58 protein-coding genes and 1 riboswitch (2 of these 59 running past the window's edge) are annotated in these 56,006 nt (G+C 60.6%); of the genes, 27 read left to right on the forward strand and 31 right to left on the reverse strand.

The annotated features are described in order from the left end of the window. The 8 genes from metE to AC1DX3_RS03580 all read right to left on the reverse strand — a co-directional run. Positions 1–221: the start of a 5-methyltetrahydropteroyltriglutamate--homocysteine S-methyltransferase gene (gene metE / locus AC1DX3_RS03545; RefSeq protein WP_476988028.1), read on the reverse strand. Its footprint begins 2,122 nt before the window's first position; 221 of the gene's 2,343 nt are visible here — the first part of the coding sequence; its start codon is at positions 219–221; the stop codon falls past the left edge of the window. Positions 222–330: 109 nt separating this feature from the next. Continuing rightward, positions 331–527, reverse strand: a riboswitch (cobalamin riboswitch). A gap of 56 nt (positions 528–583) precedes the next feature. Further along, positions 584–1,141, reverse strand: coding sequence for a YceI family protein (locus AC1DX3_RS03550; RefSeq protein WP_476987850.1), 558 nt, complete (start codon positions 1,139–1,141; stop codon positions 584–586). A 51-nt stretch (positions 1,142–1,192) separates the two neighbouring features. Further along, on the reverse strand, positions 1,193–1,885 hold the full coding sequence (locus AC1DX3_RS03555; protein WP_476987851.1) for a TorF family putative porin: 693 nt from the start codon (positions 1,883–1,885) through the stop codon (positions 1,193–1,195). After that, positions 1,886–3,175: a S8 family peptidase gene (locus AC1DX3_RS03560; protein WP_476987852.1), complete on the reverse strand. Its 1,290-nt coding sequence runs from the start codon at positions 3,173–3,175 to the stop codon at positions 1,886–1,888. It lies immediately after the preceding gene. Then, positions 3,172–3,834, reverse strand: coding sequence for a zf-HC2 domain-containing protein (locus AC1DX3_RS03565; RefSeq protein ID WP_476987853.1), 663 nt, complete (start codon positions 3,832–3,834; stop codon positions 3,172–3,174). The genes AC1DX3_RS03560 and AC1DX3_RS03565 overlap by 4 nt, the downstream gene beginning before the upstream one ends. Before the next feature lie 7 nt (positions 3,835–3,841). Then, a complete protein-coding gene (locus AC1DX3_RS03570) occupies positions 3,842–4,432 on the reverse strand; it encodes an RNA polymerase sigma factor (protein WP_476987854.1) in 591 nt (196 codons plus the stop codon). Positions 4,433–4,620: 188 nt separating this feature from the next. Next, positions 4,621–5,814, reverse strand: a complete 1,194-nt coding sequence (locus tag AC1DX3_RS03575; protein ID WP_476987855.1) for a TIGR03118 family protein — start codon at positions 5,812–5,814, stop codon at positions 4,621–4,623. 99 nt (positions 5,815–5,913) lie between these two features. After that, positions 5,914–7,725 carry a monovalent cation:proton antiporter-2 (CPA2) family protein gene (locus AC1DX3_RS03580; RefSeq protein WP_476987856.1) on the reverse strand — a complete coding sequence of 604 codons (1,812 nt, stop codon included), beginning with the start codon at positions 7,723–7,725 and terminating at the stop codon, positions 5,914–5,916. A 107-nt stretch (positions 7,726–7,832) separates the two neighbouring features. On the opposite strand from AC1DX3_RS03580, the gene AC1DX3_RS03585 reads away from it, so the two are divergent. Both AC1DX3_RS03585 and AC1DX3_RS03590 read left to right on the forward strand, forming a co-directional pair. Further along, complete coding sequence (locus AC1DX3_RS03585) at positions 7,833–8,765, forward strand: glycoside hydrolase family 16 protein (protein ID WP_476987857.1); 933 nt, start codon at positions 7,833–7,835, stop codon at positions 8,763–8,765. Positions 8,766–8,833: 68 nt separating this feature from the next. Then, positions 8,834–9,640 (forward strand): glycoside hydrolase family 16 protein, encoded by an 807-nt coding sequence (locus AC1DX3_RS03590; RefSeq protein WP_476987858.1) that lies wholly within the window; start codon positions 8,834–8,836, stop codon positions 9,638–9,640. On the opposite strand, the gene AC1DX3_RS03595 is transcribed toward AC1DX3_RS03590, so the two are convergent. After that, positions 9,637–10,218, reverse strand: a complete 582-nt coding sequence (locus tag AC1DX3_RS03595) for a hypothetical protein (protein WP_476987859.1) — start codon at positions 10,216–10,218, stop codon at positions 9,637–9,639. The two genes, AC1DX3_RS03590 and AC1DX3_RS03595, sit on opposite strands and share 4 nt — an antisense overlap. A 91-nt stretch (positions 10,219–10,309) precedes the next feature. Here AC1DX3_RS03595 and AC1DX3_RS03600 point away from each other — a divergent pair, with 91 nt between their 5' ends. The 6 genes from AC1DX3_RS03600 (at position 10,310) to AC1DX3_RS03625 (ending at position 15,495) form a co-directional block, all read left to right on the forward strand. Next, on the forward strand, positions 10,310–11,044 hold the full coding sequence (locus AC1DX3_RS03600; RefSeq protein ID WP_476987860.1) for a class I SAM-dependent methyltransferase: 735 nt from the start codon (positions 10,310–10,312) through the stop codon (positions 11,042–11,044). Beyond that, the gene (gene hutG, locus AC1DX3_RS03605; protein WP_476987861.1) at positions 11,044–11,898 is read left to right on the forward strand and encodes an N-formylglutamate deformylase; all 855 of its coding nucleotides are present in this window, start codon (positions 11,044–11,046) and stop codon (positions 11,896–11,898) included. The genes AC1DX3_RS03600 and hutG overlap by 1 nt, the downstream gene beginning before the upstream one ends. Before the next feature lie 12 nt (positions 11,899–11,910). Continuing rightward, the gene (locus AC1DX3_RS03610; protein ID WP_476987862.1) at positions 11,911–12,819 is read left to right on the forward strand and encodes a bifunctional 5,10-methylenetetrahydrofolate dehydrogenase/5,10-methenyltetrahydrofolate cyclohydrolase; all 909 of its coding nucleotides are present in this window, start codon (positions 11,911–11,913) and stop codon (positions 12,817–12,819) included. Then, positions 12,820–14,061, forward strand: a complete 1,242-nt coding sequence (locus AC1DX3_RS03615; RefSeq protein WP_476987863.1) for an NAD(P)/FAD-dependent oxidoreductase — start codon at positions 12,820–12,822, stop codon at positions 14,059–14,061. It begins immediately after the preceding gene. 79 nt (positions 14,062–14,140) lie between these two features. After that, positions 14,141–14,854: a CoA transferase subunit A gene (locus tag AC1DX3_RS03620; RefSeq protein WP_476987864.1), complete on the forward strand. Its 714-nt coding sequence runs from the start codon at positions 14,141–14,143 to the stop codon at positions 14,852–14,854. Then, positions 14,854–15,495, forward strand: a complete 642-nt coding sequence (locus tag AC1DX3_RS03625) for a 3-oxoacid CoA-transferase subunit B (RefSeq protein WP_476987865.1) — start codon at positions 14,854–14,856, stop codon at positions 15,493–15,495. The genes AC1DX3_RS03620 and AC1DX3_RS03625 overlap by 1 nt, the downstream gene beginning before the upstream one ends. 56 nt (positions 15,496–15,551) lie before the next feature. Here the strand turns inward: AC1DX3_RS03625 and AC1DX3_RS03630 are convergent, their stop codons facing one another. The 7 genes from AC1DX3_RS03630 to AC1DX3_RS03660 all read right to left on the reverse strand — a co-directional run bounded on the left by AC1DX3_RS03630 (position 15,552) and on the right by AC1DX3_RS03660 (position 22,167). Continuing rightward, the gene (locus AC1DX3_RS03630; RefSeq protein ID WP_476987866.1) at positions 15,552–16,232 is read right to left on the reverse strand and encodes an ABC-type transport auxiliary lipoprotein family protein; all 681 of its coding nucleotides are present in this window, start codon (positions 16,230–16,232) and stop codon (positions 15,552–15,554) included. Then, positions 16,229–17,164 carry an MlaD family protein gene (locus AC1DX3_RS03635; RefSeq protein WP_476987867.1) on the reverse strand — a complete coding sequence of 312 codons (936 nt, stop codon included), beginning with the start codon at positions 17,162–17,164 and terminating at the stop codon, positions 16,229–16,231. Before AC1DX3_RS03635 ends, AC1DX3_RS03630 begins: the two co-directional genes overlap by 4 nt. A gap of 4 nt (positions 17,165–17,168) precedes the next feature. Further along, positions 17,169–17,957 (reverse strand): ABC transporter ATP-binding protein, encoded by a 789-nt coding sequence (locus AC1DX3_RS03640; protein ID WP_476987868.1) that lies wholly within the window; start codon positions 17,955–17,957, stop codon positions 17,169–17,171. Further along, entirely contained in the window at positions 17,957–19,162 is a 1,206-nt protein-coding gene (locus AC1DX3_RS03645) for an MlaE family ABC transporter permease (protein ID WP_476987869.1), read from the reverse strand. The genes AC1DX3_RS03640 and AC1DX3_RS03645 overlap by 1 nt, the downstream gene beginning before the upstream one ends. A 153-nt stretch (positions 19,163–19,315) precedes the next feature. Beyond that, positions 19,316–21,466: an amidohydrolase family protein gene (locus tag AC1DX3_RS03650; protein ID WP_476987870.1), complete on the reverse strand. Its 2,151-nt coding sequence runs from the start codon at positions 21,464–21,466 to the stop codon at positions 19,316–19,318. A 61-nt stretch (positions 21,467–21,527) separates the two neighbouring features. Beyond that, the gene (locus AC1DX3_RS03655) at positions 21,528–21,710 is read right to left on the reverse strand and encodes a hypothetical protein (protein WP_476987871.1); all 183 of its coding nucleotides are present in this window, start codon (positions 21,708–21,710) and stop codon (positions 21,528–21,530) included. Positions 21,711–21,894: 184 nt separating this feature from the next. Beyond that, complete coding sequence (locus AC1DX3_RS03660; RefSeq protein ID WP_476987872.1) at positions 21,895–22,167, reverse strand: DUF3253 domain-containing protein; 273 nt, start codon at positions 22,165–22,167, stop codon at positions 21,895–21,897. A 20-nt stretch (positions 22,168–22,187) separates the two neighbouring features. On the opposite strand from AC1DX3_RS03660, the gene AC1DX3_RS03665 reads away from it, so the two are divergent. After that, on the forward strand, positions 22,188–22,616 hold the full coding sequence (locus AC1DX3_RS03665) for a PaaI family thioesterase (protein WP_476987873.1): 429 nt from the start codon (positions 22,188–22,190) through the stop codon (positions 22,614–22,616). Here the strand turns inward: AC1DX3_RS03665 and AC1DX3_RS03670 are convergent. Both AC1DX3_RS03670 and AC1DX3_RS03675 read right to left on the reverse strand, forming a co-directional pair. Beyond that, the gene (locus AC1DX3_RS03670) at positions 22,613–23,227 is read right to left on the reverse strand and encodes a glutathione S-transferase family protein (protein ID WP_476987874.1); all 615 of its coding nucleotides are present in this window, start codon (positions 23,225–23,227) and stop codon (positions 22,613–22,615) included. The two genes, AC1DX3_RS03665 and AC1DX3_RS03670, sit on opposite strands and share 4 nt — an antisense overlap. Before the next feature lie 7 nt (positions 23,228–23,234). Beyond that, on the reverse strand, positions 23,235–24,521 hold the full coding sequence (locus AC1DX3_RS03675; RefSeq protein WP_476987875.1) for a NupC/NupG family nucleoside CNT transporter: 1,287 nt from the start codon (positions 24,519–24,521) through the stop codon (positions 23,235–23,237). Positions 24,522–24,887: 366 nt separating this feature from the next. On the opposite strand from AC1DX3_RS03675, the gene AC1DX3_RS03680 reads away from it, so the two are divergent. The 5 genes from AC1DX3_RS03680 to AC1DX3_RS03700 all read left to right on the forward strand — a co-directional run bounded on the left by AC1DX3_RS03680 (position 24,888) and on the right by AC1DX3_RS03700 (position 32,067). Further along, positions 24,888–25,946, forward strand: coding sequence for a polysaccharide pyruvyl transferase family protein (locus AC1DX3_RS03680; protein ID WP_476987876.1), 1,059 nt, complete (start codon positions 24,888–24,890; stop codon positions 25,944–25,946). A gap of 45 nt (positions 25,947–25,991) precedes the next feature. Next, complete coding sequence (locus AC1DX3_RS03685; RefSeq protein WP_476987877.1) at positions 25,992–28,820, forward strand: glycosyltransferase; 2,829 nt, start codon at positions 25,992–25,994, stop codon at positions 28,818–28,820. A gap of 48 nt (positions 28,821–28,868) precedes the next feature. Next, entirely contained in the window at positions 28,869–29,861 is a 993-nt protein-coding gene (galE, locus tag AC1DX3_RS03690; protein ID WP_476987878.1) for a UDP-glucose 4-epimerase GalE, read from the forward strand. 126 nt (positions 29,862–29,987) lie between these two features. Further along, the gene (locus AC1DX3_RS03695) at positions 29,988–30,689 is read left to right on the forward strand and encodes a response regulator (protein WP_476987879.1); all 702 of its coding nucleotides are present in this window, start codon (positions 29,988–29,990) and stop codon (positions 30,687–30,689) included. Positions 30,690–30,771: 82 nt separating this feature from the next. After that, on the forward strand, positions 30,772–32,067 hold the full coding sequence (locus AC1DX3_RS03700; RefSeq protein ID WP_476988029.1) for an ATP-binding protein: 1,296 nt from the start codon (positions 30,772–30,774) through the stop codon (positions 32,065–32,067). Here the strand turns inward: AC1DX3_RS03700 and AC1DX3_RS03705 are convergent, their stop codons facing one another. The 4 genes from AC1DX3_RS03705 to AC1DX3_RS03720 are packed head-to-tail and all read right to left on the reverse strand — an operon-like array spanning position 32,068 to position 34,395. Beyond that, entirely contained in the window at positions 32,068–32,763 is a 696-nt protein-coding gene (locus tag AC1DX3_RS03705; protein ID WP_476987880.1) for an LbetaH domain-containing protein, read from the reverse strand. A 3-nt stretch (positions 32,764–32,766) separates the two neighbouring features. Then, entirely contained in the window at positions 32,767–33,570 is an 804-nt protein-coding gene (gene proC / locus AC1DX3_RS03710) for a pyrroline-5-carboxylate reductase (RefSeq protein ID WP_476987881.1), read from the reverse strand. Beyond that, the gene (locus AC1DX3_RS03715; protein ID WP_476987882.1) at positions 33,567–34,115 is read right to left on the reverse strand and encodes a type III secretion system chaperone family protein; all 549 of its coding nucleotides are present in this window, start codon (positions 34,113–34,115) and stop codon (positions 33,567–33,569) included. The genes proC and AC1DX3_RS03715 overlap by 4 nt, the downstream gene beginning before the upstream one ends. 22 nt (positions 34,116–34,137) lie before the next feature. Beyond that, positions 34,138–34,395 carry an accessory factor UbiK family protein gene (locus AC1DX3_RS03720; protein WP_476987883.1) on the reverse strand — a complete coding sequence of 86 codons (258 nt, stop codon included), beginning with the start codon at positions 34,393–34,395 and terminating at the stop codon, positions 34,138–34,140. A 177-nt stretch (positions 34,396–34,572) separates the two neighbouring features. Between AC1DX3_RS03720 and lgt the strand changes: the two genes are divergently transcribed. The 8 genes from lgt to AC1DX3_RS03760 all read left to right on the forward strand — a co-directional run bounded on the left by lgt (position 34,573) and on the right by AC1DX3_RS03760 (position 43,134). Continuing rightward, positions 34,573–35,448: a prolipoprotein diacylglyceryl transferase gene (gene lgt / locus AC1DX3_RS03725; protein WP_476988030.1), complete on the forward strand. Its 876-nt coding sequence runs from the start codon at positions 34,573–34,575 to the stop codon at positions 35,446–35,448. Then, positions 35,438–36,526 carry a class I SAM-dependent methyltransferase gene (locus AC1DX3_RS03730; RefSeq protein WP_476987884.1) on the forward strand — a complete coding sequence of 363 codons (1,089 nt, stop codon included), beginning with the start codon at positions 35,438–35,440 and terminating at the stop codon, positions 36,524–36,526. Before lgt ends, AC1DX3_RS03730 begins: the two co-directional genes overlap by 11 nt. Positions 36,527–36,541: 15 nt before the next feature. Then, on the forward strand, positions 36,542–37,321 hold the full coding sequence (pgeF, locus tag AC1DX3_RS03735) for a peptidoglycan editing factor PgeF (RefSeq protein ID WP_476987885.1): 780 nt from the start codon (positions 36,542–36,544) through the stop codon (positions 37,319–37,321). A gap of 128 nt (positions 37,322–37,449) precedes the next feature. Beyond that, a complete protein-coding gene (locus AC1DX3_RS03740; RefSeq protein ID WP_476988031.1) occupies positions 37,450–38,385 on the forward strand; it encodes a ribose-phosphate pyrophosphokinase in 936 nt (311 codons plus the stop codon). A gap of 258 nt (positions 38,386–38,643) precedes the next feature. Continuing rightward, positions 38,644–39,951: a hypothetical protein gene (locus AC1DX3_RS03745; protein WP_476987886.1), complete on the forward strand. Its 1,308-nt coding sequence runs from the start codon at positions 38,644–38,646 to the stop codon at positions 39,949–39,951. A 216-nt stretch (positions 39,952–40,167) separates the two neighbouring features. Then, a complete protein-coding gene (locus AC1DX3_RS03750; protein WP_476987887.1) occupies positions 40,168–40,758 on the forward strand; it encodes a 50S ribosomal protein L25/general stress protein Ctc in 591 nt (196 codons plus the stop codon). A 202-nt stretch (positions 40,759–40,960) separates the two neighbouring features. Then, the gene (pth, locus tag AC1DX3_RS03755) at positions 40,961–41,590 is read left to right on the forward strand and encodes an aminoacyl-tRNA hydrolase (RefSeq protein WP_476987888.1); all 630 of its coding nucleotides are present in this window, start codon (positions 40,961–40,963) and stop codon (positions 41,588–41,590) included. A gap of 233 nt (positions 41,591–41,823) precedes the next feature. Beyond that, positions 41,824–43,134, forward strand: coding sequence for a glycosyltransferase (locus AC1DX3_RS03760; protein ID WP_476987889.1), 1,311 nt, complete (start codon positions 41,824–41,826; stop codon positions 43,132–43,134). An 81-nt stretch (positions 43,135–43,215) separates the two neighbouring features. On the opposite strand, the gene AC1DX3_RS03765 is transcribed toward AC1DX3_RS03760, so the two are convergent. After that, positions 43,216–43,446, reverse strand: coding sequence for a hypothetical protein (locus AC1DX3_RS03765; RefSeq protein WP_476987890.1), 231 nt, complete (start codon positions 43,444–43,446; stop codon positions 43,216–43,218). A 226-nt stretch (positions 43,447–43,672) separates the two neighbouring features. On the opposite strand from AC1DX3_RS03765, the gene ychF reads away from it, so the two are divergent. Then, complete coding sequence (gene ychF, locus AC1DX3_RS03770; RefSeq protein WP_476987891.1) at positions 43,673–44,785, forward strand: redox-regulated ATPase YchF; 1,113 nt, start codon at positions 43,673–43,675, stop codon at positions 44,783–44,785. Between the two features lie 18 nt (positions 44,786–44,803). On the opposite strand, the gene AC1DX3_RS03775 is transcribed toward ychF, so the two are convergent. The 4 genes from AC1DX3_RS03775 to petA all read right to left on the reverse strand — a co-directional run bounded on the left by AC1DX3_RS03775 (position 44,804) and on the right by petA (position 48,388). Continuing rightward, the gene (locus AC1DX3_RS03775; RefSeq protein ID WP_476987892.1) at positions 44,804–45,313 is read right to left on the reverse strand and encodes a hypothetical protein; all 510 of its coding nucleotides are present in this window, start codon (positions 45,311–45,313) and stop codon (positions 44,804–44,806) included. A 359-nt stretch (positions 45,314–45,672) separates the two neighbouring features. After that, positions 45,673–46,536, reverse strand: a complete 864-nt coding sequence (locus AC1DX3_RS03780) for a cytochrome c1 (RefSeq protein ID WP_476987893.1) — start codon at positions 46,534–46,536, stop codon at positions 45,673–45,675. A 5-nt stretch (positions 46,537–46,541) separates the two neighbouring features. Further along, positions 46,542–47,849 (reverse strand): cytochrome b, encoded by a 1,308-nt coding sequence (locus AC1DX3_RS03785; protein ID WP_476987894.1) that lies wholly within the window; start codon positions 47,847–47,849, stop codon positions 46,542–46,544. A 5-nt stretch (positions 47,850–47,854) separates the two neighbouring features. Next, positions 47,855–48,388, reverse strand: coding sequence for a ubiquinol-cytochrome c reductase iron-sulfur subunit (petA, locus tag AC1DX3_RS03790; RefSeq protein ID WP_476987895.1), 534 nt, complete (start codon positions 48,386–48,388; stop codon positions 47,855–47,857). A gap of 310 nt (positions 48,389–48,698) precedes the next feature. On the opposite strand from petA, the gene AC1DX3_RS03795 reads away from it, so the two are divergent. Both AC1DX3_RS03795 and hemF read left to right on the forward strand, forming a co-directional pair. After that, a complete protein-coding gene (locus tag AC1DX3_RS03795; RefSeq protein WP_476987896.1) occupies positions 48,699–49,178 on the forward strand; it encodes a tRNA (cytidine(34)-2'-O)-methyltransferase in 480 nt (159 codons plus the stop codon). A 12-nt stretch (positions 49,179–49,190) separates the two neighbouring features. Continuing rightward, positions 49,191–50,060 carry an oxygen-dependent coproporphyrinogen oxidase gene (hemF, locus tag AC1DX3_RS03800; protein ID WP_476987897.1) on the forward strand — a complete coding sequence of 290 codons (870 nt, stop codon included), beginning with the start codon at positions 49,191–49,193 and terminating at the stop codon, positions 50,058–50,060. A gap of 1 nt (position 50,061) precedes the next feature. Here hemF and AC1DX3_RS03805 read toward each other — a convergent pair whose 3' ends face one another. The 4 genes from AC1DX3_RS03805 to AC1DX3_RS03820 all read right to left on the reverse strand — a co-directional run bounded on the left by AC1DX3_RS03805 (position 50,062) and on the right by AC1DX3_RS03820 (position 53,590). Further along, on the reverse strand, positions 50,062–50,778 hold the full coding sequence (locus AC1DX3_RS03805) for a type 1 glutamine amidotransferase (RefSeq protein WP_476987898.1): 717 nt from the start codon (positions 50,776–50,778) through the stop codon (positions 50,062–50,064). Positions 50,779–50,856: 78 nt separating this feature from the next. Continuing rightward, positions 50,857–52,074, reverse strand: a complete 1,218-nt coding sequence (locus tag AC1DX3_RS03810; RefSeq protein WP_476987899.1) for a CCA tRNA nucleotidyltransferase — start codon at positions 52,072–52,074, stop codon at positions 50,857–50,859. 61 nt (positions 52,075–52,135) lie between these two features. Further along, positions 52,136–52,669, reverse strand: a complete 534-nt coding sequence (locus tag AC1DX3_RS03815; protein ID WP_476987900.1) for a GNAT family N-acetyltransferase — start codon at positions 52,667–52,669, stop codon at positions 52,136–52,138. Between the two features lie 165 nt (positions 52,670–52,834). Then, the gene (locus AC1DX3_RS03820; protein ID WP_476987901.1) at positions 52,835–53,590 is read right to left on the reverse strand and encodes an enoyl-CoA hydratase-related protein; all 756 of its coding nucleotides are present in this window, start codon (positions 53,588–53,590) and stop codon (positions 52,835–52,837) included. 281 nt (positions 53,591–53,871) lie between these two features. Between AC1DX3_RS03820 and AC1DX3_RS03825 the strand changes: the two genes are divergently transcribed. After that, positions 53,872–55,293 carry a hypothetical protein gene (locus AC1DX3_RS03825; RefSeq protein ID WP_476987902.1) on the forward strand — a complete coding sequence of 474 codons (1,422 nt, stop codon included), beginning with the start codon at positions 53,872–53,874 and terminating at the stop codon, positions 55,291–55,293. 92 nt (positions 55,294–55,385) lie between these two features. After that, positions 55,386–56,006 carry the 5' portion of a hypothetical protein gene (locus AC1DX3_RS03830; RefSeq protein WP_476987903.1) on the forward strand. It continues 228 nt past the right edge of the window, so 621 of the gene's 849 nt are visible here — the first part of the coding sequence; it begins with the start codon at positions 55,386–55,388; the stop codon falls past the right edge of the window.

Below are 56,006 nucleotides of genomic sequence, written 5' to 3' on the forward strand. Positions count from 1 at the left end.
CTGGTATCCAAAACCTGATCATACAGCGAAAAGTCGTTGGACGGGATGATGGTAACATCGTGCGCCTCTTGCCGCGCCCAGTTGCGGGCGCGCAGGTCGCGGGCCGTCTGACGCAGCATCGCTTCGTCGGACTTGCCCGACCAATAGCTTTCGAGGGCGAATTTCAGTTCACGCTTGAGGCCGATACGCGGCGTTCCCAAGGTGGCAACAGGCAGAGACAAATTTGACAAGGCTAGCCCCGAAAAAGAAGGCGGGGTTCAGAGACACGCGGCCGCTATCCGGCAGAAGGCGGCCGGAAGGCTTACGCATGGCCGCGGCGCCCCGCCCGGCATGGATATGAGGTCGATGGCAGGTCTCCTGGCTCACGGGTCAAAGCCTCCGTCCGCCTTCTCGGAGTCGCCTCCAATGGCACGCTTGAACGAAGGCTTACCGTCTACAGTTGCGGGGGCAGCGCCGGCGTCACACCGGCTTCCCTCTTAGCCGCCCACCAAAACCCGGTGCGCGGAACCACGACCATCGCTTTATAGGCGCGGCATTTTTGAGAGTCAATAAAGATATAAAGATATCTTTATATGATTATATGCTATGGATGCACCTCGGCGCGGATATGCAGGTCGATATCGTCGCTGATGAAAAGCTGGAACTTGTCGATGCCGAAATCACGGCGGTGGATGCGCGCCGTGGCGGTAAATTCCATACCCGTGCCGCCCTCTTGGTCAAAGACGACCGTCAGGATGACTGTGCGTGTGACGCCGTGCAAAGTCATGTCGCCCGTGACATTGGCTATCTTCTCGCCGGTCATCTCGATGCGTGTGCTGCGAAACGAGGCGCTGGGGTAATGCGCGGTGTCGAAATAATCTTCGCCCTGCAATTGCTCGTCGAACATGCCGACCCCGGTGCTGAGGGTCGTCATGTCGAGCGTAACATCCACGGCGCTGTCGTCGGGATGGCCAGGATCGAAGGTCAGGGTGCCGTCGACACCGGCGACGCGGCCGGTTGTATGGGCGACCCCGAACGCGCCGGTCGTGAAGGTCACAGACGTGGCCGCTTCGGCCAAGCGGTAGACGCCCGCTGCGTCCTGGGCACAGGCTGCCCCCGCCCAGACCATCATCATCGCTATCAAGATCGCCAGTCGCTTCATCTCAGCCTCCGGCGGATAAATACCGCCGCCCAGGGATCGGGTTCACATACCTCAAAAAAACGCCGTCGCCGTTACCAGCAGGCCGTCACCGTTGTCGATCGGCCGGTCCGGATAATCCGGCACCGGATTGGTCCGCGTCAACGCCATCTCGATCTCGTAGGTGCGCACGCTGACCGCGACACCCGCGCTGAAGTCATATCGCTCTTCGCGAAAGGGACCATTGAGCGGCGTCGCCACCCCGGCATGGGCGAAGGCGCGCCAATGGGTCGACAGTCTGCGCCCGCCGCTGAGATCGACATAGAGGTTATCCCAATTCCGGCCGAAATAATGCGGCGCATAGGACAGCCTGAGACTGATATGTTCGCCCACGACGCCCGCATAGACCTCAGTGAAATCGTAACTATAGCGGCCGTGGACATGCATATTGGTAGCGCCCACCTCCCAGGCCGGTCCCTTTTCCGGCCGCACGACATAGCCGGCATAATCGACATAGCCCAGAAGCCTGAGCCCGCGATTGTCGTCATCGGCGCCGATAAGCGACAGACCGGCATAGGCGCCGCTTCTATGGTCGTAAGACAGATTCAGGCGCACGTCCGGCTGACCGTGGCTGAGCGACAGGCCGCGAAAGCGATAATCGGACTCGGCGCTGGCGCTGAACGCCAGCTGGGCATGAACGGGCGCCGCCCCTGCGACCAGGAGCGCGGGGAAGAGAACCAAGCCGATATGCGACCGCCGAAGACGCATCTAAGGGCGCGCCCGGGAGGCCGAATTTGACGTCGAGGTCTGAGCTAGGCTGTGCGATGCGCCACAGGTGTCGGATTTGGTCGTGGATTCAGCTACCCGCAAAAGCGACGCGCAGGGGTCGATCGCATCGCTCCCCTGCACGGTGATTAAGGATGACGCCGTTTGCGCCCCTGAACTTCGTTCCCGCAGAAGTGCGAAAAGCCCACTGACATGGGCCGCGGCATAGGAACTACCATTGACGAAGAACCAGTTGCCGCCGGGCTGGGTGGTCGGAATATCGTGGCCCGGAGCCCCGAAGACGTGGCGGCCGGGTGGCCCGCCCTCGTCCACTACCGCGATCACGCCGGTGTGCGAGGCCGGAAAGCCTCCGTCGGCCTGGCCGGGGTCGACCGCACCAACGACGGTGATGCCGCGCGACTGCGCCAGGTCGATCAGCCGCGCCAATAGCGGAGCCGACGGTCCGCTCAGACTCATATTGATAACGTCCGCGTTATGATCGACGGCGAAATAGAGCGCCTTGGCCAGGCTGAGCGTGTCGCAGACCGTTGAACTCGCGCTCTCCTGCCAGCACGCCCGCAGGCCCATCAGCCTGGCGCGCGGCGCCACGCCGACAATACCCTGCCCGTTACCGCCGAGGGCAGCGATAATGCCGGCGACACCTGTCCCATGTATTTCCGCCTGGGCCGGCCGGCCGATGACAAAATCCTCGCTCAGCATGACCTGACCGGCCAGATCCGGGTGCTGGCGCTCGATGGCGCTGTCGATGACGGCAATGCGGATATTGCGGCCGGTCGCCATGCGATGCAGGGCGTCGAGTCGCCATTCCTTGGCATCCGGCTGAACAGGGTACAGAGGATCCGCACCGGTCGGGTTCGGGGCTGTGGCCCCTTGCGTGCGATAGGTGCGCATCGGCTCGGCCCAGGCAATCGCCGGATCGCGTGACAAGACGGCGGCGGCGTCCTCGACCGTCCGTTCCGGGGGCACTTCCATAATGTAGCAATCCAGCCCGATCATCGGCATGGGCCAGTCGTCGACCAGCCGCAATCCATTGGCCTTGGCCAACTTCTGCGCAACACGATGGCGTGCCCCACGGCCGTCCCCGCCGCCATAGCTGCCGCCATAGCCGGCGCCAGGACTGTAATGCTCCGCCGGCAGGCGCAGCATGACCAGTATCTGATGACTGGGATCAGAAACGGGCGCGGCTTCCGCCGGCACAGCCAGCATGGGCGCCGCCAACATCATCAGCAGAACCATTACATAACGCAACAAACGGGAACAACCTTGGCTCACGGAGCGTCTCCGGCATCGACCGGTTCGGCAAGGACGATTGCGCGATCACCGCGCAATCGGGTCACGGCTGCATCGCGATCGCCGGCGGGCACACTCAAAAGGTAGGCGTCGGCCGCCGTCGGTCCATCGACCATGCGGGCATGGTTGTCGCGCAGGGCCTGGCGCAGATCGCGTTCGCTGACCTCGGGCCGGAAGACGACGACGATATTGCCGGCGACCGCAACCGGCTTGGCGCCCAATGCATGATATTGGGGTTGCGGTTGCGCCGGGCGCGTCGCCTGCCAGCCGAAGACACCGACGCCGATGAACAGCAGGCTAAATTGTGCTGCCACCGCCCAACGCAGCCATGGCGCACTGGCCCGCCATTGCTGGTCGATGCGGCTCAGTTGACCTGGGCGTTGCGGCGCCGATGCCATCTGTTCACGCAAGGCTGCCCAACCGCTGTCGATGTGCCCGGCCTTGTCCTCGGGGAGGTCCGCGACCTCGGCTTGTAAATGGCGCTCGGCGGCAAGGTCGGCCTGGCATTGTACACAGGTCTTGAGATGGAGATCGACACGCGCCTTTTCCTCGTCGTCAAGACGGCCGGTCACGTACCACGGCAAAAGCATGCTGACCTCGTCGTGGAGGTCGCCGTGCAGGGGGATGATGCGTCCTGTCATGTCCGCCTCACAACCAGTCGACCAGCTGACCTGCCAGCCGGGACCTCAGGTTCCGGCGGGCATGGTACATCCGGGTCTTTATGGTGTCCACCGGACAGTCCATGATCTCCGCGATCTCGCGATAGCCCATCTCGTGAAAATAGGCGAGATCGACCACGGTTCTGTGATCGCGGGTCAGGTCATCGAGCGCCTCGGCCAGGGCCGCCCGCGTCTGGCTTTGCCCCAGCAACTGTTCGGGGCCTGCCTCGCCACTGGGACGCTTTTCGGCGAATGTGTCTTCCATGGGTTCATCCAATTTGCGCAGCGCCTTGAGCGCCTTGCGATAAGCGATGGCAAATATCCAGGTCGAAACCTTGCTGCCGCCGTTGAAGCTGTCGGCGCGGTTCCACACCACCATCAAGGTGTCATTGAGCACTTCTTCGACCATCACCGGGCGCCGCAGCATGCGCATCAGGAAGTGCGATAAACGCGAATGATAGGTGCGGTACAAAGTCTCGAAAGCACGCAGGTCGCCCAGGCGAACAGCTTCGATCAGCCGGACATCGTCCTGCGCCATCGTGGTCCCTCGCTTGCCGCCCGTTTCCTGCCTCGTCAGCATGCCGCCTCCTTTAAGAGGAGTATATGCCCGGAGGTGGCGAAAAGGTTCATCGCGATTCCAATTTTTTGAAAAAAACTCACCCTTCCCGGGGCTGCTCGGGAAGGGTGAGGACGCGTGAAGACGGCGTTCGTCCGGGGGGCTTGACGCCGCTTCACAAGTACAGGCGATTTATTGCCACGACACCTCGGTTACTGGGCGACAATGCTACCGAAGGCGCCGTGGGTCTCATCGCCTGGACCGGCAGCGTAGTAGAGGGTATTGGCCGACAAATTGTGCTGGCCGTTGCCGAAAGCTATGCCCCACAGGCCGGGGACAACGATGGCGGTGCCGGCCGCATCCTTGACCGTGCCGACCATGGTTCCGGTCGCCGGGTCGTAGACATTGATGGTACCGTCGCCGAAATTGCCCACCAGTAAGTCATTGGCGAACATGCCGAAACCGGCCGGCGCCATGGCCATGCCCCACGGCGCGTTGAGCGAACCACCGCTGATCAGGCGTTTCACCAGGGTGCCGTCGGCGTCGAAAATATCGACATAGCCGAGGCCGGCGCCCGCCATTTCTTCACCGGTCGCCGGGTCAACCTTGGCATAGGCGACATAGACCTGGCCGCCCATGGCCTGGACGTTGAACGGCGCATAACCTGCCGGCAAGGTGGGGTCTGTAAAGCCGCCGGCGACGGCGATCTTGTCGAAAGTGCCGTTGAAGACATCGATGCGCGCATTATGGAAATCGGCGGCATAGAGGCGGTTGACCGTGCCGTTCAAGATGGCAAGACCGGTATAGACCGCGCCACCGGCGCTGCCGTCATAGACCGTGAAGGCATTATTGGCGTCGACGTCGGGCGACCAGGCGGCGATGGTGCCGCCGATGGTGTCGAAGATAAACAGGCTGACACCGCTGAGCGGTCCACCATAGACGCCGCCGCCTCCGCCGCCACCATTATCGAGTACGAAGCTGGCGCCGGCATTGTAGACCACCCCGGTCGGCAGGGCCAAACCACCCGCCCCGGCGGGAATACTCACCACCGGTGCCTGCAACACGCCGGCGCCATCATAGAGCGTCGATTTCGAAGTGCCGTTGTCGGCCACCCAGGCGTAGCCCGCGGGATTGAAGGCCAGCCCCCAGCCATTGACCAGATTGGCGTCGGTGTGAGCGCCGGCGCCGGCCTGGTCGGAGGTCAGGATGCTGGCCGAAAAGGCGCTGGCTGCGCTGCTGGAGCTTGAACTACTGGAGCTGGATGACGAGCCGCCACCTCCGCCATAGCCACCACCACCACTGCCGCCGCCATAACCGCCACCACAGGCCGCCAGGGCCACCAGGCCGACAGCCATGGTCGCGCCGGCGATCGCCTTGTTCCTCGTCATGCCACGCCACGTTTTCATGAACATTCTCCACCATCAGACCGGCGTATCGCCGTCGCTGAATGAATGCCCGCGGACGGGAGAAGCGTTCATGGCCGAAGAAAAAAAGCTTCGAAAAAATTAGCCGTCCTGCTTATCTTCGCGCAGGATGCCTTCCAGCTCCTCGCGGCTCAGCTTGGCGAAACTGATCATGTCCGGTTCGCTTTCGAAGAATTCGAAGGACTTTTTCAGGGTGGCGATGTCATGGGCGCGGAATTTCTTGGCCTTTCGGTCCATGTCGGCCTTGCTGTGGCCCATGGCGATCATGGCGTCGTGGGCCAGGGTCAGTGACGAGTCGAGTGTTTCGCGGTGGTAATAATCGACGCCGGCGCGATGCAGTTCGTAGGCATGGCGCCGGTTGCGCGCCCGGGCAAAGACCTTGAGCTTAGGGAAGTTGGCCTTGGCCTGTTTGACGATGTCGACCGCGGCGTCGGCGTCGTCTATGGCGACGATCAGCATGCTGGCTTCGTGGATGCCGGCACTGCGCAGCAGATCCATGCGCGTCGCATCACCGAAATAGGCCTTGAAACCGAAACGGCCGACGGCTTCGACCTGATCGGGGCTTTTCTCCAGCACGGTGACTTTCACACCCTGGGACAGCATGAAACGGCCGACGATCTGACCGAAACGGCCGAAGCCGGCGATAATGACCGGGTTGTGCTCGCTGATCGTATCGTAGTCGCGTTCCGGCAGCCGGCTCATAAATTGCGGCAGGATGAATTTGCCATAGAGCGCGATCAGGATCGGTGTGAAGGCGATCGACAGGGCGACCAGCAGGATGAGGAACTTCTGCGTCTCCGGATCGATGATCTTAAGCCCGCCGATCAGTTGCAGCAGGACGAAGGCGAACTCACCACCCTGACTTAGCCCGAAGGCGAGCCCTAAGCCCGGCGCGTTATCGAGACCGAACCATCGCCCAAGTCCCCACAGGATAACGGCCTTGACCGCCATGACGGCCAAAACCGCGCCGATCAGCCCAAACGGGTTTTGCCACAGGACGGTAAAGTCCATGCCCATGCCGACCGAGATAAAGAACAAGCCGAGCAGCAGGCCCTTGAACGGCTCGATATCGGTTTCGATCGTGCGCCGGTATTCCGAGTTGGCCAAAACCACGCCGGCAATAAAGGCGCCCAAGGCGGGGGATACGCCCACCAGTTCCATCAGCACGGTGACGCCGATAACCAGGGCCAACGAGGTTGCGGTGAAGATTTCGCGCAGATTCGCCTTGGCGATTATTTGGAAGACATAGCGCGACAAATAACGGCCGGACAGAATCACCAGGGCGATAACCGCCACAATCGCGACCGGTTGCAGCCACATTGGCCAATTGGCGATCATGCTGGTTGTCTCGCCCACCGGAGCAGCGGCGGATCCCAGCATGCCGGCCAGCAGCGGGATGATAATCAAGACCGGAATGACCGCCATGTCCTGGAACAGGAGGACCGCGAACGAGGTCTCACCAACCACGGAATGGGTGAGGTTCTTCTCACGCAGCATCTGGAGGACCAGGGCCGTCGACGACATGGCCAGGGCCATGCCGACGGCCAGGGACGCCTGCCAGCTATGGCCCAGAACGACACCCAGAACCATGAGCGCCGCGGAGGTCACGGTCACCTGCAGCCCGCCCAGGCCGACGATCAGACGCCGCAGCCGCCATAGAATCGCCGGCTCCAGTTCCATGCCGATCAGGAACATCATCATAATGACGCCGAATTCGGCAAAATGCATGATCTTGTCGGCTTGCCCGATCAAGGCCAGGCCGAACGGGCCAATGATGATACCGGCAATAAGATACCCCAGGACCGAGCCCAGTTTGAAGCGCTGGGCCAGCGGCACGACGAAGCAGCCTGCCACCAAAAAGACAAACACATTGAGAAGAAATTTGATGTCCATGACACTATTCCGCCGGGGCCGGCTGCTAAGGTTGGCCGCTAAGTTGGAGAAGGCATTACACTATGACAAGAGACGATTGCAGATTTTCGGGGCCAATATTGCGCGCCATGGGCGTTTTCGCGGTATGCCTCCTTGCAACCGCCTGCTCAAAATCGGAATCGACCTCAGACACCATCAAACACGACGCCGCGTCCCTTGTCGCGCCTGCCGGCCAGATGTCATCCGCCGCGGTATCGGCGGCGGTTTCGGTCCTGGCGTCACCGGCCGCTGCGGCGGACGCCGAATCCGGCTATGGCGCCCCGGGACCAGCCGGCTACCGCCTGGTGTGGTCGGATGAATTCAACGGAGACGGGCTGCCGTCGCCGGCCAAATGGGACTACGACACCAGCCGCAATGGCTCGGGCTGGGGAAGCGGTCAATTGCAATATTACAGCCGTGACCGGCCGCAAAATGCCCGGGTCGAAGACGGAAATCTCATCATCCTGGCGCGCAAGGAAAACACGGCGTCCCTGCCGAATTCCAACGGCCAATTATATAGTTCGGCACGACTGGTCACGCGTGGCCGGGCAGAATGGACCTACGGCTTCTTCGATATCCGCGCCAAGATACCGTGCGGCGAAGGTATCTGGCCTGCCATCTGGATGCTGCCGGCGGGATCGCATCGGACGGCGGAGATCGACATCATGCAGTCCGACGGCTTTACCAATGCCCGCATCAACGGCGCCCTGCACTCCCCCCACACCCAGCGCGACCGTATCCATCAAGGCGGCGATATCACCGTCGGTGGGTTGTGCAACAGTTTCCACAATTACCAGGCCGAATGGACGCCCGACAGGATCACCCTGATGGTCGACGGCGATCCCTATTACCACCTCAGTCGTCCCGGCCGCGACGACCGCGCCTACTGGCCGTTTACGGGAGCGGAATATCTGATCCTCAACATCTCGGTCGGTGGTCAGGGGACTTCGGCCCGCGATGTCGATCCGGACGACATGCCCGCCCAAATGCTGGTCGATTACGTTCGCGTGTACCAGAAATAGTCAGCCTTGCCGCCTACCGGCAAACCTGCCAAACTCGTTAAACATTACGAGAAAACAGGAAGCATGTCATGAGGTTCGCCCTTTTACTGACCGCCGGTTTGCTGCTGGCTCCCGCCGTCAATGCCCAGGACGTGCCTGCCGGCTATCACTTGGTGTGGGCCGATGAATTTGACAAGGGCGGCGCACCGGACCCGGCGAAATGGAGTTACGACACCGACCGCAACAAGGAAGGTTGGTGGAACAACGAAGCGCAATATTACGCCGCCAACCGTCCGGAAAATGTCCGGATCGAAGACGGTAAGCTCATCATCGAGGCGCGCAAGGAAGACCTCAAGGCGATGGACGATTGGGGTGGCCAGCACTACAGCTCCGGCAAGCTGGTTACCGGCGACAAGGCCGAATGGACCTATGGCTTCTTCGATGTGCGCGCGAAGTTGCCGTGCGGCGTCGGTCAATGGCCGGCTATCTGGCTGCTGGGCAAGGGCGAATGGCCCAATACCGGCGAGATCGACATCATGGAGGAGGTTGGCTTCGAGCGGACGACCATCTATGGGACGCTTCATTCCGTCGCAAGCGAGACCGATCATGTGCACCAGGGCGGCAAGATCGAAGTTCCCGACCTGTGCACGGCCTTCCATAACTACCAGGCCGAATGGACGGCAACCGGCATCACCTTCCTGGTCGATGACAAGGCCTATTACCACCTCGACAAAGCGGCAGGCGATACCGAGAGGCAATATCCCTTCACGACACCGGAATATATGATCCTGAATGTCGCCATCGGCGGCGCCTGGGGCGGCCAGCACGGCATCGATGACAATGCGCTGCCGGCCCAGATGCAGGTCGACTATGTCCGGGTCTATCAGAAGCCTTAAGGCGTAACCGTACCCAGTTCCAGCTTGTTGAATTCGACCTCGCCAGTCGACACCGAAACACTGATGCCGGTTATCGCCTGACCGACATCGGCTTTATGATGCTCGAAACCCTGGCCGCCCATGCTCGCGACGGCCTTATCGTAGGTGTCGACGCTGATTTTGCCATCGGCCGTCCAGGCAATTTTCAAATCGAAGGGTTCGGCAAACTCTGGGCCCATAATTATGAGCTCACGCCCGGTCTCATCACGGCCCTTATAGGTCGTCACAAAACCGATCAGGGGACCGCTCTTGGGTAAGGCTGAGAAGTCAACCCTGGCGCTCACGTCACCAGCCGTTTCCAGGGTTATACGAAAAGACGGCGCATAGTCCTTGCTCTTGCCCTTGCGCGCGAAGGTGATGTACGCTTGCAGGGCGTTGATGTCGGCTACATCCTTGGTTTCCCACAGCGAGAAATTGCCGTCGCCGGTATCCATGTCCAGCAAGTAGCTGCCGTGTGGCGCAGCCTGGAATGTCCCGGCGTGTGCTCCACTCGCGGCCAAGGCAAAAGCTGCAACCATGGCCAAAATTTTGAATTTCATCATGTCCCCCCTGAATGTTGTTTGAACGCTAGGGCTGGGTCTCGTGCCTGTCAACTCTTTCGCAGCGCTCCCGATCGCGTTATTGTCAACCATGTCCGACTATTTCTCCGCCATCGCCGCAGATTACGCCAAGTCCCGCCCGACCTATCCGCCCGCGCTGTTTGCATGGCTGGGCAATCAAGTGCCGCACCGCGATCTCGCTTGGGATGCCGGGGCAGGCAACGGCCAGGCGTCGTTGGCCCTGGCCGAGCATTTCAGGCAAGTCATTGCTACCGATATCAGCGCTGAGCAACTCCAGGCGGCACCGGCCTGTGACAACATCAGCTACGGCGTCGGCGAATTAAGCGGCCTGGCGAATGTCTCCGCTGATCTGGTTACGGTTGCGCAGGCCCTGCACTGGTTCGACCTTGACGCCTTCTACGCCGAAGTGCGCCGGGTCCTGAAGCCCGGCGGGGTGTTGGCTGTTTGGACCTATAATATCCTGACCGTCGCCGATCAGCCGGCCATCAATATCGAGCTCAACCATTTCTACGACGACATTGTCGGCCCATATTGGCCACCCGACCGCCGACACGTCGAAAACGGCTATGCCGAACTGGCCTTTCCTTTCGCCCAGATCGTGACGCCACGTTTCGCCATGCAGGCCGAGTGGTCGCTCGATCAATTGCTGGGCTATCTGAAAAGCTGGTCGGCAACCGCCCGCATGCACAAGGCGACGGGCGTCAACCCGGTCGACGACTTGACCGGCTCGATACGGCAAGCGTGGGGTGATCCGGCGATTGTGCGCACGATTCTGTGGCCGTTGACGGTGAAGGCCGGGCGCTGATGCCTCTTGACACCGCGCCTGTCCGCCGGTCATCTGGTTTCATGGTCAACCATCCCGACACGGACGAAGTCCCCCTGTTCGATTACCACAACGGCGACAGCCCGCTAGTGATCGCCGCGCCCCATGTCGGCACCCATATCCCAGCCGATATCGCGGCGAAAATGAATGCCGCCGGCCTGGCCGTACGTGAGACCGACTTCCACGTCCACCGCCTCTTCGACTTTGCCCGCGATTTGAACGCCACCACCCTTTTCGCCACCCATTCGCGCTACGTTATCGACCTCAACCGCGATCCCGAAGGCCAAAATCTTTACCCCGGCAAGTTCGAAACCGGACTGTGCCCGATCAGCGATTTCGACCAAAATCCGATCTATCCAGAGGGCCACAATCCGTGCGCCGCCGAGATCGATTTTCGCCGCGACAGCTATTGGCACCCCTATCACAGGCAGTTGCGTCAAGCGCTCGACGCCGCCCTGGCGCGCCACGGCAAGGCCTTGTTGATCGACGCCCATTCCATCCGTGGCGTCATCCCCAGCCTGTTTGACGGCCGCCTGCCCGACCTCAATTTCGGCACCAATAGTGGGCAAACGATGACGCCAGCGCTGCTCGACGTCCTCGACGCCGAGCGCAGCAAGATCGACGCCTATAGCCATGTCCGCGACGGGCGCTTCAAGGGCGGCTACACAACGCGCCATTACGGCCGGCCGGAAAACGGCATCCAGACCCTGCAAATCGAAATTGTCCAGGACTGCTACCTAGACACTGCCAGCCCGCATCTGTATGACGCAGGCATCGCAGCTCCCTTGAGTTCTACGCTCCGCCCGCTGGTCGAGGCCCTGCTCAAGGCTCTCTGAACCAGGACAGCTATGACCAATTCACATCGCGGCAATATCATCGATGGCGCCGGCTACGCAGCCGCCTTGCGCGAACGCCTGGCCGGCCATGTCGCGGCGCTGAAAGCAGCCCACGGCAAGACGCCCTGCCTGGTCGTGGTCATCGTCGGCGAGGATCCTGCCAGCCAGGTCTATGTTCGCAGTAAGGGCGAGCAGACTCAAGCCGTTGGCATGGAATCACGGACGATCCGCCTGCCCGACACCACCGCAGAGTCGGAGCTTCTGGCCATTATCGACGAATTGAACCGCGATCCGGTCGTCAACGGCATTCTGGTGCAATTGCCTCTACCCAAGCGGATGTCGTCCTTGAAGGTTATCGACGCCATCCATCCCGACAAGGATGTCGATGGCTTCCACGTCATTAATGCCGGCAAGCTGGCGGTCGGCCTCGACGGCATCGTACCGTGCACGCCATTGGGCTCGCTGATGCTCCTCAAGGACGCCATGGCAACCTATAGCGATGCCTTCGCAGGCAAGAATGCGGTCATCGTCGGGCGCTCCAACATCGTTGGTAAACCGATGGCGCAACTGCTGCTGGCCCAGGACTGCACGGTGACGATCGCGCACTCCAAGACCAAGAATCTCAAGGACCTGTGCCTGACCGCCGATATCCTGGTCGCCGCGGTCGGTCGTGCGAAATTCATTCCCGGCGACTGGGTCAAGGACGGCGCCTATGTTATCGATGTCGGTATCAATCGCATCGAGGTCGATGGCAAAAACAAGCTGTGCGGCGACGTCGATTTCGATGGCGCCAAAGAGCGTGCCCTGGCCATCACGCCGGTGCCGAAAGGCGTCGGACCGATGACCATTGCCTGTCTGCTCAACAATACGATCAAGGCCTTCTGCCTGCAAAACCACTTCGCTGTTCCGGAAGGCGTCTAAATGACGGATCGTGGCAGCCAAGGTGTCGTTATCATCGGCGGCGGTCATGCCGGCGGCGCGGTCGCTGGCTTTTTGCGGCAGTATGGTTATGCGGACTCCATCACCCTGATCGGCGCCGAGCCCTACCTGCCCTATCAAAGACCACCTCTGTCCAAGGCCTGGTTGAAGGGCGAAGCAGCGTTGGACGATCTGTATCTACGCGGCGATACCTTCTATACGGATCAAGGCATTGACGCACGTACCAACACCTGTTGTGACGCCATTTTGCCCGATCAAAAAACAGTCGTCCTAACGTCCTGCGATCATGTCTATTACGATCATTTGATCCTGGCCACCGGCTCAAAAGCGCGGCCGTTCGACATCCCGGGTAGCGACCGCGTCCCGCACCATCTGCTCCGGACGCTGGACGATGCCGAGGCCCTGAAGAACGCCCTGCAGCCGAGTCGCCATATCGGCTTGATCGGCGCCGGCTATATCGGCCTTGAAGTCGCAGCCTCCGCCCGCCATCTCGGTTGCGAAGTCACGGTTTTCGAGCGCGAAAGCCGGATCTTGGCCCGTGTCGCGTCCGAGCCCCTGTCGCGATTTTACAGCGACACGCATAGCGCACGCGGCGTCAAATTCGTCACAGAGGCTTTTCTCAGCCATCTGTCCCTTGGCGATGGCGACAAGAAGGTCGTCCACCTCAATGACGGCACCGCGCATGATTTCGACCTCATATTGGTCGGTATCGGCGCCCTGCCCTGCGACGACCTTGCCCGCATGGCCGGCCTCGACTGCGGTAATGGCATTGTGGTCGACGAACAAGCGCGCACCAGTGATCCCGCCATCTTCGCCATCGGCGACGTAACCTCCCGCACCCTGCCCTTTTATGACGGCCGCTTMCGCTTGGAGAGCGTGCCCAACGCCCTGGAACAGGCCAAGCAGGCGGCTGCCGCCATTACCGGGCATAAGCCCCCGGTGGTCGAGACTCCATGGTTCTGGTCCGATCAATACGAGTTCAAGCTGCAGATCGCCGGTCTGTTGCGCCCCGGGACTCATGCCGTCCTGCGCGGCCATCCGGAAAGCGGCGCCTTCAGCGTGTTCCATCTTGACGACGACGGTCATCTGAAAACCGCTGAATGCGTCAGCCGTCCCGCCGACTTCATGGCCGCCAAACTGTTGATCGCCAAGGGCGTCGCGCTGGACGAAACCGTCGTTGCCGACCCTAGCGCTTCGCTCAAACCTTACTTCCAGGCGACATAAATTCAACACCTGTTCAAAATCATTCGTGACTTCGCTCYGCAAACCGACTATGACGCCTCAAAACCCATAAGAGGACCCCATGCCGACCTCACCCAAAGTCTATCCTGACGCCGTTTCGGCGATGAAAGGCCTCACCTTTGACGGCATGACCGTCATGTCCGGCGGCTTCGGCCTGTGCGGCATTCCAGAAAACCTTATCGCCGCCCTGCGCGATTCTGGCGCTACCGGTTTGACGGTTATTTCCAACAATGCCGGAGTCGATGGCTTCGGCTTGGGTCAGCTTTTGACCACCCGCCAGATTCGCAAGATGATCAGCTCCTATGTCGGTGAAAACAAGGAATTCGAGCGCCAATATCTCGCCGGCGAACTCGAACTGGAGTTCAATCCGCAAGGCACCCTCGCCGAACGCATCCGCGCCGGCGGCGCGGGTATCCCTGGCTTCTATACCGCCACCGGCGTCGGCACGGTCGTCGCCGACGGTAAGGACATCAAGAACTTCAATGGCCGCGACTATGTACTGGAAACCGGCCTTGTCGCCGACCTGTCGATCGTCAAGGCGTGGAAAGGCGACGCCCGCGGCAATCTCATCTTCCGCAAGACGGCGCGTAACTTCAACCCGATGATGGCCACAGCCGGCAAGGTCTGCATCGCCGAGGTCGAGGAAATCGTCCCTGTCGGCTCGCTCGATCCCGACAATATTCACACGCCCGGCATCTATGTCGACCGCATCGTGCAGGCGACTTTTGAAAAGCGCATCGAACAACGCACCGTGCGAGCGAGGGAGACCGTCTAATGCCTTGGACACGTGAACAGTTAGCGGAACGCGCTTCAAAGGAATTGAAGGACGGTTTCTACGTCAATCTCGGCATCGGCATCCCGACCCTGGTCGCCAACTATATTCCCGAAGGCATGACGGTCACCTTCCAATCGGAAAACGGCATGCTGGGCATGGGCCCGTTCCCGTATGATGACGAGGTCGATCCCGACCTGATCAATGCCGGCAAGCAGACGGTCACCGAGCTGCCGGAAACCTCCTTCTTCTCGTCGTCCGACAGTTTCGCCATGATCCGCGGCGGCCATATCGACCTGACGATCCTGGGCGCCATGGAAGTGGCCGAAAACGGCGATATCGCCAACTGGATGATCCCGGGCAAGCTGGTCAAGGGGATGGGCGGCGCCATGGATCTGGTCGCCGGCGTCCGCCGCGTCGTCGTGGTCATGGAACACGCCAACAAGCATGGCGAATCGAAGGTGCTAAAGGCGTGTACCTTGCCGTTGACCGGCACCAAGGTCGTCGACGTCATCATCTCGACCTTGGGTGTTTTCGACGTCAAGCCGGACGGTTCGGGCCTGGTTCTCAAGGAACTGGCGCCGGGCGTCACGCTTGAGGACGTCGCGGCGCAAACCGAGGCCGCCTACGAGATCGCATTGTAAGCTGCCTCACAAAGATACGAAAATGGCGGCTCCGCAAGAGCCGCCATTTTTTGTTCCTACAGGCCCTCGGCCTTTTGCTTGCCGTTGTCCGGTATCTGGGTCATCGGCGTCGCCGGTTCAGCCAAAGGGGCCAGGGTGGCCTGACTGAAGGCGATCAAGTCGCTGACTGCCGCCGTCGTCGCCGAATTATAAGCATCGACCATGACTTCCATATTGTTGCGCTTGGTGGCGATCTCTTCGGTGATGAACTTCTGGCCCACCACCGCCTTATCGCTCATGCGGATGATGCGGGCGTCGAGCGCCACCGACACGGTCGGTTTGTTGCGCGTGTAGACGGTTTCGAACTTGCGCACGGCGACATCCAGGCGATACGGCGCCAGGGTCACGCCTTTCGTATCCAGCCGCACCTGCCCGCCCGAGCGCGCGAAACCTTCGCTGACCGCATCGTTGAACAAGGCCTGAGCGGGCGCCGTCCAGCGTGCCTGGGCGACATAGGATATTTCATTGTCCTCGACCGTGGTAACGCGGTCGCCGCCACTATCGGCCGGAAATTGGATCGAACCGAGCGACAAGGCCACCGGGATCGCCGCCGTCGGTGGCACAGCCTGGCCTTCCGGCGGCGCATAACCAAAGCGATAAAGGGTCACCGGCTTGGTCTTGGGCAGGACATTGATACAGCCGCTCAAGCCAAGGCTCAGCACAGCCGATATCGTAACGAGTTTCAGTATCCGGCTCATTGCGAAACCTTTCTTTCCTTGGCGACGGGCTTGTTGATCAGCTCTTGCGGGCTGGCATTGACCGAATCGACCAGTGTTTTCAGCGAGGCTGAGGCATCGTTGAGATTGTGCAGCGACTCCTGCAATTCCGGCAGGGTCGTTTGATTGACCTGGTCGACCGGCCCCTTGATCGAGTCGGCAAGGGCTGACACGTGATCGGCTGCAGTTGCCAGTTTTTGCGTGGCGGCGTTGATCTGATCCATGGTCTCGGGCAGCTTGTCGCTGGCCACACCGTTCACCGAATGGGCCAATTGCGTCACGGCATCGGCCGCTTGACCGGCGCTGATCACGGCCTCATGGGTGTCGTCGATCAGTTGCTGCTGATCCTTCAACTGGGCCGTAAGGCTCTCGAGATTATCGAGGCTGTCGGAGAAGGTCTTGATATTGCGATCCGACAGCAGCCGATTGACGCGGTTCAGGCTCTCATAGGTGTTTTCGATGACCGAACCCGACCCCGACAGCAGTTTCGACAGGGCGCTTTCGACGCTGTGGATCACCGGCGGAGGGCCGTTGGGCACGTGTTTCAACAGCGGCGCCTTGGCCGAACCGGGCGAAATCTGCATGTAGTAAAGGCCGGTAATACCTTGCGGTTCCAGCGACGCCACCGAATCCACCCGCACGGGCGTCGTCGAGTCCAACTGGACGCGGGCGATAACCTGGTGGGTATTGGCGTTACCGAGGCGCAGGCCGGTGACTTCGCCGACCTTGATACCGTTGAAATGCACTTCCGCGCCCTTGGTCAAACCGTCGACCGGGGTGTTGAATTCGACGTCGTAGGTGCCGAAACTACGGTTGAAGTCGAATTGAATGAACCAGAAGGCGAAGACGACCAGGATCAGGGCGAGGACAAAGGTCGCGAGGCCGACAAGTGCATAGTGAGCTTGGCGTTCCATGGGGTTAAGCCTTCAATCTGCCGCGCGGACCATGAAAATATTCATGGATCCACGGATGGGTTGATTTTTCCAATTCCGCGACCGGTCCCTTTTCCGCCACATGACGATCAGCCAGAACAGCGATTTCGTCACAAATGGCGTAGAGACTATCAAGATCGTGGGTAATCATAAAGACGGTAAGGTCCAGGCTGGCGGCCAGTTCCTTGATCAGTTGGTCGAAGGCCGCGGCACCGATGGGATCGAGCCCGGCGGTCGGTTCGTCGAGAAACAGAAGTTCGGCGTCGAGCGCCAGGGCGCGCGCCAGGGCAGTGCGTTTGATCATGCCACCGGACAGTTCCGACGGCATCAGGTCGGCCGAACGCAACGGCAAACCGACCAGCGACATTTTCAGCATGGCGACGCGGCGGGCTTCGCGTGGGCTCAGGCGCGAAAACTCCATCATCGGCGTCATGATGTTCTCGGCGACCGACAGGGTCGAAAACAGGGCGCCGCTCTGGAACAGGACGCCGGTCTTGGCCTGGACCTGACGCAGTTCCTTGTCGCTCAGCCCCTTCAGTTCCTTGCCGAAAAGATGAATATCGCCGCCTCTGGGTTTTTGCAGACCGAGGATCGAGTTGAGCAGCACGGTCTTGCCGGAGCCCGAGCCGCCGACCACGCCCAGAACCTGGCCGCGTTTGACGGTCAGGTCGAGATCTTCGTGGATGACATTGCTGCCGAACTGATTGCGCAATCCCGTAATGACGATGGGATCGACCTGTGATGTGTCCAGCGGGGGTAAGGGTCTGCGGCGCATCAGAAGACAAACCCGTTGAACAGGATGGCGAACATGGCGTCGATCATGAAGACGAGGAAGATCGACTGGACCACCGCGGTCGTCACCTGACGGCCCAGCGAAATGACGTCGTTCTTGACGGTCATGCCGAGGCGGCAGCCGACAATGGCGATGGTGACGGCAAAAACCGGGGTGCGGATCATACCGACGAACAGGTTGACCGACGGCACATAGTCATACAGCCGCTGGACGAAGAATTCCGGGCCAAGACCCAACGAACCCCAGATGGCCAGCATGCCGCCCAGCATACCGCTGAGCGCGCCGATAAAGGTAATCAGCGGCGTCATGATGGTCAGGGCGACCACGCGCGGCAGGACCAGGGCTTCGTACGGGTCGATCCCCATGACGCGCATGGCGTCGATTTCCTGGTTCATCTTCATCGAACCGATTTCGGCGGCGAAGCCCGAGGCGCTGCGGCCGGCGATCAGCACGGCGGCGATAACCGGGGCGAATTCACGCATGACGCCGATACAGACGAAATCGACCGAAAACACCGCTCCACCATAGACCTTCAGCGACAACACCATCAGGAAGGCCAGGACGGCGCCGACAAAGGCATTGGTCAGGGCAACGATCGGAATGGCTTCGAGGCCGGCACGCTGCATAATGTTGAACAGGGCGGCCCAGCGCACGCGCGACGGCCGCACGATCGAAATCATCAACAGGGTCGTGATGTGCCCCATGAAGATCGACTGATTGATGAAGCCGCGCCAAAAGGCGGTCATCAGCTTGCCGAGGCCGATCAGGCTGAGATAGATCGGATGCAGCCAGAATTTCGGCTTTTCCGGGTTTTCGACGTCGTAGGTGTCGAGTGATGGAACATGGTCGCCGACCAGGCGGTACAGGCGCTGATAATTGTCGTGACCGGCGAAAATATCGCCCTCGGCCCGATCGCCGATCACCACCTTGAGCAGATAGGCGCCGGCCGTATCCAGCGCCGCCAGGCTATCGGCCTCAACCCGCACCTTGGCGTAGGGCTTCAGCGCCTTGGTCAGGCGGTCCGTCATGCCGTCGATCTGGGTGACGACCCAAGGGCCGGTCAGGTGCAGGACGGCCGCTTTCCCCGCCTCTCCCCCGTCCACGACTGGGCCTTCGCCCTTGTCCGGGGCGTCCACGCTGAAATCGGCCTTGGTCGGCTTCGCGTTGGCAGGTGACCTGGATGACAAAAGAGACTCAGCTTTCCATGCGGACGTACAATCCCTTCATACATGAAGGAAATTGATAAATAGGCAATAGCGAACGCTCAAAAAGTGTACGGCTGCGTACAGTTTTTATGTATGATCGTTACAATGTACGTTTGCCCGCCTATCTCAACGCCCCTATTTTGGCGGTCCCGAAAAGCCCGACGCCGTCCGTAGCGCATCGGCGTCCATCAAAACGCCGCCCATCATCACCCAGCGCGTGTGGCGGGTGTCGCCGATGTTTTGTGACGGATCGCCCGCGACCAGCACCAGATCCGCCGTCTTGCCGACCGTGATGGAACCTGTGCGGTCCGCCGCCCCGACCAGTTTGGCCGGTTCCAGGGTGGCGGTCTCCAGCGCTTCGGCGGGCGTCATGCCGGCAGCGACATAGAGTTCCAGTTCGCGTACCAGTTCCAGCCCACTGCCGTCGGTGCCAGCGACGATCGGAACACCAGCCTTGTGCAGGGACAGGACCAGGGCCGCCAGCTTGGCATAACTGGCCTGATAATCCGCCCGCGTATAGCCGTCAGCGACAGCGAATCCGCCCTGCTTGAAATTGCGTTCGATCGCCGGCGGCAGGGTCCCGGCAAAGGCCGCATAGGCCGGCGACATCTGACCTGCCACCGCGGACAGCAGGCCTTCCGGCACGACAAGCGTGGGGTCGACGCCGATATGCCTGGCACCCATTTCGTTGATGAGGCTCTTCATCGGTTCGGCGTTGAGATCGACATCCTTGGCGTATTTGCCGATGCCCTGAAAGCGGGCGATACCGTTGGAATGGTCGACGACATCCTGGGGCATGGCCTGCATCATGACGAAATAAATATGAGTGATTTCGTCATAACCGTCGGCGATCGCGTCGGTCGGTCGCATGCCGGCCGGCAGATGGCCGTGGACATGCAGGCCCAGGCGGTGAGCTTCGTCGGCCGTCGCCTTGACCCAGGATGGATCGAAGGTGCCATAGATCTTGATGGCGACGAACCCGTCCATCTTGGCCTTGTCGACCGCGGCGATGGCCTGGTCCTGCGACTGGACGATGGTGGCGATTTGGGCGGAGTTCGGCCCCTTGCCGTCCAGCAGGACCGACGGATAGATGTTGGGCATCAACAAGTCGCCCTTCGCTCGCCGCGCTGCCCGCGCCAAGGTCAAGGCGTTATCATTGCCGGGATCGCGGCCGGAGGTGATGCCGAGCGCCAGCAGCATGGGTCCGGCGAAATCGTCGCTGACATGTTGATGGGCATCCCACAGACCAGGCAGCAGGGTCATGCCATGGCCATCGATGGTCTTGATCCCTTGCGGGACAAGGACCGTATCGGCAGCACCGGCCGCCGCGATCAAGCCGTTGCCGGTCACCACCGTCTGATCGGCCAGGAAGCGCTGCCCCACCGAATCGTAGACCTCGACATGGGTGAAGGCGACTGGCGCCGATGCCTCGGGCGTCATGAACTGATGGGCGATGGCCGGGCTTTGCAGGGCCAGAGCATCGTCCTGGGCCTTGTTCAGGGTCGCCAGCGCGCCTTCATAACCCTCGGGCAGCATGGACAAACCGCCGATACTGGCGAAGAACTTGCCGTCCTCACCGGCCCATTCGACAATGGGGGCATTGTTCAAACCGGTAATGGCATAGGCGATGACGGTCTTCAGCGTCTTGCCCTGACCGACGGACAGGCGTGTTATCTCCTCGGCGTGCGCCTTACCGCCCGGCAGCAGGGCCAGGCTCCTGTCCGGCGCCGCCAGCAGAGCTTCCAGCAAGGCGGCGTTGCCGCCGAAGGTCCCGCCCTGAGTGACATAAAAGGCGGGTTTGTCATAAACGGCGGTCCCCGCGTCGATCGGGCTTTTCCAACTGGCCTGGCCTTTGACGACGTCGAAGGTTTCGGCGGCATCGCCCTGGGGGCTGACACCGCGGATGGCAATGTGGCTCGGCATACCGTCAGTGCCCAGGGTGATGGTCTGTTCAAGATCCCACACCTGCCCGCGCAACAGGATATTGTCGCGCGAAACGATCCGCCCTTTGTCGTCTTTCCAGATCGAGTCATGGCCGTGAACGCCGGCTATCGACATGATGGTGAAATGCTGGGCCTTTTTTGGTGGCGTCGCGAGGCCGGCATCCGCCCCCGTCTCCTGCGTCTTACCCGCGACCTTGGTTACCGCCTGAACCACGGTCTGAAACAGGCCTGGAGGCGGCGTTTGTGGCGGTGCGGGCGGGGTTATCTGGCTATGGGCACCCGTCGCCAGGATCAAGCTCCCGACCACGCCATACGCAACGGAACGCAAAACGGACTGGACCATGACGGCCTCCCCTGGGAAAGGGAAACCATGCCGCAGTTACGGAGCTTTCACAAGACTGCAGTCATGCACCCTGTCGCAGGAGATTTTCGACATATCGGCGGCCCAGCATGGCCGCCTTCAACAGCTCGGCCAGGTCGTTCCTGGCGTCGGAAGGCGCAATCTCGCCGGCTTCCATCTTGTTAAACACCGTGGCCAGATAGCAGTTGACCGCGTCTTCGCTCTCAAAATCGACAACTCTTGTCATGGTACAGATCCCAGTACGGGCGGCGATTATGTCCGCCTCGTTACACAAGCCACCTGTTACACCTTAACAGCGCCGAAATCGTGGCCGATCCGCGGCATATCAAGGGCTAATCTTGAGCTCACACACCGCATGGCTCACCGCATCAGCGGCGGCGGGCGCTCGCCCGCTGCCTAAGACTGAAAAATCAAGCTTTTTTCAAACCGTCGGTATTAGCCCCCTGCGTCAACCTGACGCGGTAGACGCCCTTGAAGCCTTCCGGGGCGATCGGTTTGCCCTTGCGCAGGACTTCGATACGGCCTTGGCGCGCCAAGCCGATGATGACGGCACGCACCTTTGGCAGTTCGCGACGCCAGCGTTCGGCGTCGACGGCCTTGGCGACATCATTGGGGCTTATGGACTCGCCCTCTCGCACCTGCGATAACAGCGCCAGAAGAGTCTCTTCGACCAATTGCGACATATAATACTCCGGAGTCCACGATGAGCGTTGATGATTTTGCCGGCTGGCAACGCGCCGAAGCCGGCGACACCTTCAACGGCCTGATCGGCGCCTATTACTACGACCTGTCCGATCCGGCCAATGCCAAAGTCGCCTTTCGCGCCGAAAAGCGCCACCTCAATGGTGGCGGCAGCGTCCACGGGGGTTGTTTGCTGACCCTGGCCGACACGTCACTGTTCATTTTCGCCATGCCGCACCTGGGCGATGGCGGAGCGGTAACCCTGCAGTTCGACTCGCAGTTTCAGTCGCCCGGCCGTGAAGGCGAGATCATCATCGCCACCGGCGAAATCACCCGCGCCGGCAAGACGACCATCTTCGGCCGCGGCCAATTGAAATGCCAGGACCGTGTGATCATGAGCTTTTCCGGCATATTGGCGCGGAAAAATGTCAGGCCGTCGGGGGACGCCTAAACGGCGGGCTTGGCGGGACGGCTGCGCATGGCGTCAAGCCAGCGCGGCAGGTGCTCGAACGTCTTGTCGGGCCGGTAACGAATAATACGGGCAAAATCGTATGCACAGACAGCGGCAATATCGGCGATGGTCACGCGATCGGCGCAAATAAACTCGCGCCCCGTCAGATGCGCGTCGAGTCGCGCGGCGAATGCCGTGGCCTGGGCCAGGAAATAGTCCGCCGCCGCATCATTAGGCTTTTCCAACACCGCCAAGGCCGGCAATTTCATGCGCACGCCCAGCATCAAGGGCGTGGCGAGGTTCTGCTCGATGCGCCGGGTCCACATCTCGATGTCGGCGATTTCGCGCGCATCGCGGCCGAACAGGTTGGGCTCAGGGTGTAGGCTTTCGAGATAGCGGCCGATGGCGACCGACTCGGCGATGACTGTACCGTCATCCAATTCCAAAACCGGCAGGCCGCTGGCGCCGCTGCGTTCGACAACGTCGTGGCCGCGATGCTCCAGCTTCATGATATCGAGCGTCACGACCTCAATATCGCTGATGCCCTTCTCATTCATCACCCAACGCACGCGGCGCGGGTTGGGCGCATAGTCCGCGACGTAGAGCTTCATGGCAGTATCACAGCCCGTAGACCGCGTTCGGCAGAGCACCGACCACGGCCGCCGACAAACAGGTCGCCAGGAAGCCGGCGAACAGGGCCTTCCAAATCAACCCCAAAATCTCCGAACGGCGCTCCGGCATCAAGGCGCCGAACCCGGCGACCGAAATACCGACCGAGCCGATATTGGCGAAGCCGCATGTGGCATAGGTCAGGATGATGCGCGTACGTGGCGACATGTCGGCGACCGGAATGGCGGCCAATTTGAGAAAGGCGACGAACTCGGTCAGCACCATCTTGACGCCCAGGATCCAGCCTCCGGTCGAAGCTTCTTTCCACGGAATGCCGATCAACCAGGCCAGCGGCGTGAAGATGGTGCCGAGGATGCGCTCGATCGTGATGGGTTGACCGCCGATTTGCGGGAAGACGCTTAGGATCATGTTGAACAGCGCAACCAAGGACACCATGACAATGAGAATGGCGGCGATGTTCATCACCACCAGCATGCCGTCCTGGGTGCCTTTCGAAACGGCGTCGACGACGCTGTCATATTTCAGCGACGACGAATAATCGACCTTTTCGTGTTTACGGTCGATCAGTTCCGGCACCATGATCCGGGCCAGCAGAACGCCGGCCGGCGCCGAGACGATGGCCGCCGCCAGAATATGACCGGCGGCGTTCGGCAAGACGTCGTGGAGGATCAGGACATAGGCAACCATGGTCGAACCGGCGACATTGGCCATACCGACCACCATCATGATAAAGAGTTCCGAACGCGTCAGCTTGTCGAGATAGGCGCGAATGATGATCAGGCTTTCGACATTGCCGACGAAAATATTAGACGCCACGCCCAGCGAAGCCGCCCCACCCAAACCGATCAGTTTCTCGAAAATTAAACCGAAACCGCGGATGATCAGCTTGAGAATGCCCAGGTGCCACAGCAGGGCCGATAGCGAAGCGATCACCAGGATCAATGGCAGAACGCGCAGAGCGAAGACGAACAGGGCGCCTTGATTGACAACCGCATAGGGTTGAGCACCGCCGCCCATATAGCCGAAGACGAACTGCATTCCTGCGCCGGTCGCATCGGACAAGGCGGTCATGCCAGCGCCGATGCCGTCGAGGACAATATGCGATTGCGGAATGGCGAACAGGATCAGGATGAGTGCAACTTGCACGGCAATCGCGCCGACGCACAGCCAGATCGGAAAGCGCTTCTTGTTTTCCGACAGGCCCCAACACGCCAGTAAAATGACGGCGATGCCAAGAAGACTTTGCAAATTCTCTGGGCCGTAGTGCAGCGGCATCAAAACTCTCCTGGCGCGCGAATGTCATGCGCGATGTTTCAAAAAAATGTCGCAAAGAGCAAATGTTACATTGTCTCTGTGCGGCAAATAGAGATGGTCACTATTGTTACCGTTACCGGTCTTGGCAAGGGATATTTTCGCGGCCTACCCAGTGGAAGAGAGCAGATTGCCACAATTATGCCTGATTTCCAGTGCTGTGCAATGTTGACCTGTCTGATGCATATGGTTAGTATTGCATTTCAGTAAGTTAGGCGCGAGATAGTCACAAAAATTCTCGCTTTGGCTGTATTTTAAAATCATAATCTGGGAGCAATAATGCCAATCGCAGTGACTGGGTGCGCAACTTCGTTGCCGAGTGAATTCCCCATGGAATTCCCTGAAAATGCCGGCAACATGGTGCACGCTAACGCACCCTTTGAGATGTTCCCGAATTGTATTCATAGCAATGATAACTGGCGCGAATACGGCCATAAGGATTTTGCCACATTCGTAAATAAGGAATGCTCGCATATCATTTTCACCCTCGCCAACACCATCCGGATGGGCGAGACCGATGGTACGCGTTACACACGGTTCAAATCCTTCCTGCATAAATTTCAGAAACCGCTCGTTATCTTCGGTTTCGGGGTACAGTCACCCGACTTCAACATCGTCGAAGGCTCAATGTGCCCGGAAGCCGTGGATCTGATCCAATATATTTCCAGCCGCTGCGACGTGTTTGGTGTGCGCGGCCAATTCACGGCCGACGTCTTCGCCAAGCTGTGCGGTGTCAAGAACACGTTTGTCACGGGCTGTCCGTCGACCTTCTCGCGCCCGAAGATGTTGCGTAAACTTCACGACACATGGCGTGAATCGACGGGCAATTTCTGCTATGCCGGTACGAAGTATTTCGACTTCAAGGAACGCCGCATGCTGGAAAACGCCATCAAGAGCGGCGCCTACATGATCGAACCGGTCAACAAGGCGACCCATGGCGTCTATCTCGATGTCGCCAACAATACCTTCTCCGAAGCCAGCGTCCCCTATTACCTCAAAGGCGCGATCAAGGAAAAGCGCCTGACTGTGCCGGATATCGAAAACTTCTTCCGTTCGAACTACGCCCTCTTCCGCAACCTGCCGGATTGGTACAAGTTCAACGAGGAAAAGGTCGCCCTCACCTATGGCACACGGTTCCACGTCAATATGGCATCGATCCTCAGCGGCAAACCCGCCATGTGGGTCCGCCACGATGCGCGGACGCGTGAACTGACGGATTTCCTGCACCTGCCCGCCATCGAGTTGGACGAAGCCACCAACATGGCCGTCGAAGACCTGGCCGGCGAAGTCGATTTCGATCCTTTCTTCGAACACATCGACGGCCTGATCGGTAACTTCAACCGCTATCTCGACGCCAGCGGCCTGCCCAACATACCCAAGGTTTTTTAAAGCTGAGATTATAACAAAACGGACAAATTCCGGGAGACTTCAACAGTGGAAACGACAGTAGCATTAAGCGACGACGAGATTCAAAAGCGCCGTGCAGAAGCCGCCAAGCTCTTCGACAGCGCCAAGCAAGCCTTCCAGGGCGAAATGTTCGACACTGCGCGCGAGATTGCCAAAAAGGTTTGGCAACTCGTCGAAGGGACGATCCCACCCAAGCCGGAAACCAAGGTCAGGCCGAAATATTCTATCGTTATCGTCACCTATCAGCATAGTGACGATGTCATTGTCGCCCTCGACAAATTCATTCCGTACGCCGACAATCCCGATTTCGAAATTATCATTGTCGACAACGGCAATCCGTTTATCGAAACCCTGTGCACCGTCCGCTACCCCAAGTTCCGCTTCCTGAGTGTCGGCTTCAATTATGGCTGCTCGGGTGGCCGTAATACCGGGGTGGCCATGGCGCGTGGCGATTACGTCCTGTTCCTCGACGATGACGGCTATATTGCCGATGGCTGCGTTGAAGCCCTGATCAAAACCCTGAAGGACAATAATGCCCAGGCCGTGCGCGGGCGGGTCGTCCCCAAGACGGGCGGCGGCATTACCGCCAGCCACTATGACATGGGCACCGAGGTCAAACCATCGATCATCACCGCCGAGGGCGTGTCGATCTGGCGCAAGGATTTCTTCGATCGTTCGCCCGGTTTCGACGTCCTTCTGGCCGGCCACGAAGGCCTGTTGCTGTGCCTCACCATGTTCCGCTTTGTCGGTCCGCTGGCCTTCATGTATTCGCCCGACGCCGTGCTCTTTCACGATTTCTCGTCATCGCCTGAGCGCGAAGCCGCCAAGCGATTGTCGCACATCCGCAACGCCAAATACGTCACTCACTGCGTCGGCCCCTATGACGACATTCTGCGTTCCCTGCGCAATGTCATGGACAATGGCCGCCAGATTCACGCCTTTGCCAGTCGCGCCAAGTATCACGCCCTGTCGTCGCTCGACGACTCCAAGGCCAAGACGCGCGTCTCCTTCATCACCACCGCGAAAAACGCAAAAATCTTCGTCAAAGAATTCTCCGACAGCCTGCGTTGGCAAACCCACAGCAATTTCGAACTGGTGTTTGTCGACGACGGATCGGATGATGGCACTGCCGAAGCCATGGAAGCCCAATGGAAGGATGACCCGCGCCTCAAGGTCATCCGCAGCGAACCCATCGGCCGCGGCCCTGCGCTCAACAAGGCGGTTGCGGCGGCGGAAAGCGAAATCTGCCTGATCGCCGACGTCGATGATCTGTCCCTGCCCTTCCGCGCCGCCGCGACAATCGCGGCAATGAACGAGTCCAAGCTGGACTGCCTGTCTTTCCACCTGTTCAACGAAAAGAACGCCTATCTGGTCGGCCGGCCGCACTGGCCGCTGGCTAACGATTTCAAGGTGCGCCAGTTCTTCGGTATGCCAGCCTCCTTCCCCGCCTTCGCCTTCCGCAAGTCGAAGTTCAAGGAGCCCTTCAGCATGGAGCTGACCGGCGGCATCGACTGCGACTGGCTGTTCCGCAACGGCGGAGCCAATGGTGGCGTCCATGGCCGGGTTATCCAGCACCCCGCTGTTTACTACCGCACCCATGAAGGACAGATCAGTTCGACCAAGCGCGATATCCAGCGTGAGGTCGCCGTGCGCTGCATTATGAGCTACCACGAGCAGTATCTTGGCAAGCTGAACGAAGATGACCGCAAGGTTGCCGCCATGCTGACCGGCTGGGAGCCGTTGACCAACGACTTCGTGCCGTTGCTCAAGGAATATATCTATCGCCTGATCCGCGCCACGGCTTTGAAAAAAGACCTCGGCGACGGTGTCACCGACGCGATGATGGGACGGTTGGGCGAAATCGAGCTCGACGTCGCCAAGCGCAACACCGCGAAGCCAGCTCCGGCACCGGCTCCGGCAGCAGCCCCGGCCGCGACGGCACAGGCTTCAACACCCCCCGCTTCAACACCCGCGACCGCCCCTGCACCGGCTGCCGCCAAACCAGCCGAAAAGCCTGCCGCCACCCCGGCTCCGGCAGCCGTTGAAAAGCCTGCCCCCGAGGTCGCCAAGCCTGTTCCGGCCAAGGTGGTCAAAAAACCCGAGCCGTCGATTATGCCCAGCGCTCCGATGGTGAGCCGAACCCTGACCTTCGGCAAAAAAGCGGACAAGGCTACGAGCGCCACTGCCGCGGAAACCAAGGCAACGGATACCAAGACGACGGACGTAAAAACGGCAGACACCAAAACGGCCCCCGTCGCTGAAGTCAAATCCGCCGCCAAGCCCGCAACGCCGGCGCCGTCCGTTTCCGCAGTTGCAAAGCCCGCGGCGGCAGTTACCCCTGCCAAGCCGTCGGTCGCCGCCGCGCCTGCTGTTCCCGCACCGGCCGCAGCCAAGCCTGTCCCCGCGCCGCTGGCTTCCGCAGCCGTGGCCGTGGCCCCACCGCTTGCCACCGTCACGGCCAAGGCGCCTCCGGCCACCCCGCTCAAACCGAAGGTCATAGAGGACATCGCCAATCCGGCGCGTGGCTTTAACTTCAACTATGTGGCCGGCTTGAAGAAATTCGACCTTAAGGCTTATGACGATGCCATGAAATTCTTTCTGGCCGCTCAGGAAGCCAAACCCGGGTCGATGTTTGCCCGCTGGGCGCGCGCCGAGACCTTGATCGGCATGGGGAAAATCAGCGAATCGATCGCCACCATGAAGGCCATCGCTCTGGAAAGCCCGAACAACAAGAAGCTGGCCAAACGAGTCGACGAAGTCGTCGCGGCCGGGGCCAAGGCGACCCCAAGCCGTCCGCCCGAAGCCGTGACCGCCCAGATGGTCGCAGCCCGCGGCAAATCACGCCCCGCCGCCTGATCGCCCTCTAACTGCCAGCCCGAGACTACCCAAGCGAAAGGATACCCCATGACCGTCCTCGTGACTGGTGGCGCCGGCTATATCGGCAGCCATATGGTGTGGAAGCTGCTCGATGAAGGCGAAGACGTCATCGTCATCGACCGTCTCAGTACGGGTTTCGCCTGGGCCGTCCCCGGCGCAGCGAAGCTGATCGTCGGCGATCTCGGTGACGAAGCCCTGGTTCGCGGGGTTTTGGCCGATAACGATATCGAAGCCATTATCCACTTCGCCGGCTCGACCATCGTACCGGAGTCGGTCGCAGATCCGTTGAGCTACTACCTCAACAATACGGTCAATTCGCGTGCCCTGATCGCCAGCGCCGTCGCTCACAAGGTGCCACACTTTATCTTTTCGTCGACGGCGGCGGTTTACGGCAATCCGAAACAAAGCCAGGTCGGCGAGGACGAGCCGACCTATCCGGAATCGGCCTATGGCCATTCCAAGCTGATGACCGAGATCATGTTGAAGGACACGGCCCGCGCCCATCCTATCACCTATACGGCGCTGCGTTATTTTAACGTCTCCGGCGCCGACCCTGCCATGCGGACCGGTCAATCAACAGCCGGCGCCACGCATTTGATCAAGGTCGCCTGCGAGGCGGCGCTGGGCAAACGCACGCACCTTGAGATCTACGGCACCGACTGGCCGACGCCCGACGGCACCTGTATCCGGGACTTCATCCACGTCAGCGATCTGGTCCAGGCCCACTACCTGGCCCTCACGCGTCTGCGCAACGGCGGCTCCAGCCTCGTCGCCAACTGTGGTTACGGTAAGGGCTATTCGGTCCGCGACGTCATCAGTGCGGTCACCAAGGCGACGGGCCGCGACTTCGACGTCCGTGAAACCGACCGCCGTCCCGGCGACCTGATGGCGGTGACCGCGAAAAACGACATCGCCCTGCGTGAATTCAGCTGGGTGCCGAAATACGACGATCTCAACCTGATCGTCGCCAATGCGCTCGACTGGGAAGACCGCTTGATGAAGCGCAACGACACGGTGTGACGGACAGAGGCTTCGACCAAGGAATGCGCATTCCGGGCTTTACATTTCTCAACGAAGTGTGATCAGTCTTTTAACGCAATTCCGTTTAGGGTCGCAGACCCGAACCTCCATAAAGAGTCGCCGCACGTGAGCACAGCCGCCGGTCAAAACGACGCCACCGTCCGCCATCTCCTCGTGGTCGATGATGATGACCGCATCCGCACCCTGCTCAAGGAATATCTGACCCGTCAGGGCTTCCGCGTCACCGCCGCCGCCCATGCCGACGCCGCCAAACGCATGTTGCAATTGCTCGACTTCGACCTGCTGATCGTCGATGTCATGATGCCGGGCGAGGACGGGTTTTCGTTGTCGAAATGGGTGCGCGCCAACTCCAATGTGCCCATCCTGATCCTGACCGCGCGCGGCCTGCCCGACGACCGCATCATGGGCCTGAGCATCGGCGCCGACGATTATCTGTCCAAGCCGTTCGAGCCGCAGGAACTGCTGCTGCGCATCGAGGCCATTCTGCGCCGGACGGGCGTCAAGCCCGCCCTACCCAAATCGATCAGTATGGGCAATTTCTCCTTCGACCTGGAACGCTCCGAACTGACCCGCAACGGCGCCCTGGTTCGCCTGACCGAAGCCGAGTCGCAATTGCTGAAATACCTGGCCGAGCGCGCCAACGTCCCGGTCGACCGTATGGACCTGGCCAAGGACAGTGTCGACACCACCGGCCGCGCCGTCGACGTCCAGGTCACGCGCCTGCGCCGCAAGATCGAGCAGGATCCGAAGAACCCGCGTTACCTGCAAACCGTGCGCGGCAAGGGCTATATGCTGGCGCCGGACTAGGCAATTGGCCGGCCTTCCCAAAAAACTGCCCAAGCTCAGCCTGTGGCCCAAGGTCCTGAAGCGTAATTTTCCGCGCACCCTGATGGCGCGCGCCCTGCTGATCATCGTCCTGCCGATCGCCATCATGCAGGTGGCCGTCACCTGGGCCTTTTTCGACATGCACTGGGAAACCGTGACGGCCAAACTTTCGGAAGGCCTGGCCGGCGATATCGCCTGGGCAGTCAGCGCCTATGAACAGGATCCGACGGCCAAGAATCTCGACAGGATTTCCGATCAGGCGCAAAAGACCATGCAGTTGTCGATCACCCTGAAAAAGGGCGACACGCTGCCGACCAGCATGCGGCCGTCCTTCTTCGTGGCGCTTGACCGCACCATCGATCGCGCCCTCAACCATCAACTCGATGACGACTACTGGTTCACCACCACGCGCTATCCCGGCTTTGTCGACATTCGCGTCCAGGTCAAGGAAGGCGTCCTGCGCATCATCGCCCCCAAGGACCGCGCCTTCGCCACCACCGGCTACATCTTCATCTTTTGGACCCTGGGCGCCACCTGTATCTTGACGGCGATTGCCATGCTGTTCATTCGCAACCAGGTGCGCGCCATCGAACGCCTGTCCCATGCCGCCGAAAAATTCGGCCGCGGCGAGGACGACCCCAATTTCAAGCCCTATGGCGCCACCGAAGTTCGCGCCGCCGCCGAGGCCTTCCTCAAGATGAAGGCACGTATCCAGCGCCAGATCGAGCAACGCACCACCCTACTCGCCTCGGTCAGCCATGACCTGCGCACGCCCTTGACGCGTCTGAAGTTGGAACTGGCCATGGGCGAACAGGACATGGCCAATGCCCGTATGAAGCAGGATGTGTCGGAAATGGCCTATATGATCGACGAATATCTCGCCTTCGCGCGCGGCGAGATGGCGGAGAATACCGACAGCGTGTCGGTGCGTTTCCTGATGGAGACCATCGTCGCCAATATCGAGCGCGCCGGCCATGATCTGCAAGCCCGTTACCTGCCCCAGGATATCCGCATCACCATCCGCGAACTGGCGGTGCAGCGCGCCATTACCAACCTGGTCATGAACGGTTTTCATTACGGCAAATCCGTCGCCCTGAACGCCGAACTGGTCAAAACTGGCCACCGCCAAACCCTGCATCTGTGCATAGATGACGATGGGCCCGGCATCGCCCCTGAAAAGCGCGAGGAAGCCTTCAAACCGTTTTCCCGCCTCGACGATTCCCGCAATCAGAATATCAAGGGCGTGGGCCTGGGCTTGGCCATCGCCCGCGACATCGTGCGCGGCCATGGCGGTGAACTGACACTCGACACCAGTCCGATGGGCGGATTGYGGGCGATGATCAGCCTGCCGATCGGCTAATCAGGGTTTCTCTTTCTTCTTGATGATCTGCGCCCGCTGGCACACCACCAGCGAATCGTCTGGCACGTCGAAATCGACAAAGGCATTGGCGCCGATGGTCACGCGATCGCCGATCGTGATACCGCCGACGACCACGGCGCCCGTGCGTACGGCGCAATCATCGCCGAAAGCCGGCGCACCGCCCTGGCCGGAGCCAATGGTGACATTCTGATTGACCCAGAAGTTACGGCCTATCTTGCGGGCGTTTACAATGGTCGAAAACCCGTGCTCGATATAAAGACCCGGGCCGACCTCAGGGCTTTCGAGGAAGAGATTGGTAACGTGCATCCATTCTGGGGCCGGCATCAACAGGATGAAATAATCGTGGATCGAACCCACCAGGCGGCTGACGCGGAACAGCACCAGGGAGCGGAATTCCTGACGCTGCTGGTACATGTGCTTGAACCGCTTATACAGCGATCCGGAAGCTTTTGACGAATAGCGCTCCCATACCTCGAGGTCACCGGTGACGGTCGCCAGCAAGCTCTCATGGCCGGCAATATATTGGAAGGCGTTCAAGGTTACGCGGTTGAACAGCCAGGCGCCGTCTTCACCCTCGCCATCGCTGAAGTCGTCATCCTCGAAAAGACCGGCCGGCCATTTCGGTGGCGCAGGCAGATCGTCAGACGCCTTGCGCCCCTTGAAGACGCCGAACATGCGCTAACCCAATTCCTGTGAACGCCGATAAGCGGCCTGGACCGAGGCCAGGACAAGTTCATCCAGGCCTTCGCCCGGCTTGCACAGGATATTCAGGGCCGCTTCGGTCGTGCCCCCCGGCGACGCCACCTTGCGAATAAGGGCTTCGGGCTCCTCTCCGGTAGAATCGAGCAAACGCGCCGCGGAGACCAAGGTGCCGCGCGCCAGGTCACGGGCGTGGCTGGGTGACAGGCCGGTGGCGCGACCCGCTTTTTCCAGGGCGCGGACAAAGGCGTAGACATAGGCTGGACCGGATCCCGACACGGCGGTCGCCGAATCCATCATGGCTTCCTCGGTCAGAACGACAGTCGACGCCATCGGGCCGAACAGGCCTTGCGCTGCCTCGGTCGCCGCGGCCTGATCGGAATAGATCGACGCCACGCCCTTCCCGGTGGCAACGCCGGTGGTCGGCATGACCCGCGCCACCGGATGGCCGGCGAAAGCCTGCTTGAGATTGGTCGTCTGTATGCCGGCCATGACGGAGATAATCGCCGCGTCCTTGGCCAGATTGCCATTCAGGATGGCGGCAACGGCGTGCCACCCCTGCGGCTTGACGGCCAATATAACGGTCTTGGCGACATGCCAGGTATCCGGTGACGGATTGAGGCGCGCACCATCGGCCGCCCAGGCCTTGGGCTCGTCGCCCGGCTTCAGGTCGACAATGATCAGGTCTTCCGGTGTCGCCTGCCCGGCCACACGAAAGCCTTTCAGGATCGAAGAGCCGAGGGCGCCTGCCCCGACGAGAAGGATAGGTTTGGGCAGGCTCATGCTTCCCCCTGGGTCTCGAACAAACAAGCGGCGAAGGCGTCCGACGCCGTTTCGACGCCCTTGAACCAGAAATCGAAGGCCGGGAAAAAGCGGTCGACCGCCTCGGCGGCACTGTTGATCATATGGGCGCTGGCCACGACAGAGGTACGTTCCAGCGGATTGAGCGCCAGGGTATGGCGGAAGATCACGTCATAGACACCGAGACCCGAGGTCACGGCGTCGGGATCGCGGAAGACCTCGAAATGGCCGAACCAGACGTGCTGGTTGACCAGGCACAGCAATTCGTAAAGCCCGACCAAGCGATCCTCAGCCAGGGGCTTACCGGCACCGGCTTCAACGTCCAGCGAGCAGCACAATTGCAGGCATTCGCCCTCCGGCCGCCACGAAAACCACATTTCGTAGGTTCGCCAGTCGCCGGTCAACGCAAATCCGAGATCGCCCTCCGGGGTCCGTTCGAATTCGAGCCCTTCCTCGGTCAGGATGGATTCCACCATATCGAGCGGATCGAAGGCGGCATCGCTGTCATAGGCCTGAGGCGTGTTCATGTAATCTTTGTCTCGCTTATATTCAGTCTTGCGGCACGCCGGGTGCGGCGGCTGCGCCCTTGCCCTTGGGCTTCAAGGCCAGGAGCTGCGCCCTTAGCTCGGCCACTTCGGCCTTCAAGGCGTCCAGTTCGTCACGGCGCACCAAATCCATCTCGGCGACGAACTTGTCGCCCTGGGCACGGAAGGCCGCCTTGGCTTCTTCGCCGGCCGCCTGGGCCAGGCTCATGGCGCTGGTCGTCATCTTGGCGAATTCGTCGAGGAATGGATTCTGGCTTTGCACGGGGGCCTCCTTAAACTCAGATACGTCCGCAATATAGAGACATATCTCAGCCGCTTCCAACTTTTTCATGATTCTGGCGCCTGTACCTCTCTTTTGTGGCGACGAGTCACAGTGAAATTGCTACACCCCGCCCAGTTCTTTATGCAGACTTCACGCGGAGCGCCGACGGGCATGCACCTGACCCTTCCCGATATCAATCCCGTCATCTTCCAGGTCTCGATTGTCGCCGTCCGCTGGTATGCCGTCGCCTATGTCGCCGGCATCGTCCTCGGCTGGCTCTATATCGGCAAGCTTCTGCGCACCGAGTCCCTGTGGGCGCCGCGCACGCCCCCGGCGACCACCGTGCAACTCGACGACCTGATCCTGTGGATCACAGCCGGCATTATTCTGGGTGGGCGCATCGGCTATATTTTGGCCTACGATATGTCGATCATGTGGCGCGATCCGGTGGAAGTGTTCATGATTCAACACGGCGGCATGTCGTTCCACGGCGGTTTTACTGGTGTCGCGATCGCGACCATCATCTATTGCCGCTGGCAAAAGTTCACCCCGGCGCAGATGCTGAGCCTGGGCGACGTCCTGGCCTGCGCCGCCCCGATCGGCCTGTTTCTCGGCCGCCTCGCCAACTTCGTCAATGGCGAACTGTGGGGGCGCCCGACCAGCCTGCCGTGGGGTATGGACTTCTGCAACAAGTACATTTTGCAGCAATATCAAGGCACTTGCCCCGCCGATCCCGACGGCATTCCGGTTTTTCGCCACCCCAGCCAGCTTTATGAGGCCCTGGGCGAGGGCTTGATCCTGTTTGGTGTCTGCGCCTTCCTTGCCTGGCGCCTGAACAAGTTGCAGAAACCCGGCCTGATCATGGGCGTCTTCATCGCCGGCTACGGCCTGATCCGCATCATGCTCGAAAGCGTGCGTAACCCGGACGAACAGATGCTGCCCTTTTTCAAGATCATCACCATGGGTACCCTGTTGTCGATCCCGATGGTCCTGGTTGGCGGCTTCCTGATCTGGCAGGCTACACGTACCATAGAAGCGAACCGTGTCGCCTGATGCCGCCATCAAACCCGCTCCCCTGAGAGAGCGGCTGATTGAACGCATTACCATGGACGGCCCGCTGACCATCGCCGACTATGTCTATCTCTCCCTCCTCGACCCGCTCGACGGCTATTATACCCGCCACGTCACGATCGGAGCCGACGGCGATTTCATTACCGCTCCGACCATATCGCAAATGTTCGGCGAAATGATCGGTGTCTGGGTAGCGCAGGTCTGGCACGATCTCGGTTCCCCCGCCCGCTTCAACCTGGTCGAACTCGGCGGCGGCGACGGCACCTTGATGACGGACATTATACGCGTCGCCGGCAATGTACCGGGCCTGCGCGAGGCCGCCTCCGTCGTGTTCATCGAGCCAGGCCGGATGGCGGCGCAACAACTGGCCAGCGTACCCGGCGCTATCGCTTTGTCCCATCTGCGCGAGCTGGCGACCGACCTGCCGGCGATCTGTATTGCCAACGAAGTGCTCGACTGCCTGCCGATCCGTCAATTCGTCAACACCGAAGACGGCTGGCATGAACGCCGCGTCGGTGTCCGTAACGGCGACCTGATTTTTGGGCTTGTTCCCGTCGGCCCCGATTTCGAGCCGCCATTCGACGCCCCTGTCGGCGAAATCGTCGAGATCGCCTTCGAACAGCAACGTTTCGCCCGGCAACTGGCCGATCACCTGAAAGCCAGCACCGGCGCAGCCTTGCTCATCGACTACGGCCGCGACGCGCCTGGCACCGGCGACACCTTGCAGGCTCTGTCGAAGCACGAGAAGCGCCATCCGCTCGAGGCGCCCGGCCGCCACGACCTGACCCAATGGGCCGACTTTCCCGCCGTCGCGGCCACCGCGCATCATGCCGGCGTGCGCGTCTCCCCCATCACGCCACAAAGCACCTTCCTGCACCGTATGGGTATCGATACCCGCCTTCTGGCGCTGTCGACCAAGAATCCGGATCACGCCGCACAACTGGAGCGCCAATATCAGCGCCTGACCGCCGCGGACCAGATGGGCGAACTGTTCAAAGTGCTGGGCCTTGCGTGGCCCGAAACCCTAAACCTCCCCGGCCTCGACGCGCCGGCTTCGTAACCTGACAGGCTTCCCATGTCCCCTCTGCCACCCCGTATCCTGCACCCTCTCCTCGACCTCCCCGGCATCCAGCACGGCTTTTTCACCCGCCAGGGCGGCGTCTCCGGCCCGCCCTACGACTCGCTCAATATCGGCCTGGGCTCGAAGGATGATCAAGCCGCCGTCGCAGAAAACCGCCGTCGCGTCGCCGCCAGCTTCGACCGCCCGGCCGACCACCTGCTCAGCCTGTACCAGATCCATTCCAATATCGCTTTCAAAGTCGACGGTCCCTGGACACAGGAAAGACCGGAAGCCGACGGCCTTGTCACCACGACGCCCGGCCTCGTCATCTCCGCCCTTTCAGCCGACTGCGCACCGCTGCTGTTCGCCGATCCGAACAATTGCGTCATCGCTTCCTGCCATGCTGGCTGGAAAGGCGCTCTTTACGGCATCATCGAAAACACCCTGGCCGGTATGCAGGCCCAAGGCGCACAACTGGCGAACATCCGCTGCGTCGTCGGTCCGTGCATCGCCCAGGCCTCCTACGAAGTCGGCGCCGACTACGCCGAAACCTTCGCCCGCGATGACGTCGATAGCCCGCCCTTCTTCGTCGCCGGCAGCACCCCCGACAAGCGCATGTTCGACCTGCCGGGCTATTGTCTGATGCGTCTGCGTCGCGCAGGCCTGACGCAGATAGCCGCCACCGGCCACGACACTTGCGCCGACAGTGGCCTGTTCTTTTCCAATCGCCGCAGCTTCAAGACCGGTGAGAGCGATTATGGCCGCCTGATCTCCGCGATCATGATCCGTCCTTGAGACCGGCATTAACAATTTGACGGATTTGCGACGAATCCCCTTGCCCGGTCGCGATCACCTGCTAAAAGCCGCCTCACATGTCCCAACAGCGCCACGCAGCTACCGGAAGACCCCAAAAGGCATCGATGATGAAACTGCTTTCCGCCAATTCCAACCGGACTCTGGCCCAGGCCATCGGCGACTATCTCGATATGCCGCTGACCAAGGCGCGCGTACAACGTTTTGCCGACAACGAGATCTTCGTCACCATCGATGAAAATGTCCGCGGTGAGGACGTCTTTGTCATCCAGTCGACCAGCTTCCCGGCCAATGACAACCTGATGGAATTGCTGATCTGCATCGACGCCCTGACCCGGGCCTCGGCCAAGCGCATCACCGCCGTCATTCCCTATTTCGGTTACGCCCGCCAGGACCGCAAGACCGGCGGCCGCACGCCGATTTCGGCCAAGCTGGTCGCCAATCTGATTACCCGCGCCGGTGCCCACCGCGTCCTGACCATGGATCTGCACGCCGGCCAGATCCAGGGCTTCTTCGATATTCCGACCGACAACCTGGTGGCCATCCCCTTCATGGCCAAGGACATTCAGGCCAATTACAAGGATGCCGGCCAGTTGATGATCGTGTCGCCCGACGTCGGCGGCGTCGTCCGTGCCCGTGCCCTGGCCGATCGCCTGGGCGCCGACCTGGCCATCGTCGACAAGCGCCGCCCGCGCGCTGGCGAATCCGAAGTCATGAACATCATCGGCGACGTCGCCGACCGCAATTGCATTCTGTTTGACGATATCGTCGATTCCGCTGGCACCCTGTGCAATGCCGCCAAGGCCCTGCTCGACCGCGGCGCCGCCTCGGTATCGGCCTATGTCTCGCACGGTGTGTTGTCGGGAGAAGCGCTCAACCGCGTCGCCAATTCCGTGTTGAAGGAACTGGTTATCACCGACTCCATTGAAGCCACCGAAATCATTCGCAACCATCCGAAGGTGCGTATCGTCGGCATCGCCCCCCTGATCGGCGAAGCCATTCGTCGTATCGCCAACGAAGAATCGGTATCAAAACTTTTTGATTAAAAAGTCAATCAAGAAACGCTGACGCCCGGATCGTTGCCAAACATCTGAATTTTATAAAATTTTCTGGTTAATACATTTCCTGAACACGGAAAAGTGGCCAGTTTCCGCCTTATTTTCGGCGCTTTTTTTATTGAACCCTTATAAACTTGGGGTAAGCCTTATAATTGGCTTAACCTTCTCGTCTCACAACATCATAGACTAACCGGCGATCCTCTATGTTTGTGGTCGCCGTTCCGTAATTCAAAGGGAGTAGCGTATATGACCATGGCCGTAACGAAGGGCTTGTGTGCCAGCCTTTTAGCCCTGACGTTTGCCGTGACCTTGGCCAGTTGCGCCACGGATGCACCCCCACCGCCCCCACCGCCCCCACCCGCGCCTGCCGGCCCGCCCGTAGCGCTGGCCCCGGAGATTTCCGACGCCGCCGCCGTCTATGTCGACTATGTCGAAATGGCCCGGTCGATGCGCGCCGATTTCAGCAACGGCACCGCCGTACAGTCGCAATTGCAGGCCGGCGCGTCGTTCGAACCTTCGCAGCTGGCACGCGGCGCCGTGGCCTATGCCGCCATCGTCGCCATGCAAGAACCCAGTTTCCGCAGCGCCCTACGCGGTTACGCCGCCAATGACGCCGCCCGCGCCCAGATGGTGTCGCAGCTAATGTCCAACCCTGGCTATGCTGCCGCGATCCCCGGCGCTGACATCGCCGCCCGCCGCGTTATCCTGGCACTGAGCAGCGACGGCCAGTCGGTCTATAATTCCGGCGCCGGCGTCAAGCGCGCCGCCTACGACGTCCAGCATCAGAGCTGGTCGAAGGAGATGGTCGCCGACCGCGACGGCCGCCTCACCATGGCCAAGCAGAACTCCATTCAGTTGCGCAGCGTCCAGAGCGACGAAAGCGCGCAGCTTCTGACCGCGGCCCTGACCGGCAACGGTTTGGTGACTCATGCCACGACCGGCCAATCGACCGGCAGCGGTTATGTTATTCAGGGTGACGGCAGTGTCGCGCCGTCGGGCATACCCGCCGCGACCGAAGCGCCAGTTGGCGGCCAAAGCAGTGCTGCGACTACGCCCGGAGCTCCTGCCTGGGCTGCCACCGCCACCGACGCCGCGCAACCGGCCGCGGCCCTGGTGCCGACCGCCCAGACCGATTTCGATCGTCCGGATCTGTTCAACAAGCCCTATACTCCCGCCGTCAACCGCGCGCTGACGATCGCGGCCATCGCCATTCTCGGCGAAGGTGGTTCCGATCGTGCCGACAATCTGGTCAGCCTGCTCGACGACAATGACGGCAGCAAATGCCTGAACATGAGCAAGCTGAACCTGTACCAGTGCCTGGCTGTCGCCAAGCCCTATTACGAAGACGTCTTCTGCCTGGGCCAGCACGTGCTGATGGACACCGGCCAATGCCTGGGCAAGATGTCGAGCAACGCGCTCAGCTTCGAACCGGCCACCCATATTGGCTTTAATGAAGACGGCTCGATGGCTCATGCCGACGCTGAGCCCTATATCAAGCCGGCGCCGCCGGTGAAGAAGAAGGCAGTGGCCTCAAAGAAGCGCCGCCGTCGTTAAGACCGGCTGGCTGGAACGCACTAGGGGCGTGGCGTTGCTTTTTGCACGCCGCGCCCTTTTCATATTGGATATGGTGATTTTTAAGCCCCGCCGGCGCAAATTCACCGCCATAACCGGTTGCGTGTCCGGCAATTGTCGTGTATCAGCACCGCTCTTTAAAGGTTTCACGCCGTGCCCGGATCGGTTGCGCGGCCATTTTGTTTGAGGAAGAGGCTCATGGCCGAGATCGTTTTGGACGTTGAAGTGCGTGATCGCACCGGTTCGGGTGGCGCACGCGCGGCTCGCAACGAAGGCAAGGTTCCGGGTATCCTGTACGGCGGCGCGCTCGCCCCCGTGCCGATCGCCGTCAACCTGAACGCTTTCAAGAAGGCCCTGTATACCGGCAAGCTGGCCGGCCACCTGGTCACCTTGAAGTACGGCAACGAGACCCAGAAGGTCATCGCCAAGTCGATCGACTTTCATCCGGTTCACGACACGCCGATCCACTTCGACCTGTACCGTGTCGACGAACACGCCCAGATCAAGATCAGCGTTCCGGTTCACTTCAAGAATCACGAACTGTCGCCCGGCCTGAAGAAGGGTGGCGCGCTCAACGTTTCGATCCATGAGCTGGAAATCAATGTTCCGGCCGATCACATCCCCGAAGACATCATCGTCGACTTGACCGGTCTCGAAATCGGTCAAAGTGTCCACGTTTCCGACCTGAAGCTGCCGTCGGACGTGACGTCGGTTCAGGGCGGCGGCATTGTTGTTGCCTCGGTCACGGCGACCGGCGGCATGAACGCCGATACGCCTGAAGAAGCGTAAGCTTTTTAAAACCTGTTTGATGAAAAGCCCCGTTGCCGTAAGGTCGCGGGGTTTTTCTATAACTAACGGGGCGTGGGGCCTGTGGCCCCACATCCTTCCCTTTTCCTTCCCGATCCTGGCCCTAATGGGCCAAGGATCAGGAAGGAAGAAGAAAGTCGTGGGGTCGCGGACCCCACACCCCATTAATTTACGGAGTAACACCGTGTACCTTATCGTCGGCCTCGGCAATCCAGGCGCCCAATATGCCAGGAACCGTCACAATATCGGCTTCATGCTGATCGACGAATTGGTGCGCGGTCCCGCCTTCGGTCCGGAACGCAAGCGATTCCAAGCCCTGTCGCACGACGGCCTGATCGACACGCCCAAAGGTCAGGAAAAGCTGCTGGTGCTCAAACCGCAGACCTTCATGAACCTGTCCGGCCAAAGCGTCGCCGAAGCCGCCACCTTCTACAAGATCAAGCCCGACCATATCATCGTCTTCCACGACGAACTCGACCTGGCCCCCGGCCGCCTGCGCATGAAGCTGGGCGGCGGTCATGCCGGCCACAACGGCCTGCGCTCGATCATGGCCCATATCGGCCCGAACTTCATGCGCGGCCGAATGGGAATCGGCCATCCGGGCGCCAAGGAAATGGTGCTGAACTGGGTGCTTGCCGACTTCGCCAAGGCCGATCAGCCGTGGATAGACGCGCTCAACGACGCCTGCGTCAAAGCCTTGCCCATGCTGTTCACCGGTGCTCCCGACGCCGCTGATCGCTTCCAGGCCGAAGTCATGCGCCTCGCGCCGGCGCCTAAACTCGATTCCCGCCAGTTAAACGCCAGAGAGTTGTAAGAATTGTCCACAAGTTTCTACGGTTCGTGAATTAGAGAACGACCTGTGGACGGTATAACATCGTTGAGCTAAGCTTAACTACGTCGCATATTGGCCCCAATTTCGTGAGAGTCCGTGATGCGTTTGTGAGAATTTGGCTGCATCATGATACGACCTTGTGCTAAATCGGACTCTGAGACGCCGCCGGTCCGGCTTCCGCAACCCGTTAACGCCCTTGAGTAACGCATTCTGATATGGACACGGCTTCACACGTAACAGCCCCGACCGTTGTGCTCGTGCCGCAAGGCAGCCTCGGCGACCTGCATCCCTTCATCGCCTTGGGCCTTGCGCTACAGAAGCGCGGCGCCAAGGTGATTCTATGCTCGCACCCCTATTTCGGCGATAAGGTTAAGGCCGCCGGCCTCGATTTCCGCCCGCTCGGTCCGGAACGCGAGGCCTATGAGCGCGATCTCGACATGAGTCCGGAAAAGATCATCCGTCGCATGATGCTGGACCATGCCTTCCTGCTGCGCCGAATCGTCGCGCCCTACATGGATGCGTGGATCGACGAATTGCTGCCGACAGTGGCCGCGGCGGATCTTGTCGTCGGCACCTCCCTGGCCTACGCCGCCCATATTGCCGCCAAGCTGTGCGGTAAGCCCTTCATCACCGGCGCCCTGATGCCGGCCGTGCTGATGTCGGCCTATGACCCGCCCAAAACGCCCGAAGCGCCCTTCGTGCTCAAGCCTGAGCATGCCTGGGGCCTTAAAATCAACCAGCTGATCTTCGCCATCGGGCGCCTGAAGCTGGGCCCCGGCCTGGCGCCGATTCGCGATGTCTACCGCCGTCACGGTCTGGCACCGCAGGAAGGCCTGGGCGGCGTCGTCTCCGATGGGGCCACCATCGCCCTGTTCTCGCCTTTGCTAGCCGAACCGCAACCCGACTACCCGCCCCGGACCGAAATGGTCGGCTTTCCCTTCTTCGACAGCGAGGATGGCAAGCCACCGGTCCTGCCGCCTCAGGTCGCGGCCTTCCTTGACACCGGCCCGGCCCCTCTCGTCTTCAGCCTGGGTTCGGTCGCCATCTATAGCGGTGAAAAATTCTATCGCGCCGCTGTCGAAACCAGCAAACTTTTGGGCCAGAGATGCATCCTGCTGACCGGCAGCGAAAGCCCCCTGCTCAACGAAGATTTCGGCCCGGACGTCCTGGTCGCGCCCTATGCTCCGCACTCCCTGCTCTTCCCGCGTGCCCGCATCGTCGTCCATCACGGCGGCATCGGCTCTACGGCCCAGGCCCTGCGCGCCGGCCGTCCGCAACTGGTGACTCCGGTCTTCGGCGATCAATTCGACAATGCGCGCCGCGTGCATATGCTGGGCGCAGGCGATACGCTGGATTTCAAGCGCTTTACGCCGGGCCGCGCGGTACCCGTATTGCGCCATCTTCTGGCCTCGCAAGCAACGGAAGCCATCTGCGCCACCATCGCGCCTATCATCGCCGCCGAAGACGGCCCGGCCCGTGCCGCCGAAATCCTGCTGCAATCGGTGCGCGCTAAGGTTCCTGCCTGACCTACCGGAACAACGAAACAACCCCGCCTGCCTAAGAAGACGGGGCTGACGTTAGCCGTCGGTGATCGATACCGGAAGCGGTCAATCGCACTCGGTTTCGAATTCGACATAGTAGTCGGTGACGATACCCGTCTGGATGTGCTGATGGAAGCAGTTCCAGACGTCGCGGCCGACGATCGGGCCCGTATGGCTGGCGTCGGAATAATAGAGGATATGTGTGCTGGTAAAGGCCAATGCACTGGTGGCGACCATTAGGCCGGCCGACGATACCGCGAGGGCAAGCCCAATTCCGGCGAGCAGTTTCTTTTTCATGACATTCTCCTGTGAAAGAAAAAACGAAAGCGAACTGTTCCGGAACAGGTCATGGCTAACACAGCCGACCCGGCATTAAAATACCCAAAGTTGCCGCAAATACAACCATAACGAACATGTGATAGCTACCTCCTTGTCATGGCGGCGCAACTAAATCTGGCCCCCCGCACCAAAATGCTTTAGGGAGGCGCATCCTTTTTGTCCCTCTTATAAAGCTCAGATTTCCATGGCCCTGAAAGTCGCAATCGTCGGTCTGCCCAATGTCGGCAAGTCCACCCTGTTCAACGCCCTGACCCAGACCGCCGCTGCCCAGGCCGCCAATTATCCGTTCTGCACCATCGAGCCCAATACCGGCGACGTGGCCGTCCCTGAGCCGCGCCTGGCCGTCCTGGCCGGCATTGCCGGTTCGAAGGAGATCATCCCGGCCCGCATCAATTTCGTCGACATCGCCGGCCTCGTCCGCGGTGCCTCGAAAGGCGAAGGCCTAGGCAACCAGTTCCTCGCCAATATCCGCGATTGCGACGCCGTTGCCTTTGTCGCGCGCTGTTTCGTCAATACCGACATCACCCACGTCGAAGGCCGTATCGATCCGATCAGCGATCTCGAAATCATCGAAACCGAACTTATGCTGGCCGATCTTGAATCGCTGGAAAAGCGTGTCGTCGGCGTCGAAAAGCGCGCCAAGTCCGGTGGTGACAAGGAAGCCGCCCTCACCTTGTCGCTGATCAACGCCGCCCTTGAAGAATTGCGCGCCGGCCGCCCGGCCCGCATGGCCTATGAAAAGGGCAAGGTCTCGAAGGAAGACACCAAGGCGTGGAACATGCTGCAATTGCTGACCAGCAAGCCCGCCCTCTATGTCTGTAATGTCGAGGAATCGGCCGCCGACAAGGGCAATGCCCTGTCCGACGCCGTCGCCGTGCGCGCCAAGGCCGATCATGCCAACAGCGTCGTCATTTCGGCCCAGATCGAATCCGAAATCGCCATGCTGGACGCCGAAGAGCGTGCCGAGTTCCTTGAGACCCTTGGTCTGGAAGAGCCTGGTCTCAACCGCCTGATCCACGAGGCCTATAAGCTGCTGGGCCTGCAGAGCTATTTCACGGTCGGCCCGAAGGAAGCGCACGCATGGACGATCCCGGTCGGTTGCACGGCGCCCCAGGCCGCCGGCGTCATCCATACCGACTTCGAAAAGGGCTTTATCCGCGCCGAAACCATGGCCTATGCCGATTATGTCCAATATAAGGGCGAAGCCGGGGCGAAGGAACACGGCAAGTTCCGCCAGGAAGGCAAGGAATATATCGTCAAGGACGGCGATATCCTGAACTTCCGCTTCAACGTTTAGGCAAGGCGGCCGCCCGGGTCACCCCTTGCCCTCGCAAGTATAGGTAATCGAGCCACCATTATAGTTTTGGTAGCCTTCCAGCGTGTAGCCGTCATCGTGCGGCACCAGATGCAGCTGGATATTCTCGCCGTCGTTCCACGTCCAGCCGTCGGGCGCCCGGTCGTAGGTCGTCATATTGGCCGATGTGATCGACACGCCCGTGCCAAAGGATGAGTCGTTGAACCCGAAGCCTTCGAAACTGAAACGGCCGGTATAGACCTGCCCGTCGATATTCATGGTTTCTGTGCCATCGCCGGCAAAACGGTAGGCTTCATAACTGTTCTTCGGCCGAAAATGCAGCTCCTCTTCCATGTTCAGTTCGCCGTCCTCGACGCCGTCGAACGGCTGGCCGCTGACGCATACCCAGACATTGGAAATGATAAAATCATAGTATTTGCCGTACTGGTCTTCGCTGACCTGGGCGTTGGCCGTGGCGGTGCTGCCCAGCAGGACAGCCGCGATCGCGATGGCCGACAAGATGTGTTTCATAACGGCTCCCTAAATATGGCCGAGGCGGTTACGGTCTGACCGTAACCGCCTCGTTCGCTGTCCCGCCGTCCAGCGAACCGGACCATCCCGTTCCCCCGAACTGTTGCTGTAACACTATCACAACCGTAAACCTTGACGAGTCCCCGCACTCAACGTGACAGCATTTGTAATAAAAAAGCCCGCCGGCGGCTGCCAGCGGGCTCTGTCTCATTTCTTACTTCTATCCGCGAGTCACGGGGACGTCATGATGAGGCGAAAATTATTAGCTCTTGAGCACCCGACGCGAAGTGTACTTCAGTACATGAGCTAGGGCGCGCAAAGAGATGATGATTTGCAGACCATCAGGGCGTTCCCGCCTCTCAGTGTTTGCCGTGCCAGACTTGCCGGTACGCCGCATACATAATGCCGGCAAACAGCATCAGGAAGATGATCACGGCGAAGCCGGTCTGCTTGCGCTCGACAGCGTGCGGATCGCCTGCCCATTCGAGATAGGCGGCAACCGCCTTGGCCTCGTTATTGAGCGTCGACGGCGTGCCGTCGTCGAACGTCACCCGACCGTCGGTCAGAGGGGGCGGCATGGCCAGGACGCCACCCTTCGGGACGTGCTTGGGGTCGCCCGTCCACTGGGTCGCCAGCGAGCCGTTGACATATGGGTTGTAGTGCTGCGTATCGGCGATCTTGAGGCCGACCGGCGCCGCTTCGAAACCGGTCAGGATCGAATAGACGTATTTCGCCCCGCCTTCGCGGGCCTTGGTGATGACCGACAGGTCGGGCGGCAGCGCGCCGCCGTTGGAGGCCTTGGCTGCTTCATCGTTCTTGAACGGCGACGGCAGGCGATCCGACGACGTGCCCTTGCGTGTGGTGTCGTCACCGGTGTCCGGGTCGATTTCGGCGACATCGTATTCGGAAGCGATCTGCTTCACATACGGATTGTCATTCGAATTCTTGTATTTCGGATCGTAGAACGGCCCACCCTTTTGTCCGAGGTTGCGGAACGAAATCAGGTGCATGCCGTGGCAGGACGCGCAGACTTCGCGATAGACCTTGAAGCCGCGTTGCAGTTCGCCCTGGTCGAAGGTGCCGAACGGCCCTTCGAAGCTGAAGCCCGGATCCTTGAGTTCTTCGGCATTGCCTTCGGCGAAGGCGTGCGAAGCACCAAGTAACCCCATGGCCAACACAGCGCCGGCGACCAGTTTGAAGGTTTTCGTCATAAAAGCAGACATGTGACTTAACCCTTCTTTGCGTGGGCGGCCAGGACGGCTTCGGAGATCGAAGCCGGCACGGGCAAGGGGTCTTCCTTCAGGCCAATCCATGGCAGGATGATCACGAAGAAGGCGAAGTAATAGAAGGCCAGGATTTGCGACAAGGTCACGACCGACAGGCCGATCGGGTTGCCCTTGGCGTCGGCACCCAGCGAGAATACCATGTCCGTCGGCAATTGCCCGCCGCACCAGCCGAGGCCGATACAGGCGATGACGAACAGGACGAAGAACCAGCGCATCACCGGGCGGTAACGCATCGACTTGACCTTCGACGTATCCAGCCACGGCAGGGCGAAGATGACGGCAATGGCGCCGAACATCAGCAACACGCCGATCAGCTTGGCCGGGATCGGCCCGATGTCGAAGGTGATGCAGCGCAGGATCGCGTAGAAGGGTAGCATGTACCATTCGGGCACGATGTGGTTCGGCGTCTGCAGCGGGTTGGCCTTCACATAGTTGTCGGCATGGCCCATGGCGTCCGGCGCGAAGAAGACGAAGGCTGCGAACATGATCAGGAAGATGACCATGGCCAGGCCATCCTTGATCGTGGCGTACGGCGTGAACGGCAGCGTATCTTCCTTGGACTTGATCTCGACGCCGGTCGGGTTGTTCTGACCGACAACGTGTAGCGCCCAGATGTGCAGGATGACGACGCCGGCGATGACGAACGGCAGGAGATAGTGCAGCGAGAAGAAGCGGTTGAGCGTCGGTTGGTCGACCGAGAAGCCGCCCTGGAGCCAGGTCAGGATCGACGGACCGACGATCGGAATGGCTCCGATCAGGTTGGTGATGACGACGGCGCCATAGTAGGACATCTGGCCCCACGGCAGGACGTAACCCATGAAGGCGGTGGCGATCATCAGGAAGTAGATGATGCAGCCCAGCAGCCACAAGACTTCGCGCGGCGCCTTGTACGAACCGTAATAGAGACCGCGGAACATGTGGATATAGACGGCGAAGAAGAACATCGACGCCCCGTTGGCATGCGTATAGCGCAGCAGCCAGCCGTAATTGACGTCGCGCATGATGCGTTCGACCGAGTCGAAGGCCAGGTCGGCCTGCGGCACGTAGTTCATGGCCAGGACGACGCCCGTGATGATCTGAACGCCAAGGCACAGCGACAGGATACCGCCGAAGGTCCACCAGTAGTTCAGGTTCTTCGGGGTCGGATAGTCGATGAAGCTGTCATAGGCGAGACGGAGAATGGGCAGACGCGAGTCCAGCCACTTTTCGACGCCGGATTTCGGCTCGTAGGTTGAGGGATGATCACTCATTTTGCTTAGCCCACCTTGATCTTGGTGTCAGTGAGGAAGGTGTATTCCGGAACCTCGAGGTTCTTGGGGGCGGGCCCCTGACGGATGCGACCCGACGTATCGTACTGCGAACCGTGGCACGGACAGAACCAGCCGCCGTAATCGCCGGCGCCGAAGTTCGGCACGCAGCCCAGGTGCGTACAAACACCGACCAGGATCAGGTATTGCTCGTGACCCGGCTTGACGCGCTCGGCGTCTTTTTGTGGGTCACGCAAGGTCTCGGAATCACCTGCCTTGGCTTCGGCGATTTCCTTCTTGGTGCGGTAACGAACGAAAAGCGGCTTACCCCGCCACTTGACCACGACCTGCGAACCTTCCTCGACCTTGCCGAGATCGTATTCGATCGAAGCGAGGGCCAGGGTATCAGCGGACGGGTTCATCTGGTCGATCAGCGGAATGGCGACCATGGCCGCCGCTCCGACAGCCGCGGCGCCGGCCGCGATATAGATAAAGTCACGGCGATTGGGATCTTGATCGCCATTATGCTCAGGTTCGCTCACCTTGCCACCTCTTCCGTTGACTGCGCCGGTTACCGCCGTAAGGACCGGGGCCGCCGCAGGGGCCTTGCCGGTGCTTAACGCTCCCGGCCGGCCTACTCAAAAAATTCTTTCCGGCACTCATGACTGATTCCGTCACGGATGTAACGCAAATCGGCGCTTGATCGCCAAACGCCTCTATAAACACAATTATCCGTGAGATACAAACCGCCTGTAGCTTTTCCGGTGAATAATTTTATGCGTGGCTTTTACCACTCGACGTGGCCGCCGCATTCGCGCAAAGACACCCGTGCCCCGACTTGAGGACCTCTCTATGCGCCTGGCGCTTTATCAGCCTGACATCCCGCAAAACCTCGGGGCCGCCATACGCCTGAGCGCAGCCTTCGAGACCGATCTCGACGTCATCGAACCGTGCGGCTTCCCCTTGCGCGACAAGGCGATCAAGCGCGCGGCCATGGATTACGGCGCCTGCGCTAAAGTGTCGCACCACAGTGGATGGGGCGATTTTCTGGCCTTTCGCCGCGATGTTTTGCCTCAGGCCACACGCCTGATCCTCTTCACCACCAAGTCGGCGTCCAGCGTTTACGATTTCCGGTTCGCGCCCGACGACATCCTGTTGATGGGCCGCGAAAGCGCCGGCGTACCCGATGACGTCCACGCCGCTGCCGACCACCGCCTGTTCATCCCGATCAGCGCCCAGGCCCGGTCGATCAATGTCATCAACGCCGCCGCCATGGCGCTCGGCGAGGCCCTGCGCCAAACGAACAGCTTTCCCAAGCGGCTTGAAACTTGATATAGGCGCCTCATGACAGACCCCATCCTGACCGACCGCCAGGTTTCCGCTACCGCCTGGTTCCGCAGCCTTCGCGATTCCATCTGCGCCGCTTTTGAGACCCTCGAAGACGACGCCCCCGCGGCGCTCTATGCCGGCGACGCCGGCCGCTTCGTGCGCACGCCATGGCAGCGCGCCGAAGGCGGCGGCGGCGAAATGTCGATCATGAAGGGTCGTCTGTTCGAAAAGGTCGGGGTCCATATCTCGACCGTCCACGGCACCTTCTCGCCAGAGTTTGCCAAATCGATTCCCGGTGCCGCCGAAGATCCGCGCTTCTTCGCAACGGGCATCAGCCTGATCGCCCACCTCACTAACCCGCACGTGCCGGCGGTTCACATGAACACCCGCTTCATCACCACCACCCAAAGCTGGTTCGGCGGCGGCGCCGACCTGACGCCTTTGATGAAGGCCGATCGTCGTCAGGACGCCCCCGATGCCGTCGCCTTTCACAAAGCCCTGCGCGAAACCTGCGACAGCTTCGATCCCGCCTATTATGAGAAATTCAAGGCGTGGTGCGACGAGTATTTCTACCTGCCGCACCGCGACGAACCGCGCGGCGTCGGGGGCATCTTCTACGATCATCTGAATTCAGGCAAGCACGACACCGACTTCGCCTTCACCCGTGCGGTCGGCGAAACCTTCCTCGCCATCTACCCCAAGATTATCCGCAGCCGCATCGATCAGACCTGGAACGATGACGAGCGCGAAGCCCAACTGGTCCAGCGCGGCCGTTATGTCGAGTTCAATCTGCTTTATGACCGCGGCACCTTGTTCGGCCTGAAGACCGGCGGCAATGTCGCCTCGATCATGTCATCCATGCCACCCGTAGTGAAATGGCCGTAAATCAGACCCCAAGAAAATTCGAGATCACCCCGATCACCTGATTGCGGCTCGACGGCGATTTCAATGTCTCCACGGCCCTGTCGACCAGGGCCGCATCGATGCGAATTCCGCGCCGGCTGATCAGCAGGTCGCTGGCGAAGTCCTCACAGAACTCGGGATGGCACTGGAACGACAGGCCCTTGCGGTTGGTGTAGTAAAGCGCGCCGTGCGGCGTGAACTCCGATCCGGCCAAAACGATGGCGCTCTCCGGCTTTTGCACAACTTGATCCTGGTGTGTCACGGCGCAGGCGATCTTGGCCACCGGCGTCCCCGCCAGTTCCTGCCACAGATCGTGCGCATGCACCTCATATTCGTGCAAACCGACGCCCCAGCCCTTATGCGACTTCTCGACATGGCCGCCCCAGGCCTGGGCCATGATCTGGTGGCCGAAACAGATGCCGACGACCGGCACATCGACCTTCAGCGCCCGCAACCAGTCGATCAGCGATACGATCCACGGATCGCCCTCGTAAACCCCAGCCGGCGATCCGGTGATCACCACGCCTTTCAGGTTGTCGTCCAGAACCGGCAGTTCGCCGGCCAGCGCCTTGAAGACCTTGAATGAGCGGCCTTCGCGCGCCAGCAGGGCGGCGAACATGTCCGAATAGGTGCCGTAGGTGGCATCCAGCCCCGCGGGCGGAACGCCCGTCTCCAAAATCGCAATATAGTCCGTACGCATACCGCACCCCGACATTCACGCTCACCAAGACTCTGCAAGGCAACTTTCCTGCAAGAAAGAGTCCAGTCCACGGACCAATTAGGTCGGTCTTTTCGCAAGTGCGTCAAGTGCCTGATCGATCACGCTTTGTGAAAAATCATGATTAACCCAGTCGGTTTCTATTTGCTTAAGATGCTGCCCGACCTCAGGCCCGGCCGTCATGCCCCGCGCGATCAGGTCAGAGCCCTTTAACGGGAACATGCGGATTCTGAACGACAAAACATCGGCCATGGCCGCTTCGACCGACTCGCCGGTGCGCGCCGACGCCAGGTACAAGGCGTCGACCACGGCGTCACGGCCATAAAGATAAATCAGCTTGTGCAGCTTCTCGCCCCCAGCCAGGCCGGCGAGGGCCTCACCAGCCTCCCGCAATCGCACCAAAAGCCGCGTCGACCAGCGCAGTCTCACCTGCAAACCGCGCAGGGCGTCGACGCTCAGGGCCGTGGCTTCGCTGAGCAAGGCCATCAGACGCCGCTCCGGATCGTCAGTGATCGACACCATGGTCGCCAAAACCGGTAAGTCGGCGCTCGGAAAAATCAATCCTGGCAGGACATGGGCCAGGATATCCCGCTCCAGCATGATGCGAAAGACACCGGTCGGATCGGCAACCGCAAAGGTCTTCAGCAATTCCTGCTGCACCCGCTCGCCCGACAGGCCGTCGACACCGCCCCGCAACGCCTCACACGCCGCCAGAGACCCCGCATCGATCTCCGCCGCATAGCCGGCGGTAAAGCGGAAGAAACGCAGGATACGCAAATAATCCTCACGGATTCGCTGTTCGGCCTCTCCGATAAAGCGCACGCGACCGCCTTCGGCATCGGCGATACCAAAGCCCGTCGGGTCGTAAACCAGACCGTCGATATCGGCATAAAGGGCATTGAGGTAAAAATCGCGACGTTGGGCGTCCTTTGTCCAGTCGTCGGTGAACTTGACTACGGCCCGCCGGCCGTCGGTCTCGACGTCCTCGCGTAAACTGGTGATCTCGAAGGGCTCACCGCCCAACACCGCCGTAATCGTACCGAACGCCTTGCCCGTCGGCACACTCTTGATTCCGGCTGCCGCAAGCGCGCTTTCGACGTCGTCGGGCAGAAGCTGCGTCGACAAGTCGAGATCGGTCACCGGCCGCTGCATCAGGGCATTGCGGACGCAGCCACCGACAAAGCGGACACAGCCCTTCCCGCCCCGAGCTTCGAGCGCGGCAAAGACCGCACGTGTGGCAGCGGTCTGCATATCTTCGGATAAGGTAATGATGGTCACGAAAGGATCCTTGCGAATCCCCGCAACCTAAGCCGTCAGCCTGGCGAATTCAGCAAAAATCTCAAATGACCTTGCAGACACGGCCATGAAACTTCAGGCCGTCCTCGCGATACCGGATCAGCACACGATTCGGATCGACCGGTCCCGGCATGGCCATATTCTCGGCCTTGTGGAAACCGAATGGCGTGAAATAGGTTTGCGATCCGACCAGCAGGACGGCGCGCAGGCCTTTTTTGAAGGCGGCATTAATGGCCGCACCGATCAAGGCCTTGCCGATCCCCTGGCCGCGATAGAGCTGATCGACGACGATGGGGCCGAGAAAAACCAGCGGCTCATAGTGATTGGTCTCGCCGTCGTGAACAAAGATCGGCCACATGCGCACCGAACCCAGCAAACGATCGCCTTGCATGGCGACAAATGACAGGTCGGCAATCGGAGCTGAATCTTCGCGCAGGCGTTCCGCCGTCTTAACAAAACGGCCGGGTCCGAAAGCGCGATCGGTGAGTTCGGTAATACGGCGATCGAGCGCCGGAGCTTCCAGACGAATGCTGTAATCGAGAGTAACTGTATCCAAAGTCAGTGTATCCAACGCCATGCTACACCCCCACAGTTCCACTGAACCTGATCAATCCCAACGTATTTATTCGCAATCCCGTAGGCGCAATAAGGTCTTCGGTCAAATAAAATAGCGGTGCTGACAGGCCGGCCGTCAGCAAATAATCCATCAAAATGTAACAGAGGTGTAGAGCGAACCTCTTGTTTACCTTGCCATAAAGGCCATGAAGGCGGCCTGCGCTTCGGGACTAAGCAGCTGTTGGCGGAAAACTGCGCCCTCGGCGCGAATTACCTGCCACAATGTTTCCGGGTCACGCATGAAGGCCTTGGTGTGGCGCAGCGACGACGGTGACAACCGCACCAAGTGTCCGGCCATCTCCTGGACAGCGCCGCCCAGATCCTCGATCGCAACGCAGCGGTTGACCAGGCCCAGCGACCTGGCCTCCTCCGCCCCGATCACCTCGCCAAGCGCCATCCAGGCAAAGGTCCGGGCATGACCGATACGCTGCGGCAGCAGCAGGGTCGAACCCGCTTCCGGCACCAGGCCGAGTTTCAGGAACGGCAGGCTGAGCCGGGCGTTGTCGGCAGCCACGACCAAATCGCAATGCAGGAGCAGCGTGACACCGACGCCGACGGCCTGCCCCTGAACGGCTGCGATCAGCGGCTTCTCGAAAAAGGTGATGGCCCTGAGGAAGCGAAACACCGCCATGGCATCCGGATCGAAGCCCTCGGCCTGCATGGCCGGAAAATCCTGGGCGAAATCGAGAATATCGTTGCCGGCGCAGAAATCGCCCCCCTCCGCCGCCATAACTACGACGCGCACCGCATCGTCGGCCGCAGCCTGGTTCAGGCCGGCGATCAGGCCTTCGTACATCGCCTTGGTCAGGGCATTTTTCTTGGCGGCGCGGTTGAGCCGCAAGGTCATGACACCGTCGTGCGTTTCACTAAGTACCTGGTCCATGCGTGTTCCCTGCTTTATTCCGTCAGGCCTAGCCGACAAAAGACGCGCCTGCAACGGTGCCGCAGCGGCAACATCTCCAAAATCCGTCTGCGGATTTTGGCAAGGGCAAAGCCCGCCGCCGCCTTTGCGGCGAGCCAAGCGGCGCTTGAGCGGCGAAGACACTTCAAATCCGCCTTGCCTTCTAACCGCCACATCCTGTAAATAATGATTTCGATACAATATCCGCGCGTTACGGGCGCCGGTGTTTGCAGGTTTCGAGCCGCTTACAGAGAGAGAGCCTCATGAAGATTTCACACCTTGCCGACAAGGCGCGCTGCCTTGTTATGGCCGCGGGTCTGGCCCTGATGGCCAGTTTCGCCGGCACCGCCGCCCAAGCTGACCCGCTCAAGATCGACCCCGCTACCCAGGCTCAGGCCCTGGTCGACGCCCAAACCCTGATCACGGCCGGCAAAATTCACTGTGAGCCGGTAGCCGCCAACGTATACCCCAAGCTGCCTTTGACAAAGGACGGAAAGAAGGTTGACGGTTTCATGTACGAAGTTGCCTGTAAAACCGGCCCCGGCTTTCTCGCTGTCGCCTTTTCACCTACCGAGGTTTCGCAGGCCGTGACCTGCATCCAGTCGGCGGAACCTCCCAAGGATCCTAAGCAAAACACGACGACCTGCAGCCTCCCCGAAAATACACCGCCCTATAAGTGGCTGACCCCCGTCGTACAGACCTATCTGCCGGGTTGCGTTGTCAGCAACGCTCGCGTCATGGGTTCGACCATGTCAACCGCGGCTGCGGACGTCCCCCGGGTCGATCGTTACGAAGTGGCCTGCGGGACATCCGTGGGCGGCGTTCTCGACTACCCGCAACTCTCCTCCGACGCCCAGCCCAACTTCCTGAGCTGCCTCATGGTCGTCGACACCAAATTGCCCTGCACCCTGAGCACGGCCGAACAGGCGACAACGGCGCTCAAACCCGTCGCCGCGCAGGCAGATGCCGACTGCCAGGTCACCAAGGTTCGTTGGGTGGGCATCACCAAGGAATCGGATGGCTACTTCTACGAATTCGGCTGCAGCAACAAGCCGGGCTTCATGGTCCTGACGGGCCTGGACAACAGCTTCAAGCGTAGCATCTCGTGCGCCAGCGCCGCCGGCCTTGGCGGTTGCCAATATACCGACGCCGGTGTCGCTGCCGCCAACGCCAACGACACCTATTCACAACACCTGAAAACCGCCGGCTTCACTTGCACGGTCCAGGACTACAATGTTGTCGGCACCCAGGAACAAACCAAGCGCGACTACATAGAGTTCAAATGTCCGGAACAGCCGTTCGGCCTTATCGGCTTCGTGCCGCAGGAAGGCAGCACGTCCAGCTACAAGTTGAACGATTGCTTCCATGACCAGGTCGGTCAAAAAGGCTGTAGCCTGATTACGCCGGACATTCTGATGGCCCAGGTCGACAAGCTCATCAAGGCTGCTGAACCGACCAAGAGCTGCGACGTCACCCAGGTCCGCTATATCGGTGAATCCAGCGCTTACGACGATGGTGTCGTCGCCGAAATCGCCTGCGCCAACAAGCGCGGCTATATCGTCACCCTGAAGGCTGACCGCCAAAGCTTCGCGGAAAAAGCCCTGCCTTGCGTGGTCGCTCGCGCCCACAAGGAATATGAGCAGTGCACGATCCCGGGCAACGGCACCTACACCGAAGCCGAATAACCAGGTCAAAACCTGAATAACGAAAACCCGTGAGGTCCGCCTCACGGGTTTTTTGTTTGGTGCCGGCGCGGTCATAGCCTAGGTTCTGCGACATGAATCGCAAAGTCATCATCGCCCTGACGGCGTCGCTCCTGCTTGCCGGTTGCGACCGCATCGACGCCCTGCTCCATCCCTATGATGAAACGGCGCCGACCCACGTCATTCCGGCGCCACCCGATCCAAAGGGGCCGGTCGTCGCCTATCCCGACGGTGAAACTGGGATCAGCCTGCAGAGCCGGCCAGGCGACTGCGCCAAAAACGCCTGCCTGGTGCTAAAGCGCGGAAAGTGGCAGCCCCTGCCCGCCGGTGCGACCACCTCGGTCAGCCTGCTCAATGTCGAAAGCGCCACCGGAAGTCACTATCAGGACGACCTGTGGCGACCGGTGGGCACGTCCGGCCGCCACGTTCTGGTCAATGACCGGGCGGGTGAAAATAACGTCGCGGCCGGCTTGTTCGACGGCCCTCGCATCGGCCTGAAAGATGGCACGCACACCATCTATGTCACCGTCTATGCGGTCGAAGACACCCCCGCCCCCGCCTGCAGCCCAAGCGATACGGGCAGCGCCGCGATCTGCCCTCAGCCCCTGCCCGGCGGTCTGAGCCTGACGGTACCCAGCATGACCGTGATTGCCCGCGGTGACAAGGTATGGCTGCTGCAAACCCGACCCAACGGC

The organism is Asticcacaulis sp. P2_B1, assembly GCF_056404915.1.

What these genes read in the sequence shown, in the direction of transcription:
- AC1DX3_RS03675 (WP_476987875.1), bottom strand. Translation starts at nt 24,521, where the DNA reads ATGCCGCTGCACTACGGCCCAGAGAATTTGCAAAGTCTTCTTGGCATC.
- AC1DX3_RS03760 (WP_476987889.1), top strand. Translation starts at nt 41,824, where the DNA reads ATGGACACGGCTTCACACGTAACAGCCCCGACCGTTGTGCTCGTGCCG.
- AC1DX3_RS03575 (WP_476987855.1), bottom strand. Translation starts at nt 5,814, where the DNA reads ATGAAAACGTGGCGTGGCATGACGAGGAACAAGGCGATCGCCGGCGCG.
- AC1DX3_RS03635 (WP_476987867.1), bottom strand. Translation starts at nt 17,164, where the DNA reads ATGGAACGCCAAGCTCACTATGCACTTGTCGGCCTCGCGACCTTTGTC.
- AC1DX3_RS03595 (WP_476987859.1), bottom strand. Translation starts at nt 10,218, where the DNA reads ATGAAATTCAAAATTTTGGCCATGGTTGCAGCTTTTGCCTTGGCCGCG.
- galE (WP_476987878.1), top strand. Translation starts at nt 28,869, where the DNA reads ATGACCGTCCTCGTGACTGGTGGCGCCGGCTATATCGGCAGCCATATG.
- AC1DX3_RS03610 (WP_476987862.1), top strand. Translation starts at nt 11,911, where the DNA reads ATGACCAATTCACATCGCGGCAATATCATCGATGGCGCCGGCTACGCA.
- proC (WP_476987881.1), bottom strand. Translation starts at nt 33,570, where the DNA reads ATGAGCCTGCCCAAACCTATCCTTCTCGTCGGGGCAGGCGCCCTCGGC.
- AC1DX3_RS03580 (WP_476987856.1), bottom strand. Translation starts at nt 7,725, where the DNA reads ATGGACATCAAATTTCTTCTCAATGTGTTTGTCTTTTTGGTGGCAGGC.
- ychF (WP_476987891.1), top strand. Translation starts at nt 43,673, where the DNA reads ATGGCCCTGAAAGTCGCAATCGTCGGTCTGCCCAATGTCGGCAAGTCC.
- AC1DX3_RS03665 (WP_476987873.1), top strand. Translation starts at nt 22,188, where the DNA reads ATGAGCGTTGATGATTTTGCCGGCTGGCAACGCGCCGAAGCCGGCGAC.
- AC1DX3_RS03660 (WP_476987872.1), bottom strand. Translation starts at nt 22,167, where the DNA reads ATGTCGCAATTGGTCGAAGAGACTCTTCTGGCGCTGTTATCGCAGGTG.
- AC1DX3_RS03640 (WP_476987868.1), bottom strand. Translation starts at nt 17,957, where the DNA reads ATGCGCCGCAGACCCTTACCCCCGCTGGACACATCACAGGTCGATCCC.
- hutG (WP_476987861.1), top strand. Translation starts at nt 11,044, where the DNA reads ATGCCTCTTGACACCGCGCCTGTCCGCCGGTCATCTGGTTTCATGGTC.
- AC1DX3_RS03785 (WP_476987894.1), bottom strand. Translation starts at nt 47,849, where the DNA reads ATGAGTGATCATCCCTCAACCTACGAGCCGAAATCCGGCGTCGAAAAG.
- AC1DX3_RS03745 (WP_476987886.1), top strand. Translation starts at nt 38,644, where the DNA reads ATGACCATGGCCGTAACGAAGGGCTTGTGTGCCAGCCTTTTAGCCCTG.
- AC1DX3_RS03620 (WP_476987864.1), top strand. Translation starts at nt 14,141, where the DNA reads ATGCCGACCTCACCCAAAGTCTATCCTGACGCCGTTTCGGCGATGAAA.
- AC1DX3_RS03625 (WP_476987865.1), top strand. Translation starts at nt 14,854, where the DNA reads ATGCCTTGGACACGTGAACAGTTAGCGGAACGCGCTTCAAAGGAATTG.
- AC1DX3_RS03655 (WP_476987871.1), bottom strand. Translation starts at nt 21,710, where the DNA reads ATGACAAGAGTTGTCGATTTTGAGAGCGAAGACGCGGTCAACTGCTAT.
- AC1DX3_RS03795 (WP_476987896.1), top strand. Translation starts at nt 48,699, where the DNA reads ATGCGCCTGGCGCTTTATCAGCCTGACATCCCGCAAAACCTCGGGGCC.
- AC1DX3_RS03825 (WP_476987902.1), top strand. Translation starts at nt 53,872, where the DNA reads ATGAAGATTTCACACCTTGCCGACAAGGCGCGCTGCCTTGTTATGGCC.
- AC1DX3_RS03740 (WP_476988031.1), top strand. Translation starts at nt 37,450, where the DNA reads ATGAAACTGCTTTCCGCCAATTCCAACCGGACTCTGGCCCAGGCCATC.
- AC1DX3_RS03570 (WP_476987854.1), bottom strand. Translation starts at nt 4,432, where the DNA reads ATGCTGACGAGGCAGGAAACGGGCGGCAAGCGAGGGACCACGATGGCG.
- hemF (WP_476987897.1), top strand. Translation starts at nt 49,191, where the DNA reads ATGACAGACCCCATCCTGACCGACCGCCAGGTTTCCGCTACCGCCTGG.
- AC1DX3_RS03630 (WP_476987866.1), bottom strand. Translation starts at nt 16,232, where the DNA reads ATGAGCCGGATACTGAAACTCGTTACGATATCGGCTGTGCTGAGCCTT.
- AC1DX3_RS03550 (WP_476987850.1), bottom strand. Translation starts at nt 1,141, where the DNA reads ATGAAGCGACTGGCGATCTTGATAGCGATGATGATGGTCTGGGCGGGG.
- AC1DX3_RS03775 (WP_476987892.1), bottom strand. Translation starts at nt 45,313, where the DNA reads ATGAAACACATCTTGTCGGCCATCGCGATCGCGGCTGTCCTGCTGGGC.
- AC1DX3_RS03820 (WP_476987901.1), bottom strand. Translation starts at nt 53,590, where the DNA reads ATGGACCAGGTACTTAGTGAAACGCACGACGGTGTCATGACCTTGCGG.
- AC1DX3_RS03585 (WP_476987857.1), top strand. Translation starts at nt 7,833, where the DNA reads ATGGGCGTTTTCGCGGTATGCCTCCTTGCAACCGCCTGCTCAAAATCG.
- AC1DX3_RS03705 (WP_476987880.1), bottom strand. Translation starts at nt 32,763, where the DNA reads ATGTTCGGCGTCTTCAAGGGGCGCAAGGCGTCTGACGATCTGCCTGCG.
- AC1DX3_RS03670 (WP_476987874.1), bottom strand. Translation starts at nt 23,227, where the DNA reads ATGAAGCTCTACGTCGCGGACTATGCGCCCAACCCGCGCCGCGTGCGT.
- AC1DX3_RS03780 (WP_476987893.1), bottom strand. Translation starts at nt 46,536, where the DNA reads ATGTCTGCTTTTATGACGAAAACCTTCAAACTGGTCGCCGGCGCTGTG.
- AC1DX3_RS03715 (WP_476987882.1), bottom strand. Translation starts at nt 34,115, where the DNA reads ATGAACACGCCTCAGGCCTATGACAGCGATGCCGCCTTCGATCCGCTC.
- AC1DX3_RS03765 (WP_476987890.1), bottom strand. Translation starts at nt 43,446, where the DNA reads ATGAAAAAGAAACTGCTCGCCGGAATTGGGCTTGCCCTCGCGGTATCG.
- pgeF (WP_476987885.1), top strand. Translation starts at nt 36,542, where the DNA reads ATGTCCCCTCTGCCACCCCGTATCCTGCACCCTCTCCTCGACCTCCCC.
- AC1DX3_RS03650 (WP_476987870.1), bottom strand. Translation starts at nt 21,466, where the DNA reads ATGGTCCAGTCCGTTTTGCGTTCCGTTGCGTATGGCGTGGTCGGGAGC.
- AC1DX3_RS03600 (WP_476987860.1), top strand. Translation starts at nt 10,310, where the DNA reads ATGTCCGACTATTTCTCCGCCATCGCCGCAGATTACGCCAAGTCCCGC.
- AC1DX3_RS03805 (WP_476987898.1), bottom strand. Translation starts at nt 50,778, where the DNA reads ATGCGTACGGACTATATTGCGATTTTGGAGACGGGCGTTCCGCCCGCG.
- AC1DX3_RS03750 (WP_476987887.1), top strand. Translation starts at nt 40,168, where the DNA reads ATGGCCGAGATCGTTTTGGACGTTGAAGTGCGTGATCGCACCGGTTCG.
- AC1DX3_RS03555 (WP_476987851.1), bottom strand. Translation starts at nt 1,885, where the DNA reads ATGCGTCTTCGGCGGTCGCATATCGGCTTGGTTCTCTTCCCCGCGCTC.
- AC1DX3_RS03590 (WP_476987858.1), top strand. Translation starts at nt 8,834, where the DNA reads ATGAGGTTCGCCCTTTTACTGACCGCCGGTTTGCTGCTGGCTCCCGCC.
- AC1DX3_RS03565 (WP_476987853.1), bottom strand. Translation starts at nt 3,834, where the DNA reads ATGACAGGACGCATCATCCCCCTGCACGGCGACCTCCACGACGAGGTC.
- AC1DX3_RS03680 (WP_476987876.1), top strand. Translation starts at nt 24,888, where the DNA reads ATGGAATTCCCTGAAAATGCCGGCAACATGGTGCACGCTAACGCACCC.
- AC1DX3_RS03815 (WP_476987900.1), bottom strand. Translation starts at nt 52,669, where the DNA reads ATGGCGTTGGATACACTGACTTTGGATACAGTTACTCTCGATTACAGC.